Source organism: Paraburkholderia sp. J69-1, from assembly GCF_905220255.1.
Classification (GTDB): domain Bacteria; phylum Pseudomonadota; class Gammaproteobacteria; order Burkholderiales; family Burkholderiaceae; genus Paraburkholderia.
The window spans coordinates 1-52,867 of the sequence record NZ_CAJMZG010000034.1; the positions used below are offsets into that span (position 1 = coordinate 1).

Genomic DNA, 52,867 nt, shown 5'->3' on the forward strand with positions numbered 1-52,867 from the left:
ACGTAGAAGCGGCCGGTGTGCCGCTTTGAAATTGCGGGCGTGGGTCTGGCGCCAGGGAAGAACGGCGCGCGTCGCGATGGGCGCGGCGCTCGCGCTTGCCGTGGCGCTCGGGCCTTCGCTCGACCGTCCGCTGCGGCTTGCGGGCGGGCAGGGGGCTTCCGCTCATCGCGCGTTCATGCCGCGTGCGTTTGGTGCTGGCGCGGCCGCCAATACGCCTGGCGTTCGTCCGCCCGTGCCCACTTCGCGTCTGCCGGGTTCCGGCCTGCCGTCAGGCGGCGGCCTGCCCGGTTTCCATTCGCCGCCTGTCATGCCGAGCTACGCCTCGGGCACGACCGCCGGCGGTCCGGTGCGCACGCGCCCCGCGCGCATGCCGTTCTACGTGGCCACGCGCGGCACGACCACGATCTATCTGCTCGGCACGCTGCACGTGGGCGACCCCGTCGATTACCCGCCGAATCAGCCATTCCGCGCGCCGATTCTCGCCGCACTCAACGCCTCGCCCACGCTCGCGCTCGAACTCTCGCCCGACGACCTGCTGGTCTCGCAGGACGATGTATCGAAATACGGCGTGTGCCGCCGGCCCTGTCTCGAACAGATGCTGCCCGAGCCGCTCTGGGCGAAGCTCGCGGCGCGTCTGCGCGGCAACCCCGAGGCGCTGGCCGAGATCCGCAAGATGAAGCCCTGGCTCGCGTCGCTGCTGGTGGAAACCTACGATTCGCTGAGCGCCGGCCTGCAAACCGAGTACGGCACCGAGGCGCAATTGCAGAACGTCTTCCTGCGCCTTAAAGGGCGACGCGTCGTCGGGCTGGAAAGGCTGGGCGAGCAGATGCGCGCCTTCACGAATCTGAACCTGGCCCAGCAGCGCGAAATGCTCGCGCAGGATCTCGCGCAGACACCCGCACAGAATCTCGCCGATGTGCAGACGCTCCTGCGCCTCTGGCGCGTAGGCGACGCCGATGCGATTGCCGCCTGGGAAAGCGCGCGCACCGAAAAGCTCTCGCACGATCAGCGCGTGGCGGCTTCGGTGGACAACCGCATCGTCTACGAACGCAACCGGCGCTTCGTCTCGCGCATGCAGCAGTACGCCGGGCCCAACAAACCGCTGTTCGTGGCGATTGGCGCGCTGCATCTGGGCGGGCGCAAGGGCGTGCTTCAGTTGCTGCGTCAGCGCGGGTTTACGGTTGATCCGGGTTGAGTTCGCTGTCGGCGGACGGCTTGCGTGAACGGGCGGGTTTCTCCGCTTTATCGGCCTTCGCAGCCGGCTTGCGTGCGCTGGCGCGTTTAGGTTTTTCCGCGAGCGCCTCGCGGATCGCTTCGATGGCCGTGGTCCAGTCGCCCACTTCCTGCTGACGAAAGAGCCGCGCCGTGGGATACCACGGCGAGTCCGTGCGCTTTTCGAGCCAGCGCCATTCGCCGTTCGCAGGCACCAGTATCCAGACCGGCTTGCCGAGCGCGCCCGCCAGATGCGCCACCGAGGTATCGACGGTAATCACGAGATCGAGATTCATGATGAGCGCGGCCGTGTCGCCGAAGTCGCGCAGATCGTGGCCGAAATCGTGGATCGCGGCGCCATTTTCCAGCGCCGCAATCTGGGCGCGCGCCGCCGGGTCTTTCTGCAGCGAGAACCAGCTTGTTTTCTCGAGCGCGAGAAGCGGCGCGAATGCGGCAAGCGCCACCGAGCGATTGCGGTTGTTGTAGAAGGTGGCACTGCCTGCCCAGACCAGGCCGATATTGCGATGACCGGCGGCCTTGCCCGACTGCCGTTCGACATCCGCCTGCATGGCCGCCTGCACGCGCGGCTTCCACGCCTCGATCTCCCCATCGCGCGCGAACAGATACGGCACGGTGGCCGGAATCGTATCGAGTTCGGTGCCGCACGCGGCTGGCGCGCTCATGACGTAAAGCCAGTAGTCGTAATCGCCCGCGGGCTTGCCGGTCCAGGCGCGATGCACGCCCGGCACCGACTGCGCGAGCACCTGCAGCGGCTGCGTGATGCAGACATCGACGCTCGCGCCGCGCGCGGCCAGTTCGCTCGCGTAACGCACGAACTGGATCTGGTCGCCGAAACCCTGTTCGTGGACCAGCAGCACGCGCTTGCCGTCGAGCGGTTCGCCCTGCCACTGCGCGATTCCTTCGATGTCGAACGGCGCGTAGTCGATCGCACGCCAGCGCCGCGCGTACTCGGCCCAGCCTTCGCGATACTCGCCGCGCTTGAGCTTGAGCCAGACGAGGTTCTGGCGCGCATCGGCATGATCGGGGTCGAGCGCGAGCGCCTGCTCGTAGTACGGCGCTTCTTCGTCGTTGCGGCCCTGCGCGCCGAGCGCCGCGCCAAGGCACACCAGATTCGCCGCGTTCGGCTCCAGCGCCACGGCCTGCCGATAGCAGCTTTCCGCTTCGCGATAGTCGCCCGTCTGGCCGAGCGCGGTGCCCAGATTCACCCACGCAGCCGCATAGTTCGGCGCCAGTTCGACGGCCTGACGGTAATGGGCGATGGCGGCGGGTTCTTCGCCGAGCGCGCGCAACGCGTTGGCGAGATTGAAGTGCAGCGCGGCGTCCTGGCCGGACAGTGCGAGCGCGTCGCGATAGCACGCGACGGCGTCCTCATGGCGCCCGAGCCGCGCGAGCAGACTGCCGAGATTGAGCCGCGTATTCGCCGCCGACGGCTCCAGCGCGAGCGCCGCCTTGCAATGACTTATCGCGCCCGGCAGATCGCCCATGTCGCGCAGCGTGAGCGCGAGATTGTTGTGCGCATCGGCGAAACCCGGCTGCAGGCGCAGCGCTTCGCGCAGATTGTGCGCGGCTTCGGCATGCAGCCCGAGTGCGCGCGCGGCCAGCCCGCGATTGCTCCAGCAGACGGTGTCGCCGGGCGCATGCTGGAGCGCGCGGTCCATCAGTTCGAGCGCGCCGCGATGGTCGCCCTGCTGATGCAGCGCAACGCCGAGATAGTGCAGCGCGCCGGCGTGCGCCGGGTCACGCCCGATCAAGGCGCGGTAGACGGTCTGGGCTTCGTCGAGACGCCCGGCGCTGTGTGCGGCGAGCGCTTCGGCAAGCAGGGTGTCAGGGGATGCAGCGTGGCTGGACAGCGCGGAATCGCTTGCGAAGCCGCGGCCGGAAACGGAGAAGGTCATGGGATCGGGCGGCCTACGGACGCCGCGCGTGGAGCAGCAGGCTGCGCGATTCCGCTGACCGCATTGTCAAGGGAATCTAACAAGGTAGGGATCGGGCTTCCCATCGAGGATAAGAAAAATCCGAAAGTGATGGCGAAGCTGACGCAACCACCGGCTTTATTCCCGCGTGGACGGTCTTTAGTTGGAATGCGATATCAGCGAAAAAGCGGCGTTCCTACGATGGGCTTTTCCCTTGCTCATTGCCGCATCATGCCGAATTCCCCGATCGTCAGGACCGACGCGCCTGTCTTTAGCGACCCTGTCGTCAGTATCCCAGTCGTCAGCGTCATTACGCCGACCTGGCAGCGCGAGGTCATGCTGCCGTTCGCCTATCGCTCGTTCGCACATCAGGACGTGGGCGCGTGCGAATGGATCGTGATCGACGACAGCACGGTGCCCAGCGCCTTCATGCAGAGTCTGGCCGATCCGCGCGTGGTTTATCGGCACTTGCCGCAGCGCACGACGATCGGCGAGAAGCGCAATCTCGCGGCCGATCTCGCCCGCGCCGACGTCATCGCCCATTTCGACGACGATGAGTTCTATGCGCCGAATTACCTGCGCGCGATGCTCGACCAGATGACGACGCACAAGGCCGAGATGGTCAAGCTCAGCGCGTTTTTCCTGTACAGCCGCGTGTACCGGAGGTTCGCGTGGTGGGACACGCTGCGCACGAGCGGGCTGCATTTTCGCTGGAGTTCGCAGCCGATGACGTCGCTGAGTTTTCCCACCGAGCACAAGGCTTTTGCCAACAACCATCTGGGCTACGGTTTCAGCTATGTGTACACGAAGCGGCTGTGGACGGCACGGCCCTTCGAGCCGTCATCGTTCAACGAGGACGGCCCGTTCGCGCTCGCGGCGGTGGCGCGCGGCGCGAATCTCGCGCTGGTCGCCGACGATCTCGGCCTGTGCGTGCACGTGCTGCATCCGTACAACACGTCGGCGAGCTTTCCGCAGTACATCCTGCCGGACGCGCTGATCGCCCGGCATTTTCCGCAGTTCGCCGAAGCGATGCGCACGATGCCGGAGATCGCGCAGCCCTGAAGTCGCCAAAGCGCCGAAGCGCCGCAGCGCGGCGAAGGCCTCAAACGCCGTCGATATCCACCGCGCCCGCCGCGCGCACGCCAATGCCCGCTTCGTCGAGCGCCGCGCGGATGCGCCGCGCGAACGCCAGCGCGTGCGGGCCGTCGCCGTGCAGGCAGATGGTCTGCGCGTTGAGCGGCACCCATGCGCCATCGACGGCCTGCACACGCTGCTCGCGGATCATCGCGAGCGTGCGCGCGAGCACGGCGTCTTCGTCGTGGAGCAGCGCGCCGGGTTCGCTGCGCGGCACGAGCGAGCCGTCGGCGCGATAGCCGCGATCGGCGAACACTTCTTCGATCGCCACCAGACCGGCCTCGCGCGCCGCCGCCACGAGCCCGCTGCCCGCGAGCGCGAACACCGTCACCGAGGGATCGAAGTCGTGCACGGCGGACACGATGGCATCGGCGATCTTCGCGTCGCGCGCGGCCTGGTTGTAGAGCGCGCCGTGCGGTTTCACATGCGCGATGCGGCCGCCTTCGGCTTGGGCGATCGCCGACAGCGCGCCCAGTTGATACAGCACGCCCGCGTAGATTTCCTCGGCGGGCAGGTTCATTTCCCTGCGGCCGAAGTTTTCGGGATCGTTGAAACTGGGATGCGCGCCAATCGACACGCCTTTGTTGACGGCCCAGCGCACGCATTCGCGCATCGCGTTGGCGCCGCCTGCGTGCCAGCCGCACGCGATATTCGCCGAGCTCACGAGGTCGAGCAGCGCCTCGTCGGAACCGCAGCCTTCGCCGAGATCGGCGTTCAGATCGATGGTGGTCATGGTGTTTCTCTCCGTATTGCCTGACGCCCGCCCGGCCGCACGGTCCTGGGCGGCGGGGGCGCTTGATGCGTGCTGTTCTGTGCGTGTTGTTATTAACGACCGCTTGCGCCGGTTTCGTTAGCGCTTCGCGCGCCGTTCGTCCTGCATGGCGATCGCCGTCTCGATCTGGCGCAGATAGGCGCGCTCTTCCAGCAGTGCATGGCGCGCAGCGGCCGGCGTCGTTTCGACAAAGCGCACGCCGCCGCCCAGCCGCACCTGCGCGAGCTTCCACAGGTCCGCGCGAATCACCGCGCCGATCTTCGGATAACCGCCGGTGGTCTGCGCATCGCTCATCAGCACGATGGGCTGGCCGCTGGGCGGCACCTGGATCGTGCCGGGCAGCACGGCATGCGAGAGCAGGTCCGCGCCGTTCGCGCGCGCGAGCGGCGTGCCTTCGAGCCGATAACCCATGCGGTTGCTATTGGGCGTGACCTGCCACTCGTCGGACCAGAACGTGCGTTGGGCGTCCGCGGTGAAACTGTCGTACTCGGGGCCGCGCAGCACGCGCACGGGCAGCGCCCACAGCACGCCGTCCGCATGGCGGCCGCGCCGGTAGTGCGGTTCATCGACATAGACGAAGCTGCATTGCGACGGCGCCTTCACGCCGAATGCCGGCGCGCCCGGCACGAGCGACGCGCGCTCGCCGCCCGGGGCGAACGAGGCGCCGATGGCGAGCCGGTCGCCGTCCTTGAGCGCGCGGCCCGCGAGGCCGCCGAAGCCGGCCGCCAGATCGGTGCTGCGCGAACCGAGCATCGGCAACACGTCGATCCCGCCCGCCACGCTCACGTAGACGCGCATGCCGCGTTTCGCGCCCGGCAGCACGAGTTCCTCGCCCGCCGCGACCGGCAGGCTCCACCACGACCACACCGGCTTGCCGCCGAGCGTCGCGCCGAAGTCGGTGCCGGTGATGGCCACGCGCGTGGCGCGCGCAAAGCGCAGCACGACCGGGCCGAAGGTGATTTCGAGCCCGGCCGCGTCGGGCCGGTTGCCGACCAGACGGTTGCCGACTTCGAGCGCGAGCGTGTCGAGCGCGCCGCAGGTGGCGACGCCCAGATGGTGATAGCCGGTTCGGCCAGGATCCTGAACCGTGGTGAGCAGGCCGGCGCGCAATACCTCGATCATGCGTGGCGCTCCTCGCTGACGGTGGCATCGACACGCTCGACGACAAAGCGCACGCGGTCGCCCGGCATCAGCAACGTGGGCGGATTGCGGGCGGGATCGAACAGCTTGAGCGCGGTGCGGCCGATCAGTTGCCAGCCGCCGGGCGACTGCGCCGGATAGATGCCGGTCTGCGCGCCGCCGATGCCGACCGAACCGGCCGGCACGACCACGCGCGGTTCGCGGCGGCGCGGTGTGTGCAGGGCGGCGTCGAGTCCGCCGAGATAGGCGAAACCGGGCTGGAAGCCGAGGAAGAACACCGTGTAGACGCCCGCGGCGTGGCGCGCGGCCACATCGGCGGGTGCAAGGCCCGTGTGCTGCGCGACGGCCGCGAGATCGGGGCCCACCGCGCCGCCGTAGTGCACCGGAATGTCCACTTCGCGGCCTGCGGCGGCGGTCGAGTCTGCGGTTGCATCGGCGTCCTGCCAGGCCGCTTCGAGCGCGTGCGTGAGCGCGACGGCGTCGGCCGAGAGCGCGTCGAAGGTGATCGTCAGGTTGTTCATGCCGGGCACGACTTCGCGCACGGCGTCCCAGCCGCGGGCGAGCGCGGCCACGGCCCAGATGCGGCGCTGCACGTCGAGCGTGGCCGGCGGCGGCGCTTCGCAGACGAGCGCTTCGTCGCCGAGCGGATAAATACGGGGAACAGGATTGCGCATGATGATCGGAAACGGCCACGAACGATGGCAGCCGGACAGGCGGATGGGGTCGAGTTACGTTCTCGGCCCATTATCGACAATTTCTACGTAAGCGTTTGCCCCAGGCGCAATGTCTGTGCGCGCAAACGACAGGCGCGGCAAATCATGCCGCGCCGTTACCGCAGGCGGGCAATAGGCCGAACGGCCTATGCCGGTCGCAGACGCCCCGCGAGATGCGCGCCGGCTTCGGTGACCACGGCGTCGAGCGGCAGATCGTGCGCTTCCGGTTCGAGCACGCCATCGTCGATACGGCAGGCTTCATACGCGATGCCCACCGTCAGCGGCGGCTGGCCGCCCGGCCAGGCGGCGAGCGTGCGGTCGTAGTAGCCACCGCCGTAACCGAGCCGATAGCCCGCGCGATCGAAGCCCACGCACGGCACCAGCAGCAGCTCGGGCACGGCGGCGCTGTGCGCGTCCTGCACAGCCGGTTCGGGAATGCCGTGATGGCCCTCGCGCAGCGCCGCGCCCGGTGCCCAGTCGTAGAAATGCAAGGGTGTGTGACGTTCGGGAATGGCGGGCAACGCGGCGCGCCGGGACGGATCGGCGGCGAGCCAGCCAGCGATCCATTCGCGCGCATCGAACTCGCCCGGCAAGGGCCAGTAAAAGCCAATCGAAAGCGGCTCGATATGCGCGATCAATGCATCGAGTCGAGCCGTCAGCGCGGCATTGACAACCTCGTCGGAAAAGGCCGCCAGACGGGCTTCGCGAAGCCGTAAACGCCACGTCTTTTTGGCTTCTGCCAAGGGGTTGCGTGCTATGCTTGGGTTCACCTCGCGCTCCAGAAATAACGATGTCCAAACGCCTTGTCCGAGTATATCGCGTGGTCGGTCTCGCACTGACCGCCGCGGCACTCGTGGCGTGCAGTACGGCCGACGCTGTGCGGCCCGTCGCACTGCCCGTGGGTGCCACTCTCACGTCCGACGACCAGACCTTTATCCAGCTTCGCGAAGCCGCGCGCAACAACGATCCGGCGCGCGCCGCGCAACTCGCTGCGATGATCCCGGATTACCCGGCGCCGTCGTATCTCGAATATTTCCAGCTCAAGCCGCAGTTGTTCGACTCGCAGGGCCATGCACGCGTGGACGCGCCCGACGCGCCGGTGCTGTCGTTCCTGCAGCGCTACGACGGCCAGGCGATCGGCGACCGTCTGCGCAACGACTATCTGCTCGTGCTGGGCGCGCGCCACGACTGGGCGAATTTCGACAAGCAGTACACGCGCTTCGTGCTCAACGACGACACGCAGGTCAAGTGCTATGCGCTGGAGTCGCGCGCGTCGCGTGGCGACAACGTCGCCGACGAAGCGCGCGCGCTGCTGGTCGAGCCGCGCTATTACGGCGACGGCTGCGTCGACCTGATCACCGCGCTGGCGATCAAGAACCAGTTCACGAGCAACGACGTCTGGCAGCAGATCCGTCTTGCTTACGAACAGAACCAGACCACCACGGGCGCAAAGCTGCTCGACGCGCTCGCGCAGCGGCCGGACCCCACGGCGTTCAGCCAGGCGGTCAGCACGCCGCCGCTCACGCTCGCGCGCGGTGTCGGCGCGGACGATCAATCGCATCAGCTGGCGCTGCTCGCCGTCACGGTGATGGCGCGCAACGATCCGGCCACGACCGCGTCCACCTTCGCGGCGGTCGCGCCTTCGCTTACCTCGCCGGAGCGCGGCATCGGCTGGGGCACGATCGGCTATCAGGCGGTGCAGAAGCGTCTGCCGGGCTCGCTCGACTGGTATCGTCTGTCGGCTAACGCGCCGCTGTCGAATCCCGCTTACGAATGGCGCACGCGCGCCGCGCTGCTCGGCGGCGACTGGACCATGGTGCGCTGGTCGATCGAGCAGATGCCGGCGGCGCTGCGCGCGCAGCCGTCGTGGGTCTACTGGCACGCCCGCGCGCTCAAGCAGGCGGGCGAAAACGCTCAGGCCAACCAGGAATTCGCGTCGATCTCGCAGGGTTATAACTTCTACGGCCAGCTGGCCACCGAAGAACTCGGCCAGAAGATTTCGATTCCGCCGAAAACCACCGTCAGCGACGCCGACATCACGCAGGCCGCGCAAACGCCGGGCTTTGCACTCGCGCAGCGTTTCTACGCGCTCAATCTGCGTCTGGAAGGCAACCGCGAATGGAACTGGCCACTGCGCGGCATGAGCGACCGTCAGTTGCTGGCCGCCGCCGAATACGCGAAGCGCATCCAGTTGCTCGACCGCACCGTCAATACGGCCGATAAAACCGTCAGCGAGCATGACTTCTCGCTGCGCTATCTCGCGCCGTTCCGCGACGTGGTGGAGCGCGACGCGCAGACCAACGGTCTGGATGTCGAATGGGCCTATGGTCTGATCCGTCAGGAATCGCGTTTTATTCTCAACGCGAAGTCGGGCGTGGGCGCGAGCGGCCTGATGCAGATCATGCCGGCCACGGCGCAGATGGTGGCGAAGAAGATTGGCCTCGGCCCGCTCTCGCGCGACCAGCTCAACGATCTGGACACCAACATCCTGCTGGGAACGAACTATTTGTCGATGATCTACAATCAGTTCGATGGTTCGGCCGTGCTCGCCACGGCAGGCTACAACGCCGGGCCGGGACGCCCGCGCGCGTGGCGCGCCACCCTGCAGCGCGGTGTCGAGGGCGCCATCTTCGCGGAAACCATTCCGTTCCAGGAAACCCGCGATTACGTGAAAAACGTGTTGTCGAACACGGTCTACTACGCGGCACTGTTCGAAGGCCGTCCGCAGTCGCTCAAGGCGCGTCTCGGCTATATCACGCCATAAGCCGATTTGCGCCGCGCGGCGCGCTCCGTGAAGTTCGCGGGGCGCTCCGCCGGAGCCGACGGACCTCCGGGCGCGACACCGCGCACGCTACGAGGAGGTCGGAGATGCGACATCAAGCCATCGCGGTCATCGGCGGTTCGGGATTCATCGGCAGCCACCTCGTCAATGCGCTCGTCGAGGCCGGCAAGGATGTCCGCGTCGCCGCCCGGCGGCGCGCCTCGGCCAGCCACCTCACGCTGCTTCCCATCGATGTGATCGAAACCGACGTGACCGATCCGGTCGCGCTCGCCAGCTTTCTCGAAGGCACCGACGCCGTCATCAACCTGATCGGCACGCTGCACGGCGGCCACGGCAATCCGTACGGCGCGGGCTCCGCCAGACTGCACGTCGAACTGCCCACGAAAATCGTTGCCGCCTGCGAGAGCAAGAACGTGCATCGGCTCATTCATCTGAGTGCGATTGGCGCCGATCCGCGCGGGCCGAGCATGTATCTGCGCTCGAAAGGCGATGGCGAAAAGGCCGTGCATGCGGCCACGGCAGTGGCCACCACGATCCTGCGGCCTTCGGTGGTGTTCGGCCCGGAAGACAATTTTCTGAACCGCTTCGCCGTGCTGCAAAAGCTCTTTCCGATGATCCCGCTGGGCATGCCGGATGCGAAGTTTCAGCCCGTGTACGTGGGCGACGTGTCAAAAGCGATCGTCAATGTGCTCGATCTCGACGCCGCGAGCGGGCACACTTACGAACTCGGCGGCCCGACGGTCTATACGCTGGAGCAGCTGGTGCAGTATTGCGGCGAAGTCGTCGGCAAGCACGCGCGCATCGTGCGCCTGCCCAATGCGTTTGCGCGGCTGCAGGCGCTCTCGTTCGAAATGGCGCCCGGCGAGCCGGTGCTCACGCGCGACAATCTCGATTCGATGAAAGTCGATAGCGTGCTGAGCGGGCCGCTCGCGCCCGAACTGGGGATCGATCCGGCGAGCATCGAGACGATCGCGCCGCTCTATCTCGCCGACGCCTCGCTGCGCTCGCGCCTGAATATCTTCCGGGCGAGCGCGGGCCGCTAGACTGATACCGGTTTTTATCGGTTCGCGCGACGGGCCACGCGGGCCGGCGCGCGCCCGCATTCGCTTACGCAGTCCCTGACGCTTTCCCTCAACCTCTCATCATCAAACGCTCAACATGAAGCTCGTCATTGGAGACAAGAACTATTCGTCGTGGTCGATGCGCCCCTGGCTGCTGTTGACGCACTTCGGCATTCCGTTCGAAGAAGTGCTGATCGAGCTCGATCAGCCCGGCACGAAGGCCGCGATCCTGTCGTTTTCGGCGTCGGGCAAGGTGCCGTGTCTTGTCAGCGAAGATGGCGCGGCCGTGTGGGATTCGCTCGCTATCGCCGAAACCCTCGCCGAGCGTTTTCCGCAGCACGCCATGTGGCCGCGCGACGCGAACGCCCGCGCACAGGCTCGCAGCGTGAGCGCCGAAATGCACTCGGGCTTTGGCGAGCTGCGCACCTCGATGCCGATGGCGATCCGCACCTCGAAGCCGGGCGCGGGCGCCACGCCCGGCGCGCTGGCCGATATCGCGCGCATCGACGCGCTCTGGAATGCGTGTCTCGATGCGAGCGGCGGTCCGTTCCTGTTCGGTGAATTCACGATCGCCGATGCGATGTTCGCGCCGGTGGTGATGCGCTTCAACAGCTATGCGCCGCCGCTGTCGGCCAAGGCCGCCGCGTACGCCGCGCGCGTGACGGCGCAGCCCGCCGTGGCGGCGTGGATCGAGGCTGCGCATCGCGAAACGCATCGCATCGGGCACGACGAACTCGACGCATCGGGCGACGGCGCAGCATGAAGATCTACGTCGTAGGCGGCGCGATCCGCGATGACATGCTCGGCCTGCCAGTGCGCGACCGCGACTATGTGGTCGTGGGCGCGACGCCCGAGCAGATGGCCGCGCAAGGTTATCGGCCGGTCGGCAAGGATTTTCCGGTGTTTCTGCATCCGCAGACCCAGGAGGAGTACGCGCTCGCGCGCACCGAGCGCAAAACCGCCGCCGGTTATCACGGCTTCCAGTTTTTCTACGCGCCCGATGTGACGCTGGAAGAAGATCTCGCGCGCCGCGACCTCACCATCAACGCGATGGCGCGCGAAGTGCAGCCCGGCGGCGTGCTGACCGGGCCGGTCGTCGATCCGTTCGGCGGCGCCAACGACCTTGGCGCACGCGTGTTCCGTCACGTGAGCGATGCGTTTCTCGAAGATCCGGTGCGGATTCTGCGTGTGGCGCGCTTCGCCGCGCGTTTCGCCGATTTCACCGTCGCGCCCGAAACCCTGGCGCTGATGCGCGCGATGGTGGAGTCGGGCGAAGTCGATGCGCTCGTGCCCGAACGCGTCTGGCAGGAAGTCTCGCGCGGGCTGATGGAAGCGAAGCCTTCGCGCATGTTCGAGGTGTTGCGCGAATGCGGCGCGCTCGCGCGCGTGATGCCCGAAGTCGACAGCCTGTTCGGCGTGCCGCAGCGCGCGGACTATCACCCGGAAGTCGATACCGGCATCCACGTGATGATGGTGATCGACCATGCGGCCGCGCAGGGTTACACCTTGCCGGTGCGCTTCGCCGCGCTCACGCACGATCTGGGCAAGGCCACCACGCCTGAGGACGTGCTGCCGCGTCACATCGGCCATGAAGGGCGTAGCGTCGATCTGCTGTTGCCGCTTTGCGATCGCCTGCGCGTGCCCAACGAATGCCGCGATCTGGCGGTGCTGGTCGCGCGCGAGCATGGCAACGTGCATCGCGTGATGGACATGGGCGCGGCCGCGCTCGTGCGCATGCTCGAACGCAGCGACGCGCTGCGCAAGCCCGCGCGTTTCGCCGAAGCCTTGCAGGCGTGCGAAGCCGATCTGCGCGGACGTCTGAATTGGGAGAACGCACCTTATCCGCAGGCCGAACGCCTGCGTGTGGCGCTGATTGCGGCGCGCGCGGTCGATGCGGGCGCCATCGCGCGTTCAGTGACCGAAGCCAGCGCCGATAAAAACGTCGCCGAAAAGATCAAGGAAGCCGTGCATCGCGCGCGGGTGGAATCGGTCGAGGCAGCGTTGGTCGACGCGAACTGAAACCACCGCTTCGGATAGAGAAACGGCGCATGCGTGCAGACGCATGCGCCGTTTTTTATGCGCGGTCCTCGCGAATCAGAGCACGCGCACCAGAAAAGACAGCGCCATCGACAACACCAGCGTCGACATGAAGGGCAGCGGATATTCGCGGCCAAAGAGGCGCAGCGTGACGTCGCCGGGCAGACGGCCGATGCCGAGCTTGCGCAACCACGGCTGCGCGCCCGAGAGGATCGCAACGGCGATGAAGGTGGTCAAAAACCAGCGGATCATGGTCGCGCGTCCCGTTTGTGGTTCCGTTTGTGCGGCTTAGAGCGTGTGGCTGCGGTCACCGCGCGCAAACGCGGCGATGGTCGAATCGATGCCGCGCGAGAACGCGATCACCTTGAACAGTTCGCCCATTTCGGCTTCGGAAACCAGTTTCTGCACGGCGGTCGCAGCGGGAATGAAGCGCGCGACGTCGCTCGGATCGATTTCGCTGAGGACTTCGGTGATGCCGGCGTTCATCAGAAAGCGCGCCTGCGAGGTGTAGCCAAGCAGATCCGCGCCGGTTTCCACGCCCGCCTGCGCGATGCCGCTGAATTCGACGTGCGCGGTGATGTCCTGCAAACCGGGATAGAGAAACGGGTCGCCGTGCGCGCGATGGCGATAGTGGCACATCAGGGTGCCCTGCACGCGCTGCGCGTGATAGTACTCGGCTTCAGGGAACCCGTAGTCGATGAAAAACGCCGCGCCGCGCGTGAGCATGGTGCAGACCGTACGCGTGAAAGCGAGGGCGGCTTCGTGCGTTTCGGTCAGGTAATCGTCGCTGCCTTCCACCGCCGAAAGCGCGCTGCCCGGCACGCTCTGCGCCCAGTCGGCGTCGCGGCCGCTCATGGCGGGGCGGTCGGAAAATACGAAGGCGCTGCCGTCATCGCTGTTGCCGCTGTTGTCGATCGCCACGCCGCGCTCGTGCCAGACGGCGTCCTTGCGCGCGAACAGGCGCACCGGCATGGCATCGAGCACCTCGTTGCCGATCACCACGCCTTCGAAACTCGCAGGCAGCGCGTCGAGCCATTGCACGCGATCGAGCAGATGCGGCGCGCGCTGCGCGATGGTGTCGCGCTGGCGTTCGCGCAATTCGCCCGAAAGATCGACGATGGCGTAGGAATCGAAGCGCACGCCCAACGCTTCGAGCGCGAGCATCACGCCCGCCGCGAGCCGTCCGGTGCCCGCGCCGAATTCCATCAGCGCGTGCGTGCCGCTGGCCGCGAGCGCTTCGCCCACCGCGCGCGCAAGCGTGGCGGCGAATAGCGGCGACATCTCCGGCGCGGTCACGAAGTCGCTGCCGTCGTCGGCGAGCAGGCCGAATTTGCGCGAGCCGCCGCTGTAATAGCCGAGGCCCGGCGCGTAGAGCGTGCGCTCCATGTAGCGGTCGAAGGGCAGCCAGCCGCCGGCCGCGGCGATCTCCGCGCGCAGGGTTGCGGCGAGCGCCTCGGACTGCGCGAGCGCGATCGGCTCGGGAACAGGTAAACTAGCGGGTTCGTGAGCTTTCGGATTCATCCCGGCATTGTAAATGAGCGCATCTTCCGGCATCGGCGCACCTGATCGAGACTTCGCGCTCGCGAGTTCGGGTGATGGCAAATCAGCATCCGACCCCGCACGCGTCGTGCTGGTCACGGGCGGCGCGCGCCGCATCGGCCGTGCGTTGTCGGTGGGTTTTGCGGCGCGAGGCTGGGACGTGGCCGTGCATTACGGCGAATCGGCCGATGAAGCCGAGGAAGTCGTCGCCGAAATCCGCGCGATGGGCCGCCGGGCGATCGCCCTGCATGCCGATCTGGCCAACGAAGCGCAGGTTGCGCGGCTCGTGCCGGATTGCACGGCGGCGCTGGGTTTGCCGCGCTGCGTGCTCAACAACGCGTCGCGCTTCGAGGAAGACACGGCGCGCGATGTGGGCTACGCGCGGCTTGCGCATCTGATGGCAATCAACGTCGGCGCGCCGCTCGTACTCGCGCGCACGCTCTGGGCCGCCACGCCCGCGGCCGCCGAGGAAGACGAAACGCTGCGCACCTGCGTCATCAACGTGCTGGACCAGAAGCTGTACAACATGAACCCGGATTACCTGTCCTACACGCTGACCAAGGCCGCGTTGCAGAACGCGACGGTCGCACTGGCCCAGGCGCTCGCGCCGAAGCTGCGCGTGGTGGGACTCGCGCCCGGTCTGACGCTGCAATCGGGCGACCAGACGCCGGACGGCTTTGCCGCCGCGCATAAGGTGACGCCGCTCAAGCGGGCGTCGCGGCCGAACGATCTGGTCGAAGCCGCGCTGTATCTCGCGCAGGCGGCGGGCGTGACGGGCACGACGCTGGTGGTCGATGGCGGCCAGCATCTGGTGCCGCTGCCGCGCGATGTGATGTTTTTGACCGGTGGTGCGGATCAGGCGCTCGACCACTGAGCGGCCGGACAGAACCGGAACCACTTTACGCCGATCGTGTGAGTTCGCCACGAAACGCAACTAAATGCAGTTACCGCTGCCCCTACCCAAGCGCACGCTCCGCGTGCGGCTGGGCCGGCAGGGGCGGGGCGGCCGGCCAGACCGGTCCAACGGATCACCGCGCAGGCCGGTTTCGATGACATTCAGCGAAACCGGCGGCGCCGGAACGATTGCGCCGGCCCGAACCCATGCACGGGTGCGCCACCTCGCCGCCCATGCGCTTTTGCAAGATCAACCGTATGACCCGCCGGGCGCCCGCGCCCGCGAGACGTGCTGAACCCCGCACGCTTTTATCGACTGGAACGAACATGTCCGCCGTACTCCTGCATCCCCGGCTCGCCGACTGCCGCCGGCTTTTCCTGCGCAACTACGAAGTGCACATCAACATCGGCGTGCATGACTTCGAAAAACGCGGCGAACAGCGCGTCGTCATCAACGTCGATCTGTATGTGCCGCTCGCCTCGACCACGCCGCGCGAAGACAAACTGCGCGAAGTCGTCGATTACGACTACATGCGCGCGACCGTCGCCGCACGTATCGGCCAGGGCCATATCCATCTGCAGGAAACGCTGGTCGACGAACTCGCCAACGCGCTGCTGCAGCACGAACAGGTGCGCGCGGTGCGCGTGTCGACGGAAAAGCCCGATGTCTATCCGGACTGCGACGCCGTGGGTGTCGAAGTCTTTCGCATCAAGGAGGACTGAGCCATGAACGCACCGGAAACGCTGGACGTCGGCCAGAACGAGGCGCAAGCGCCCGAAGAAGGCGGCCGCGTCGCGCTGACGAAGCGCGAGCAGAAGGAAGCCTACGAGAACAACAAGCTGTACAAGCGCATCGTGCGCCAGGTCGGCCAGGCGATCGGCGACTACAACATGATCGAGGACGGCGACAAGGTGATGGTCTGCCTGTCGGGCGGCAAGGACAGCTACGCGATGCTCGACGTGCTGATGCGCCTGCGCGAGCGCGCGCCGATCGACTTCTCGATCGTCGCCGTCAATCTCGACCAGAAGCAGCCGGGCTTCCCGGAGCACATTCTGCCCGCGTATCTCGACAAGATCGGCGTGCCGTATCACATCGAGAATCAGGACACCTACAGCATCGTCAAGCGCCTCGTGCCCGAGGGCAAGACCACGTGTTCGCTGTGCTCGCGTCTGCGCCGCGGCATTCTGTACCGCGTGGCGGGCGAGCTGGGCGCGACCAAGATCGCGCTCGGCCACCATCGCGACGACATCCTGCAGACGCTGCTGCTGAACATGTTCTACGGCGGCAAGCTCAAGGGCATGCCGCCCAAGCTGCAGTCGGACGACGGCAAGAACATCGTGATCCGCCCGCTCGCCTACGTGAAGGAAACCGATCTGGAAAAGTACGCCGAACTGCGCGAATTCCCGATCATTCCGTGCAATCTCTGCGGCAGCCAGCCCAACCTCAAGCGCGCGGAAATGAAGGCGCTGATCCGCGAATGGGACAAGCGTTTCCCGGGCCGCATCGAGAACATGTTCAATGCGCTCGGCAAGGTGGTGCCTTCGCATCTGATGGACGCGTCGCTGTTCGACTTCAAGGGTCTGCGCACGACCGGCGAAGCCGATCCGAACGGCGATATCGCCTTCGACGAAGATCCGTGCTCGACCGAAACGGCCCCGCCGGCCGAAGGCGCGACGATCCAGTTCCGTCCGTTCGACGAGCTGTGACCGGCTGAAGCGCCAAAAAGCGAATCGGACCCCAGGCGGTCAGGATGCGAGGGCATCCTGACCGCTTTTTTACGTCTGCTTTCAAGCCGCTGCGAGGCGTGCAAGGAAGTGTGTAAAAGAGTGTTCTATTCGGCCGACAGAGCCTGCTGGCGGGGCGTTTAAGGCATAGGCCCCATGCTAGAATCGATTGCTTCATTCCCTCTCAAGTCACCGATGCAATGAACATCGTGATCCTCGCGGCAGGCATGGGCAAACGCATGCACTCCGCGCTGCCGAAAGTGCTTCACCCCCTCGCGGGCCAGCCGCTTCTCTCGCACGTCATCCACACCGCACGTTCTCTCGCGCCTACGCGGCTCGTGGTCGTGATCGGCCATGGCGGCGACGCCGTGCGTGCGGCCGTCGGCGCGCCCGACGTCCAGTTCGCCATGCAGGAGCAGCAGCTCGGCACCGGCCATGCGCTGGCGCAGGCGCTGCCGCTGCTCGACCCGTCCGTACCCACGCTGGTGCTGTACGGCGATGTGCCGCTCACGCGCGCCTCCACGCTCAAACGTCTGACCGACGCGGCCGGCGCGAACGCCTACGGCATCCTCACGGTGACGCTCGACAACCCCACCGGTTACGGGCGCATCGTGCGCGGCGCAACCGGCTCGGTCGTGCGCATCGTCGAGCAGAAAGACGCAAGCGACGACGAACGCCTGATCGACGAGATCAACACCGGCATCATCGTTACGCCGACCGCGCCGCTGGAAGGCTGGCTCAACGCGCTCGGCAACGACAACGCGCAAGGCGAGTACTACCTCACCGATGTGGTCGAATCGGCCATCGCTTCGGGGCACGCCGTCGTCACGGCGCAGCCCGACGAAGAATGGGAAACGCTCGGCGTGAACAGCAAGCAGCAGCTCGCGGAACTGGAGCGCGTGTATCAGCGCAACGCCGCCGATTCGCTGCTCGTCGCGGGCGTGACGCTCGCCGATCCGGCGCGTTTCGATCTGCGCGGCTCGATCAGCTGCGGGCGCGACGTGTTCATCGACGTGAACTGCGTGTTCGAAGGCAGCGTGACGCTGGCCGACAACGTGCGCATCGGCCCGAACTGCGTGATCCGCGATGCGGTGATCGGCGCGGGCACGCGTGTGGACGCCTACACGCATATCGAAGGCGCGGAGGTGGGCGAGAACACCGTGCTCGGTCCGTACGCGCGTCTGCGCCCGGGCGCGCAGCTCGCGAACGACGTGCACATCGGCAATTTCGTCGAGGTGAAGAACGCCAACATCGGCGTGGGCTCGAAGGCGAATCATCTGAGTTACGTGGGCGATGCCGATGTAGGCGCGGGCGTGAATATCGGCGCGGGCACCATCACCTGCAACTACGACGGCGCGAACAAGCATCGCACCGTGATCGAGGATCAGGTGTTCGTCGGCTCGGACACGCAGCTCGTCGCGCCGGTGCGCGTAGGCCGCGGCGTGACGATCGCGGCGGGCACGACGGTGTGGAAGGACGTGCCGGAAGGCACGCTCGTCCTCAACGAAAAGACCCAGATCGAAAAAACCGGCTACGTTCGGCCGGTGAAAAAGAAAAGCTGAACGGCAGGACATTTCGGGCGGCATGTGCGCAGTCGTTGCGCGCCGCCCCGCCTCTCATTGCAAAGGATCGAACTCCATGTGCGGCATCGTCGGCGCAGTAGCGCAACGTAATATCGTCCCCGTTCTTATCGAAGGACTGCGGCGACTCGAATACCGCGGCTACGACTCGTGCGGCGTGGCCACCGTCACGGCGCAAGGTCCGCAGCGCGTGCGCAGCGTCTCGCGCGTGGCCGAACTCGACGAACAGGTGCGCGAAGCCCATTTCGAAGGCGTGACCGGTATCGCGCATACGCGCTGGGCCACCCACGGCGCGCCGACCGTCAACAACGCGCACCCGATCTTCTCGCGCGACGCGATGGCGATCGTGCACAACGGCATCATCGAAAACTACGAATCGCTGCGCGAAACGCTGCGCGCGCAGGGCTACGAGTTCGTCTCGCAGACCGACACCGAAGTCATCGCGCACCTGATCCATAGCTGCTACAAGGGCGATCTGTTCGCCGCCGTGCGCGAAGCCGTGCAGCAACTGGCGGGCGCGTATGCGATCGGCGTGGTGCACAAGGATCAGCCGCATGTGGTGGTAGGCGCGCGCGCGGGTTCGCCGCTCGTGGTCGGTTATGGCGAAGGCGAGAACTTCATCGCGTCGGATGCGCTGGCGATCGCGGGCAGCGCGAGCCGCATCAGCTATCTGGAAGAAGGCGACGTCTGCGAGATTTCGCTCGAAGGCGTGCGTATCGCCGACCGCGCGGGCAACATCGTGACGCGTGAAGCGCGCGACGTGCAGGCCTACGGCGGCGCGGTCGATCTCGGCCCGTATCGCCATTACATGCAGAAGGAAATCTTCGAGCAGCCGCGCGCAATCGCCGACACGATTCCCGCCGCCGACGAAGCCTTCGACCCCGTGCTGTTCGGTGACAACGCCGCCGGCGTGTTCAAGGACATCGACAGCATCCTGATCCTCGCGTGCGGCACGAGCTACTACGCCGGCCTCACGGCGAAGTACTGGCTCGAATCGGTCGCGAAGATCCGTACCGATGTCGAAATCGCCAGCGAATACCGTTACCGCGAATCGGTGCCGAACCCGCGTTCGCTGGTCGTGACGATCTCGCAATCGGGCGAAACGGCGGACACGCTCGCCGCGCTCAAGCACGCGCAATCGCTCGGCATGCAGCACACGCTGGCCGTGTGCAACGTGGCGACCAGCGCGATGGTGCGTCTGACCGAATTCAAGTTCCTCACGCACGCGGGCCGCGAAATCGGCGTGGCGTCGACCAAGGCGTTCACGACGCAGCTCGTCGGCCTGTTCATTCTGGCCGTGACGCTGGGCAAGCTGCGCGGTCATGTGAACGCGCAGCAGGAAGCCGCTTACCTGAAGCTGCTGCGCCACCTGCCGGCGGCGCTCAATGGCGTGCTGGCGCTGGAGCCGCAGATCATCGCGTGGTCGGAAGAGTTCGCGCGCAAGGAAAACGCGCTGTTCCTCGGCCGTGGGCTGCATTACCCGATCGCGCTCGAAGGCGCGCTCAAGCTCAAGGAAATCTCCTACATCCACGCGGAAGCCTATCCGGCGGGCGAACTGAAGCACGGCCCGCTCGCGCTGGTGACGGAAGCCATGCCGGTGGTGACGGTCGCGCCGAACGACGCGCTGCTCGAAAAGCTCAAGTCGAACGTGCAGGAAGTGCGCGCGCGCGGCGGCCAGCTGTACGTGTTCGCCGACGCCGATACGCACATCACTAGCGAAGAGGGCATTCACGTGATCCGCATGCCGGAGCACTACGGTCTGCTCTCGCCGATCCTGCACGTGGTACCGCTGCAGTTGCTCGCGTATCACACGGCCTGCGCGCGTGGCACGGACGTGGACAAGCCGCGTAACCTGGCGAAATCAGTGACGGTCGAATAAGGCTGCTTGAGCCTGATTGAGGCTGATTAAGACTGTTTGCCGGTTGTGCAGAAAGACGAAGCGTCGGATGAAAATCCGGCGCTTTTTCTTTTGCGCGCACGTTTATATCGCCGCGCAATGCATTGTGCATACAAGATTTTCAGATACGCGCAATTGATGCAGACTTGCGCCAGTTTGTTTTCGTCTGACAGTAACGGCGGCCAGCTAGCAACCAAGGCAGCGGCATCAGGCGAACGAATTCTGGAGCGACGTCTTATGTATCGATGGGGATGGCTTGCAGCGCTGCTGGTTTGCGCAGGCGTGCACGCGGCGGATGTGGCGGACGCGTCGAGCATCAACGAAAACGCAACTAACACCAGTAGCACCGAGGTCACCTCGCAGGACGCCATGGCAAGCGCCAACGTCTGCAACCACGCCGATCTGGGCGCCGATCCCAGACCCGCAGTAGACGCGAGCGCGCTCCAGCATCCGCAAGACCGCGTCACCGACCTGACCGGCGCGCTCTCCGACGTCTGCAAAGCCGATCTCATCGCGCGCCTCGCCAGGCTCGAACAGCGCACTGGCGTGCAGCTCGCCGTGCTGCTCGTGCCCAGCACCGACAACGACACGATCGAGCAATACGCCACCAAAATCTTCGAGCAATGGCGGCTCGGCCAGCAGATCATCGACAACGGCATGCTGCTGCTGGTCTCGCTGAACGACCGGCACGTGCGCATCGAAGTGGGTTACGGGCTGGAAGGCACGATCACCGATCTGACGGCCAGCCGCATCATCCGTCAGCGCATCGTGCCGGAGTTCAGGATGTGGAATTACGAAGCCGGCGTCAGCGCCGCGGTGGACGATCTGGCGCTGCGCCTGGGCGACACCAGCGCCAGACCGCCGGCGTTGCCGCTCGTCGAGCATCTCGGCGTCACGCTGTTCTGGACCGCGTTTATCCTCGCCAACATGGCGTTCGGCACCATCGCGGCCTGGCGCAAGATTCACCTCGGCGTGGCGCTGGGCAGCGCCTACGCGGCGGCGGCGATCGTCGGACTGGGCTGTCTTGCCACCGGCCAGTTCGAACTCGAGCATGGCATCAAGGCGCTGCAAGGCATGCTGATGTTCCCGGCGATCGCCAGTTGGCCACTCTTCGCGATCGGCTGCGGCCTGTACAACTCGAAGTCCATCCGCAAGTACATGGTGCTTGGGTGCGCGTTGCTGATCGTCTCCGTCGTGACGGGCTGCGTGATGGGCTACGCGTTCAGCGATGTGCTGATGCTGATGTCGCTCCTCTGGACCGCACTCGCGCTGGTCGCCGCCTGGATCGAGCAGGCTATCCGCAGCGCGCGCGGCACCGGCGGCACCCGGTCTTCGTCTGATTCCACTTACATTCCCACGTCCAGTTCCTCTTCGTCGGATTCGGGTTCGGGCTGGTTTTCCAGTTCGAGCTCCGATTCGGGCGGATCGTCCGATTCCGGCTGGTCCGGCGGCGATGGCGGCGACAGTGGCGGTGGCGGCGCGTCCGATAGCTGGTGACGCCGCGTATTTTTCAACTCAACGAACAGGAATGCACACCATGAAGTGGCTTCGCATCGTGCTGGCTTGTCTGATTTTTGCGCCGCTGACGGGCTGCGGCTACAACGCGATCCAGTCATCCGACGAGGACGTGAACGCCGCCTGGTCCGAGGTGCTGAACCAGTATCAGCGCCGCGCCGATCTCGTGCCGAATCTCGCGGCGGCCGTGAAGGGCTACGCCGCGCATGAAGCGAGTGTGCTCACGCAGGTGACCGAGGCGCGCGCACGCGTCGGCAGCGTGCAGATGACGCCGGAGATGGCGAAGGACCCGAACGCGCTGGCGGCATTCGATGCGCGTCAAGGCGAGCTCACGAGCGCGCTGAGCCGTTTGATGGTGGTATCCGAGAGCTATCCGCAACTGAAGGCCGACGGCGTCTTCAGGGACCTCCAGGTGCAGCTGGAGGGCACCGAGAACCGTATCGCGGTCGCGCGGGGCCGCTATATCCGCACGGTGCAGCAGTACAACGTGCAGATCCGGCAGTTTCCCGGCGTGCTGGTGGCGAAGGCGTTCGGCTATCAGCCGCGGCCGAATTTCAGCGTGACGGACGAAGCGGCGATCTCGAAGGCGCCGACGCTGGACTTCACGCCGCAGAAAGCGGGCACGGCTGCGCAGTAGGCAGAAGCGGCGAGCGCTTATTGCTCGTCATCGTCGTCGTGATGATGCTTGTACCAGCCGCGATGATGGCCGTGATCGTGCCAGCGACGGTCGTCATCGCCTTCGTCGCGGTAGCCGTAGGCATAACCGTAGGCGGGCGCCACGTAGGTCACCGGCGCTTCCTGATAGACCACCGGCGGCGGCGCGGCGTAGACAGGTGCGGGCACGCCCAGCATGACGCTGACGTCGGTATGCGCCGACGCTTCGCCGGCCGCGAGCGCACAGGCAAGCGCCGCCATCGACAGCGCCGACACCCGCAGGGCGCGCTTGAATGTGATTTCCGTGATTCCCATGATGATCCCCTCTGATTGCTTTGATGGCCGGCATCGTAGGCAATGGAATCGTTCAAGGGTGATACGGTCTGCATACGGCTGTAACCGGGTGTAAGCCGCCCAGCGTGCCTCGCGCCCCTGCCGCACGCCGAAGCGCAGCGTCATAATGGCGTCGGTCGAATCGACTCATGACAGCATCCCACCGCTATTCAGGCGCACATTATGCAACTAACCGAACAACAGCGAACCGTCTCCGCGAAGCTGCCACGCCTTTACGTGTTTTCCGGCGCCGGATTGTCTGCAGAAAGCGGCATTTCGACGTTTCGGACCGGCGACGGCATCTGGACGCACACGAGCATCGACGAAGTCTGCAACTACCACACGTGGCGTCGTAACCGGCCTGCGGTGTTCCGCTTCTATAACCAGCGCATCGCCGAATGCGCGGGCGCAACGCCGAACGACGCGCACCGCCTGCTGGCCCGGTGGCAGGACACCTGGGGCACGGAACGTGTGCACCTGATCACGCAAAACATCGACGGTCTGCTGGAAGAAGCGGGCGCGCGCCAGGTCACGCATCTGCACGGCGACATGATTTCGTTGCTCTGCACCGATTGCGACTACCGCTTTCCGACCAGCAACGCCGGCATGGACGCCAACGCCGCATGCCCGTCGTGCGGCGTGGTGGAAAGCGTCAAGCCTGGCGTGGTGTTCTTCAACGAAGCCGCGCCCGAATACGAAACGCTCTGGCGTATCCAGCAGGCCATGAGCGACGACGACATTTTCATCGCCATCGGCACGTCGTTCGAGGTGATTCCGCCCGAGCGTCTGCTGCCGCCGTCGCGTTATGGCCGCCACGCGCGCAACGTGCTTGTGGACCCGGCGCCGAGCCGCACGGAATGCTTCGGCGTCATCGAGCCGGAACCGGCGACGGTCGGCCTGCGCAAGCTCGAGCCCGAGATCGAGCGGATGATGGCAGGCGGCTGAGCAAGCCGCGCCGGAACCGCTGAACTAGCCTTGCAGGCGTGCTGGCGCACTAGCCGCACGCCTTTTTTACGTCTTACGTCTTGAGCAGATGAATATTTCCAGACAGATCGTCGGTTATCTGAAGTCGCGCGAGCTTGTGCTTGCGAGCATCGAAACCTGTACCGCCGGGACGCTGGGCGCGGCGCTCGCGGATTTGCCGGGCGCGTCCGCGTGTCTCGATATCGGCATCGTCGCGCATACGGAGCGCGCACTGGCACAGTGGCCGGGCTTCTCGACGGAGTTCGATACAGCCGATGAGGCGTGCGGCAGGAAGCTGGCCGAGGCTTTGCTTGCGCAGCGCGAAGCGCGCGCGAATGTGGCGCTGGTCAGTCTCGGGTGGTTCACGGCGGAAGAGGGGAGTTGCGAACCCATCGCGCACGTGTTCGCATGGGCGTGCCGGAATCGCGATGCCGTGGTGAGTGCGAGCGAGACCGTGCTTTTTTCGGGAAGGCGCGGGGAGGTCAGGCGTTCGATCGCACGACGCGCGTTGCTTGGCCTGCCACGTTTCGTCGATTCTGTTCTCGCGCGTTAGCGCGCTGGATCTGCGCGAAGCAGCACGGCGCGTGAGTTATCCATTTGGGTTTACAAGTATTTATATGTAAACGTAATAGTAGTTAACAAGCCCTGGGGCAATCTGTGGATAACAGGGTATTTCTCAATGACATCAATCCACTGCGCGCCGGACAGCCATGCGGACAATTGCTGTATCCAGATTGGGCTTCGAGGATAACTTTTGCCTCGGCCGTCGCAGGGCAGGAGTTATCAAGAACTGATCCACAGTTCGTCCGTGCGGTATTCCCCAGCTTATTCAGAGGTTGGCGTGGATAAGTCCCTCACTACGCTGCACGTATCCACGGTGCTCAAACGCCGGGCAAAAAAAATGGCGTCGCCCGCAGGCGACGCCATTTCATTTCGTGTGTGTGCGATCAGCGGCGGAAAATCGCCCCACTGCGTTTTGCTGGTCTCACGCCGATTCAACCGGTTGTTTCGCATCCACCGTGCGGTCTTCGTTACGGCCGAACGAAGCCGGCAGCAACTGACAAGCCAGTAGCCCCGCGAGCATCAGCGCGCGGCCCACGAGCGCGCGTGTCGATAGCGTTTCGCCCAGCGCGGCCCAGCCTGCGATGGCCGCGAACACGCCTTCCATGCTGAAGATCACCGCGGCGTGCGCAGGCGCCGCATCGCGCTGCGCGACCACCTGAATCGTGTAGCCGACGCCCACGGAAAGCGCGCCGCCGTAAAGAATCGCGGGCGCGGCGCGTTGGATATCGGCCAGCCGCAGCGGTTCGAAGCCAATCGCGATCGCGAGGCACGCCACGCCGCAGGCAACAAACTGCACAATCGACAGCGCGAGCGGATCGTGGCGCGGCGCGTAGTGACCCACAAGCATCACCTGGATCGAAATCACGATCGCGCAGCCGAGCTGATACCAGTCGCCGTACATGATCGAAAAGTGCTCGTTGATGCTCAGGAGATAGAGACCGGCGGCAGCCAGCGCGGCGCCGATCCACGTGCCGGGACCGGTGCGATGGCGCAGCAGCACGCCGAGCATCGGCACGATAACGACATAAAGCGAGCTGATGAAGCCCGCATTGGCGATTTTCGTGTAGCGCAGGCCGACTTGCTGCAGCGAAATCGCCACTGAAAGCACGAGGCCGAGCACCACGCCGTCGCGAATCAGCGCGGCGTCGAAGCCGTGCCCAGCCGCAGCGTTCGCTGTGTTTCGCGCGCCGCGCCGCGTGGCGAATACGAACGCCGACACGATGCCCGCGCCCAGCAAAAAGCGCAGGCCGGTGAAAAGGAACGGGCCGATGGCGTCGAGGCTCAGCCGCTGGGCAACGAAAGCCGAGCCCCAGATGATGGCGGCCAGCAGCATCAGCAGATTGGCGCGCAGGTGTTGGCGGGAAGACGATTTCAAGGAAGTCAGACCGGATAGAAACGGCAACGGCAAAAATCGGGGTAATGCAGGATTGCGCGGCAGGTTTGCGTGATCGTCGTGCGATTCGCGCGAAATCGGGTGAAATCGAGCGAATCCGGGGCAAAAATGCGGGATCTGCGGGGCGAACAACCGTGCGGATTCCCGATCGTATCCGAATTGAAAGCCGGTTGTCTCCCGGAAAATACACCAGTCCGATTGCGGATGACAAAGCGCCTACGCTGCGTGATACTGCTTCGCGCGAAACGGCTGCCCAGATCGGCCAGCGGACCTTTTCGCGACTTCTCGCTTATTCAATTCACAACGTGCCGGTCATATTTGTCAGGTTTGGGGAACAACAGATGAACAAGATTCTCGCCTCGCTTATCGCAGCATCCGTCGCACTGATTTCGGTTCAGGCCATGGCTCAGGACGCATCGGGCGCAGCCGCGACCGCTCCGGCAGCCAGCGCACCGGCCAAGGCCAAGAAGCAGCACAAGAAGCTCAAGCACCACGGCAAGCGCGCTCCGGTTTCGGATGCAGCTTCGGCCGCCGGCACGAACGACAAGGGCATGCAGAACTAAAGCGCGCCTGCGCCTCGTTCCGCGAGGCGCAAAGGAAAAAGCCAGAGCGAAGCAATTCGCTCTGGCTTTTTTTATCCCTTATCGAGGGCGCCGATCAGGCGTCTTTCGCGAGGCCCGCTTTCAGCAACTCGGTCAGCAGGCCGGTCAGGCCTTCCGGGTGGCTTTCCGCGCGCGTCTTGAGCTGCGCGACCAGATCGGCGTTCAGCTTGCAGGCGAACGGCACGAGGCCCGCAGCCTGGTCGAGCTTGCGCTGTTCGCGACGATCGAGTTCAGCGGGCGTCGAGCTTTTGCCGAAGCGGTCGGGGCCGGCTTTGTGGGTTGCTTGCATCAGCTTCAGCGCCTTGTTTTTCTCAAGGTCGAACTTCTTCATGGCCATGGATTCGGCTCCGGTATTTGGGCAGTGGCGCGCATTGTACGCAAACGCCCGCCCGCGTCCATCGAAGTGATTGGGGTCAGGGTGAAGCGTTGCCGTCTTCAGGTGCTTGCGTGGTGCCGGCGCCCGATACATCGTCGATCAGCGCGCGCATGCGGCGCCAGTGCGTGCCTTCCCAGAACACGCGTGCGCAGACATCGCAAGTCACGAAGCGCGTATGCCGTTCGAACACGCCTGCCGGCACGCGCGTTTGCACGTCTTCGCGCGCGATGCGGCGCAGCGGCGCGTTGCAGGTCAGGCATAGCCGGAAGGGGCGCACGCTGGCCGCCAGATCGAGCCGCTCGAACAGTTCGTCGAGTTGCGCGCGCGGCTTGATCGCGCGCACGTAGCAGCCGTGCGTGATGGTGCGCCGCTTGAGCAGTTCGCGGTCGCGCGTGAGCACGATGCGATGTTCGGCCGCGGCGATCGACTCGATGGCTTCGTCGGCGAAATGGTTGTCGTAGAGCGTGTCGAAACCGGCAAGCCGCAGCAGTTGCGCGACGCCGCCTAAGTGCGCATCGGCGATAAAGCGCAGTTCGCGCAGCGGATTCGTGCGCACGCGCAGCAGCGGCCGGATATCGAGCGCCTCGAACTTCGGATACACGGCGACGCGGTCGCCATCCGCGAGCGGATGCTCGAAACCCACCGATTCGTCGTTCACGAGGATCAGCTCGACCTCGGTGTGCGGCACGCCCAGCGACTCGATCATGTGCTTGGTCGTGGCGTTCGCCGCGCACGCGCAGCTGAACGCGCGGCGACGCTGCGCCCGCGCGAGAAAGTCGTTCAGCTCCTCGTAGAAGCGAAAAGTGGCGGTGACCATGCAAAGCAGTATGGCACTGCGCGACGGCCCGTGACACGCCACGGCTGCGGCAGCTCCGGCTCGACTGCAGAGGTCGCCGCACTATGCTTTACTTCGAGGTCTCACTTTCTGGAGCATGTGATGGATATCGGTTTTATCGGCCTGGGCGAAATGGGCGGCGCGATGGTCGCCAATCTGCTGAAGGCGGGCCATACGGTGCGCGTGTGGAACCGCTCGCCCGAGAAGGCGCAGGCACTGGCCGCGGCCGGTGCGCGCGTCGTTGCGACGCCCGCCGAAGCTTTTGCGGGCGATGCCGTGCTGTCCATGCTCGCCGACGATACGGCGCTGCGCGTCGTGATCGACGCCACGCTGCTCGAACACGCGCCGCGCGGCCTCGTGCACGTGAACATGGCGACGATTTCAGTGGCGCTGGCCGAAACGCTCGCGCGCGAGCACGCCGAACGCGGTCTGCATTACGTGGCCGCGCCGGTGCTCGGACGCCCCGACGTGGCGGCGGCGGGCAAGCTCACGATAGTCGCGGCGGGCGCTGCCGAAGCGATCGATCGCGTGCAGCCGCTCCTCGACGCCATCGGCCAGAAAACCTGGCGGATCGGCGCGCTGGCGCAGCAGGCCAACGTGATGAAGCTCGCGGCGAATTTCATGCTGGCTTCGGCGGTGGAGACGCTGGGCGAGGCGTCGGCGCTGCTCGGCGGCCACGGCGTAGCGATGCGCGACTTCCTCGACGTGATTACCGGCGGCATCTTTCCGGGTCCGGTTTATGCGGGTTATGGCGGCATGATCGCCGAGGATCGCTACGAACCGGCGCTTTTTAAGGCGCGTCTGGGCCTGAAGGATGTCCGGCTCGCACTGGCCGCCGCCGAGGCGGTATCGACGCCGTTGCCCGTCGCCAGCGTGGTGCGCGACAGCCTGATCGAAGCCATCGCCCACGGCGACGGCGAACGCGATTTTGCCGTGCTCGGCAAGGTCGCCGCACGCCGCGCGGGCCGCGGTTAAGCGGCTCCTGGTGAATTTGAGCGAATCAGGGCGCAAGCGCGGGACTTCTGCGCGCGCGTTCTGGTCAAATTCTTCAGACGACCGCGTGCTGACGTACGCTGTCCAGCCGGGCGGTCGTCGACAATCTGAACACCTTGCCGCGCAATGCGTGCGCGGCTACAGCAGGAAGGGAGACGGCGATGGACACGCGCATCCTGATCGCCGACGATGACGAAAAATCGCTGGCAGGTCTCAGCAACTTGCTGGCCGATCTGCAATACGCGACGGCCATCGCCACCACGTTCGCCGATGCCACCGAAGCCGCCACGCGCTTCGTGCCGGACGTGCTGCTGGTCGCGCTGTCCCTCGCGCCGAACGACGATTTCGCCGCGCTCGCGCGCGATCTGCGCGCAGCCTGCGGCGCGCGCAGCCCGATGCTGATCGCTTTGAGCGGATGGGGCGAATCGCAGCACCGCGACGAAGCGCTGGCCGCAGGCTTCGACGTTCATCTGGTGCGCCCAGTGGGGCTCGATCAACTGACCTTCATTCTTTCGATGGTGGCCTGACGCTCCATCCGGTCGTGGCGCTCATTCAGTCCGACATCCATCGGGGTAATCCTGATCGCCATTTCGTTGTTTTTACGAGACAACAAGGGTGCGTACTACTTTACATGTTGCGACGCACCAAGTAGTCCGATACAATGGTTCTTGTCTCCTCCATGTCTCCTCTGATATGGATTCAGCCCGCCTACCATTGGCGGGCTTTTTTTCGTCTGTACGATCCGCATGCCTGCTCGCGGCGCCACACCGGCGCGGCGCACAAAGAAAAAGCCCGACACTTTGCAGTGCCGGGCTTTTTGATATTCGCGACGCTTCTGGCGGCGTCAGGCCTTCAGACCCGTGTCTTCCGCCGCGCCAATCGCCAGATTCATACACTGGACCGCGGCGCCCGATGCGCCCTTGCCCAGGTTGTCCAGGCGCGCAACCGTCACGAACTGCTCTTCGTTGCCGAACACGAACAGGTCGACGCGGTTCGTGTCGTTGTTGGCCTGCACGTCGAACGCGTTGTTGTCGAGGTTGGCCTCGGCGTTGAACGGCATCACGCGCACGAACTGCTCGCCCGCGTAGTACTCGGCGAACAGCGCCACCACGTCTTCAGGCTTCGTCGCGCGCGTGAGCTGCGACGGCGTGAAATAGGTCGTGACCGCGAGGCCCTTGTAGAACGGGCCGACGATCGGCGTGAACACGGGCGGGCTCTTGAGGCCGCCGTGGAAGGCCATTTCCGGCAGATGCTTGTGCTTGAGGCCGAGCGCGTAGGGGCGCGGGCTCATCAGCTTCGGGTTACCGCCGGCTTCGTACTCGGCGATCATCGACTTGCCGCCGCCGCTATAGCCGGTCAGCGAGTAGCTGTGTGCGGCGAATTCGGGCGCGACAAGGCCGGCTTCGACGAGCGGGCGCATTGCCAGCACGAACGCCGAGGCGTGGCAGCCCGGCACCGCGATGCGCTTCGCGTTACGAACCTTCTCGCGCTGCGCCTTGGTGAGTTCGGGCAGGCCGTAGGCCCAGTCTGCGTGGGTGCGGAACGCCGTGCTGGCGTCGATCAGGACCGTGCGGTCGTTCTCGACGAGCGATGCCGATTCGCGCGAAGCGACGTCCGGCAGGCACAGGAACGTGACGTCCGACGCGTTGATGAGACGACGGCGTTCCTCGACGTCCTTGCGCTTCGCCTCGTCGATCCGCAGGATCTCGACGTCGGCGCGCTGCGACAGGTATTCGAAAATCTTCAGGCCGGTCGTGCCTTCCTGTCCGTCGACAAAAACTTTCGTGCTCATCTCGCTTCCTCTGAAACGCGGGGATTGCGGGCGCCGCCCGCCGCACAGGGAAAATGTGCGGCGATCACCGATACGGCGCGGGAACGGTATTTTAAGACCGTATGCCGCCACACGTGTGACGCGTGCGGGAAAAAAATCGGGCTTACCCTGGTGGCGGCCGCTACCGCTGGCCGTTCGGATAAGACCCGGCGCGCCGCGTGCGGTTCGGGGCGCAAACGCGCGAGAGGCGTTCGCGCCCGCGACTCAAGACCCATCAGGCCTCGGCTGCGCGCCCGGCCAGCCAGCGCGCCGTGACGGCCGCCACGCGCGCGCCGAAGGCCTTCGCGGTAGCGAGATCGCCGGGAGGCGGCGCTTCTTCGGGCGTGGCATCGGCGGGCGACTGGGCGAGCAGGCCGGTGAAGCCGCCCACGAAGTTCAGGTCGTTGCGCGTCGCTGCCTTGGTGTTCGACGGCATCATGCCGGTGCCCGTCCAGATCATGCTGTGCTGCATCGCCAGCGTGACGAAGTACTGGATCGTCGAGAACTTGTCGCCGTTCATGGTCGCCGAGTTGGTGAAGCCCGCGGCGATCTTGTCTTTCCACTTCTGCGTGAACCAGGCTTTCGAGCTGGCATCGGCGAACTTCTTGAAGTCGGCGGACGGGCCGCCCATGTAGGTCGGCGCGCCGAACACGATGGCGTCGGCGGCGTCGAGCGCGGCCCAGCCGGCATCGTCGATGTCGGCGACGGCGAGCAGGGTCGCCTGCGCGCCCGCATCCTGCAGACCGGTGAACACGGCTTCGGCGAGCTTCTTCGTGTGGCCGTAGCCACTGTGATACGCAACGACGATTCGGGACATGAGGCACTCCAGTTGCAGGTCGGATGAAAGGACGCAGCGGCAGGCTGGCTGCGCCTGACATGGTAGCCGCTGTCGTGCGCACTTTTCCTGACAGATGCGCAGGTGTGTCGAGATGACAGTATTTCGTTCGCCGATGTAATGCGACCGGTGTCTATGTCGATTGCAAACGTGTCGCCTGAACGTGTTGCCTGAACGTGTTGCGTGAGACGCGCCTCAGCGGCCGTAAGTCACCGTGAGTTTCGCACTGCCGAGCGTGGCGTCTTCGATTTCGTGGTCGAACATCGTCGCTGGGCGGCCCGGTGCGAGCGCGAGTTTGTCCACCTTGAGCGCGTAGACGGTCACGATATAGCGATGCGGTTTGCCAGCCGGTGGACACGGGCCGCCATAGCCGTCACCGGCGAAGTCGTTGCGCGCCTCGATCGCGCCCATCTTGCCGATCGCGCCCGACGCGCTCGCGTTCTCGGGCAGCGTCTTCACGTGTGCCGGAATATCCGCGACGGCCCAATGCCACCAGCCGCGGCTCGACGCATCGGGATCGAAGATTGTCACGGCGTAACTGCGCGTGCCGGCCGGCGCATTGCGCCAGGTCAATTGCGGCGATCGATTGCCGCCTTTGCAGCTATCCTGATTAAACACCTGCGCGACAGCGACCTTGCCGCCGTCGTGAAAGTTCGCGCTGCCGATCGCAAAGGCATCCTGCGCATGGGCGGCCAGCGGCATCGATGCGAAGATCAGCAGGGTAGCGGCCACGATGCTGCGCGTTCGTGTCCTGGCAGTAGAACCGTTGTGTGCTTGCGCTGTACAATAGAGCATCATGTTGGCAGCTCGCATTGCGCCGTTCTCCTGAGTGTTTGTTAAAGATGTCTAACATACTTCTGACGGCGAGCGCCGATTTGTGCGCCAGATCGGATATCGTTCAATATATCGGTAATAAAAGGATAAGTTCTGGGCATATAGCGGCGGTGCGGACGAGGAAATCGGCTATAGTCGCGAGCTTTCCTCAGTACGTGGAAATGCGGGGTTCCGGGGATGCACGGGGCGATCAAAAATCAACGACGAGCAGGACTGTCTCCACGGAGGGGTGATGCAGCAGCAGCCAATCAGGGTCGTAGTCGCGGACGATCATCCGGTGATCTTGTTCGGCGCGGAGCATGCGCTTCTGAAGTTTCCGGGCATTCAGGTGGTCGCTCGCGCTCGTCAGTCCACCGAACTGATCAAGGCGCTGCAGTCGACGCCCTGCGATGTGCTCGTGACGGATCTCGCGATGCCAGGCGGACAATACGGCGATGGCTTGCCGCTAATCGGTTATCTGCGCCGCAATTTTCCGGACGTTCCCATCGTAGTCCTGACGATGCTCGAGAACGCCGCGCTACTGAAGCGTCTCGGCGAACTGGGCGTGATTGCCGTCGTCCACAAATCCGACGATCTCAGTCATATCGGCCTGGCGGTGCAGCACGTGAGCCGCAATCTCGAATACATGAGTCCGCAGGTGAAGCTCGCGCTCGAATCGCTGCGGATCAATAGCGGCGGCAAGAACGACGAAGTGATTCTCTCGAAGCGCGAACTCGAAGTCGTGCGGCTGTTCGTGTCGGGTATGACGATCAAGGAAATTTCCGAGAAGCTCAACCGCAGCATCAAGACGATCAGCACGCAGAAGAACACGGCGATGCGCAAGCTCGGTCTCGATCGCGATTCGGAACTGTTCCAGTATGCGCAGAGCAACGGTCTGCTCAATCTCTCCTCGCATGCGCCCGACGAAGGGCTGGGCAGCGAAGTGACGCCATGAGTTTTAACGCCAGGGTCTAAGGCCAGGGTCTCGGCGCTCAGGCGCCGGGACATCGGCGCATAAAGAAAAAGGCCATCTGCCTGTGCGGCAGATGGCCTTTTTGCTGTATCGGCGAGCCACGCGATGCGTCGCCCGCCGTTCGCATACTTACTGCGGTGCGGAGGTCGCGCCGCCGTGCGCCGCGGACCATTCGGCCGGTGCGTGCAGGAACTTCTCGACTTCGTCGAGCGTCTTCGTTTCGAAGTAGCCCGACTGCTTGGCGACGCGCAGCACGTCCCACCACGTAGCCAGTGCGTGCAGGTCGACGTCGATGTCCTTCAGGACCGAAACGCTTTCCTTGAAGATGTTGTAGTGGAACAGCACGAAGCAATGGTTCACTTCAGCGCCTGCGGTACGCAGCGCGTTGATGAAGTTGATCTTGCTGCGGCTGTCCGTGGTCAGGTCTTCGACGAGCAGGACGCGCTGGCCTTCGGTGAGCAGACCTTCGATCTGCGCATTGCGGCCGAAACCCTTCGGCTTCTTGCGCACGTACTGCATCGGCACCATCAGGCGGTCCGAGAGCCATGCCGCGAACGGGATGCCCGCGGTTTCGCCGCCGGCGACGGCGTCGATCTGTTCGTAGCCGACGTCGCGCAGGATCGTCGCTTCGGCCATTTCCATCAGGCCGCGGCGCACGCGCGGGTACGAGATCAGCTTGCGGCAGTCGATATAGACCGGGCTCGCCCAGCCGGAAGTGAAGATGAAGGGCTTTTCGGCATTGAAGTGCACGGCCTTCACTTCGAGCAGCATTTTCGCGGTTGCGTCCGAGATCGTCTGGCGATCGTAGCCTGTCATGGGCGAATCCTTGGATATGAGTGCGGAGGAGGGTGGGCGCTGGGCCCGGTGGCGCTGGCACGGCGAGTCCGGATGTGGTGCATCGGAACCCACGGTGCGCGGTCTGGATGGCGTCGATTGTCTGAGGTTTGGCTTTGGCCTGGCTTCAAACGACCCGCTCGGTCCGGACGGCTTCTCTTGCGCGCGTAGGCCGGTATTTTACCCGACTTGACGGTTGCCGACGAGTCGCGCTGACAGCGCCGCGCCTGAAACGGGTTAGCGCTTTGTAGGGCGCGATCGGAGCGGGTGAATCGACGGCGATCCGGCGTCAATCCGGCGGTCATGCTGCGGCGATCCGGTTGTGGGCGATTTATCGCGCCAGTAAACTCTCGCCGGTTTTCGTCGGGCTCGCGCCCCAGCACAGGATTTTCGCCATGTCTCCAGGTTCCCACTCCGCTCCGCCGCCCGATGACGCGCCTGCCGATACCGCCTTCGCGCCCGCCGCGATCGCGCATCCGGGCAGCGCCACGTCCCCGCGCGCTCATGCCGTGCGCGCGCTCGTCGCCTCCGTGCTCGGCTACGCGATGGACGGCTTCGATCTGCTGATGCTCGGCTTCATGCTGCCCGCCATCGGCGCGGATCTGCATCTGAGCGGCGCGCAGGCCGGTTCGCTCGTCACCTGGACGCTGGTGGGCGCGGTGGTGGGCGGCATCGTGTTCGGCCTGCTGTCCGACCGTTTCGGGCGCGTGCGCGTGCTGACCTGGACGATCCTGCTGTTCGCCGTGTTCACGGGGCTGTGCGCCTTGTCGCGCGGATACACCGATCTGCTCGTCTACCGCACGATCGCCGGGATTGGTCTGGGCGGCGAGTTCGGCATCGGCATGGCGCTGGTGGCCGAAGCCTGGCCGGCGCGGCTGCGCGCGCGGGCCTCGTCCTATGTCGGGCTGGGCTGGCAGGCGGGCGTGCTCGCGGCGGCCCTGCTCACGCCGATGCTGCTGCCCTTGATCGGCTGGCGCGGCATGTTTGCGGTGGGTCTGCTGCCGGCCGTGGCGTCGTTTTTCGTGCGGCGGCAAGTGGAGGAGCCGGAACTGTTCGTCGCGCATCGCGAGCGCGCCGCGCAGGCCGCGCCGCAGGACAAGCCGCGCGCACTGCGCCTGCTGGTCGCCGATGGCCGCACCGCGCGTGCGAGTCTGGGCGTGGCGGTGCTGTGTTCGGTGCAGAACTTCGGCTATTACGGGCTGATGATCTGGCTGCCCGCGTATCTGTCGAAGTCCTTCGGCTATTCGCTGACGAAATCCGGCCTCTGGACGGCGGCGACCGTGGCGGGCATGGCGTGCGGCATCTGGCTGTTCGGCGTGGCTGCGGACCGCTTCGGCCGCCGCCCCGCGTTTCTGGTGTATCAGGTGGGCGCCGTGGTGATGGTGTTCGTCTACGCGCATCTGAGCACGCCGTTCGCGCTGCTCATCGGCGGCGCGGCGATGGGCGTGTTCGTCAACGGCATGATCGGCGGTTATGGCGCGCTGATTTCCGAGCTTTATCCGACCGCCGCGCGCGCGACCGCGCAGAACGTGCTGTTCAACATCGGCCGGGCGGTGGGCGGTTTCGGGCCGCTTGCCGTGGGTGCGCTGGCCGCGCGGTATTCCTTCACCGCAGCGCTCGGCATGCTGGCCGCGATCTACGTGCTCGACATCCTCGCCACGCTGTTTCTGATCCCCGAACGGCGCGGCGCCGCGCTCGAATAAGCGCATATCGGTGTTAATCGGCATCACGCGGCGTACGGAACGCGGTGTGTTCCACGCGCAAAGGTGCGGCGCAACGCCGCACTGCATGGCAAGTCAATCCGCATGGTGTGCCGCAAACGCGCAACAAGGCTGCCACGACGGCGCAACAATCCTGCGAAAAGTGTCCGGCGCATCGCGCACTGCGGCGCGCCGCCCGTGTCGCGAACCGCATGCATCCTGATCTGGCGATCCGATAAAAGCGTCGTACGGCGCCGAAATGTCCCCTACGCCCCGCCCGCAGGGCGTCTGCGCGCGCCAAGCCGCGCGCCGCGGCGACCTTCATCCCGGCGCAATGCCATCCAGCACAAATCTCCGGTATCAGTCTTTGACCCAAGTAGTCTCGAACATCGCCAGGTGTACACTAATTGCCCCGCTTTTTTGCCGGTGCCGTTTCGTCCATGAACCGGTCCGTCGCCGCTGCCGTACACGTTGAGCGCGAGTCGAGCAAATCGGCGGGACTGTGAACACAACGCGGTCACAACGCGAACATAAACATTCCTCTCTCGTCTCTCACGTCTGGCAGGCCCGAAAATGGATGAACAACTGAAGCAAAGCGCGCTCGCTTATCACCAGAATCCGAAGCCCGGCAAGATCTCGGTCACGCCGACCAAACCGCTCTCGAACCAGCTCGACCTCTCGCTCGCGTATTCGCCGGGCGTGGCGTATGCGTGCGAAGCGATCCACGCCGATCCGCTCGATGCGCAGAAGTACACCTCGCGCGGCAACCTCGTCGGCGTCGTGACCAACGGCACGGCTGTGCTCGGTCTCGGCAATATCGGCCCGCTCGCGGCCAAGCCGGTGATGGAAGGCAAGGGTTGCCTGTTCAAGAAGTTCGCCGGTATCGACGTGTTCGACATCGAACTCGCGGAAAGCGACCCGGACAAGCTCGTCGAAGCGATCGCCATGCTCGAGCCGACGCTCGGCGGCATCAACCTCGAAGACATCAAGGCGCCGGAGTGCTTCTACATCGAGCAGAAGCTGCGCGAGCGCATGAAGATTCCCGTCTTCCACGACGACCAGCACGGCACGGCGATCATCGCTTCGGCCGCCATCCTCAACGGCCTGAAGGTCGTGGGCAAGGATCTGGGCAGCATCAAGCTGGTGTGCTCGGGTGCGGGCGCGGCAGCGATCGCCTGTCTGGATCTGCTGGTCAAGCTCGGCGCGAAGAAGGAAAACATCCTCGTTACCGACTCGAAGGGCGTGATCTATGAAGGTCGCGGCAACCTCGATCCGTCGAAGCAGCGCTACGCGGCGCACACCGAAGCGCGCACGCTGGCCGACGCCATCAAGGGCGCGGACGTGTTCCTCGGCTGCTCGAGCGCAGGCGTCCTGAAGGCCGAAATGGTCGTCGAAATGGGCACCACGCCGCTGATCCTCGCGCTGGCCAACCCGGAGCCGGAAATCCGCCCGGAAGAAGCCAGGCGCGTGCGCCCGGACGCGATCATCGCCACCGGCCGTTCGGACTATCCGAACCAGGTCAACAACGTGCTGTGCTTCCCGTTCATCTTCCGCGGCGCGCTGGATGTGGGCGCGACCACCATCACGGAAGAGATGAAGCTCGCGTGCGTGCGGGCGATTGCGGAACTCGCCGAAGAAACCGATCAGGGCGACGAAGTCGCGAAGGCCTATGAAGGCCATACGCTCGAATTCGGCCCGGAATACCTGATTCCGAAGCCTTTCGATCCGCGCCTGATCATCAAGATCGCGCCGGCCGTGGCGCAAGCCGCGATGGATTCGGGCGTGGCCACGCGTCCGATCGCCGACATGGATGCGTACCGCGAAGAGCTGGGCGCAACCGTCTACCGCACGGGCATGGTGATGCGTCCGGTGTTCGCGGCGGCGAAGGCGAGCCAGGCGCGCATCGTGTTCGCGGAAGGCGAAGACGAGCGCGTGCTGCGCGCGGCGCAATTCGTGCTGACCGAGAAGATCGCCAAGCCGATCATCGTTGGCCGTCCGTCGGTCGTGGAAATGCGTCTGAAGAAGATGGGCTCGAAGCTGCGTGCGGGCACCGACTTCGAAATCGTCGATCCGGAAGACGATCCGCGCTTCCAGAAGAGCTGGCAGGCGTACCACGAACTGGGCGCGCGCCAGGGCATCACGCCGGAAGTGGCGAAGGCCTCGATGCGCAAGTTCAACACGCTGATCGGCGCGATTCTCGTCCATCTGGGCGACGCCGACGGCATGATCTGCGGTCTGCTCAACAGCTACGACTATCACCTGAAGTTTGTCGAGCAGGTGTTCGGCAAGGCGAAGGAAGCCGAGAACTACGCGGCGATGAACCTGCTGATGCTGCCGGGCCGCAACCTGTTCATCAGCGACACCTACGTGAACGAAGTGCCGAGCGCCGAACAGCTCGCCGACATGACGATTCTCGCCGCGCGCGAAATCGAGAAATTCGGCATTACGCCGAAGGTCGCGCTGCTGTCGTCGTCGAATTTCGGCAGCGTGCGTTCGTCGACCTCGCAGCGCATGCAGGCTGCGCGCCAGCTGCTCGCAGAACGCGCGCCGCAACTGGAAGTCGATGGCGAAATGCACGGTGACGCGGCGCTCTCGGAAATGATCCGCAAGCAGTCGTTCCCGGGCACCACGCTCGCGGGCGAAGCGAACCTGCTGATCATGCCGAACGTGGAAGCGGCGAACATCACGTACAACCTGCTGAAGATGATCGGCGGCGAAGGCGTGACGGTCGGTCCGTTCCTGCTGGGCGCATCGAAGCCGGTGCACATCCTCACGCCGGCGGCGACGGTGCGACGCATCATCAACATGACGGCGGTGGCTTCGGCTAACGCGGCTGTGAACAAGGCTGCAGAGAAGTAAATCGCGCCAGGCTTAAAGGCTTGATGTGAAAAAGGGCGCTCCGTTCAACACGGAGCGCCCTTTGTTTTTTTACCGCCTCAAAACGCTGGCTTCAACACGCCATCAAGCCGCGTGGCGCGCCGCGCCATTCTCCGGCGCGCGCCACTTCGCGAGCAGCGTCGTCCACTTCGCGCGCGTGGCCTTGAGGTTGTTTTCCTTCACGTGGCCGTAGCCGCGAATCGCGTCGGGCAGCATCGCCAGTTCCAGCGCGAGCGGCAGGTTCGCCTCGCTCAGCCCGCCGATCACTTCGCGCATCAGCGTTTCATATTCGCCGATCAGCGCGCGTTCGTGGCGGCGTTCCTCGGTGCGGCCGAACGGATCGAGCGCCGTGCCGCGCAGGAACTTGAGCTTCGCGAGCACGCGCATCGCGGTGAGCATGCGCGGGCCGTATTGCTTCTTCTGCAGATGGCCCTTGTCGTCGTGCTTCGCGAACGAAGGCGGCGCGAGATGGAAGTGGATCTTCCAGTCGCCTTCGAAACTCGCCTTGATCTTCTCGACGAAAGCCGGATCGGCGTAAAGGCGCGCGACTTCGTACTCGTCCTTGTAGGCCATCAGCTTGTGCAGGTTCTTCGCGACGGCTTCGGTGAGCGCTTGCTGGCCATCGACGTGATCGAGCTTCGCTTCCGCGCGGCGCACCTCGTCGACGAAGGCGCGATAGCGCTGCGCATAGGCATCGTTCTGGTAATCGGCGAGGTATTGCGCGCGCTTGTCGATCAGCGCGTCGAGCGCCTTGGGCGAATGCAGCGAGACGATCCTGGCGCCCGCGGCGTTCTGCTCGCCCGCCGGTTTCTTCGCGAGGGCATCGACGGCCGCGCGATCGTGCGCGACGCGGCGGCCCCATTCGAACGCCGCGAGATTCTTCTCCACCTGCACGGCGTTCAACTCGATCGCGCGCGTGAGCGATTCGTGCGTGAGCGGCAGCCAGCCCTTTTGCCACGCATAACCGAGCACGAACGGGTTCGTGTAGATCGCGTCGCCCAGCAGCGCGAGCGCGTAACGGTTGGCATCGACGGTCGCGACGTTGTCGACGCCCGCTGCCGCACGCACATCGGCTTCGGTATTCGAGCCCGGGAACTGCCACTGCGGGTTCTTGATGAACTCGGCGGTCGGCGTGGCGGCGCTGTTGAGCACCACATGCGTTTGCCCGGCCTGCATGCGCGAAACGCAGTCGTCGCCGGCGGTCACGATCGCATCGCAGCCGATCACGAGACTCGCTTCGCCCATGGCGATGCGCGTGGCGTGGATATCGTCGGGACGGTTGGCGATCTGCACGTGGCTCATCACCGCGCCGCCTTTCTGCGCGAGGCCGGTCACGTCGAGCACGGTGACGCCCTTGGCTTCCAGGTGCGCGGCCATGCCGAGCAGCGCGCCGATCGTCACCACGCCCGTGCCGCCCACGCCCGTCACCAGCACGCCGTAGGGGCGGCCGATTGCGGGCACGTCGGGCGTCGGCACCGGCGGCATCGCTTCATTGGCGACGCGGTCGGTCTTCGGCTTGCGTAGCTGGCCGCCTTCGACGGTCACGAAGCTCGGGCAGAAACCCTTCACGCACGAGTAATCCTTGTTGCAGGTCGACTGGTTGATCTGGCGCTTCGTGCCGTATTCGGTGTCGAGCGGTTCGACCGAGAGGCAATTCGACTGCACCGAGCAATCGCCGCAACCTTCGCAGACGGCCTCGTTGATGACCACGCGCTTTGCCGGATCGGGATAGGTGCCGCGTTTGCGGCGGCGGCGCTTTTCCGTGGCGCAGGTCTGGTCGTAGATCAGGATCGTCGTGCCGGCGATCTCGCGCAGTTCGCGCTGCATGGCGTCGAGCTGGTCGCGATGATGAATCGTCACGCCCGGTGCGAGCTTTGCGGCGGCTTCGCCGTCGTATTTTTCAGGATCGTCGGTGACGATCACGATCTTCTTCGCGCCTTCCGCCGCGAGCTGATGCGTGATCTGCGGCACGGTCAGCACGCCGTCGACGGGCTGGCCGCCCGTCATCGCGACCGCGTCGTTGTAGAGGATCTTGTAGGTGATGTTCGCCTTCGAGGCGATGGCCGCGCGAATCGCCAACAGGCCCGAGTGGAAGTAGGTGCCGTCGCCGAGATTCGCGAAGATGTGCGTGTCGTTGGTGAACGGCGCCTGGCCGACCCACGCCACGCCTTCGCCGCCCATCTGGCTGAAGGTGCTGGTGCTGCGGTCCATCCACACGGTCATGTAGTGGCAGCCGATGCCGGCCATCGCGCGCGAGCCTTCCGGCACGTTGGTCGACGTGTTGTGCGGGCAGCCCGAGCAGAACCACGGCTTGCGTTCGACCTGCACGCGCGGCTTCGCCAGCGCCTTTTCCTTCGCCTCGATCACGGCGATGCGCGCCGCAATGCGCGCGCGCACGTCGGAAGGCAGATCGAGCTTGTCCAGACGCGTGGCGATCGCCTTGGCGATGATCGCGGGCGAGAGTTCGTAGTGCGCGGGCAGCAGCCAGTTGCCCATCGGCACCGACCATTCGCCGCCTGCGCCGTCTTTTTCGTCGAATTTGCCGTACACGCGCGGACGCTGCGCATCCGGCCAGTTGTACAGCTCTTCCTTGATCGCGTATTCGAGGATCTGGCGCTTTTCCTCGACCACGAGAATCTCTTCCAGCCCGCGCGCGAAGGCCTGAGCGCCTTGCGCTTCGAGCGGCCACACGCAGCCCACCTTATAGAGACGAATGCCGATGCGCGAGCAGGTTTCGTCGTCGAGACCCAGGTCGGTGAGCGCCTGGCGCACGTCCAGATACGCCTTGCCGGCGGTCATGATGCCGAAGCGCGCATGCGGCGAATCGATCTCGATGCGGTCGAGCTTGTTGGCGCGCACGTAGGCGAGGCCCGCATACCACTTGTAGTCGAGCAGACGCGCTTCCTGCACGAGCGGCGGATCGGGCCAGCGGATATTCAGCCCGCCTTCGGGCACGAGGAAATCTTCCGGCAGCACGATGCGCGTGCGATACGGATCGATTTCGACCGATGCCGACGATTCCACCACGTCGGTCACGCACTTCATCGCCACCCAGAGGCCGGAATAGCGGCTCATCGCCCAGCCGTGCAGGCCGAAATCGAGATATTCCTGCACGTTCGAGGGGAACAGCACCGGCAGGCCGCAGGCCTTGAAGATATGTTCGGACTGGTGCGCGAGTGTGGAGGACTTGGCCGCGTGATCGTCGCCGGCCAGCACCAGCACGCCGCCGTGACGCGACGAACCGGCGGAATTGCCGTGCTTGAAGACGTCGCCGCAACGGTCGACGCCCGGCCCTTTGCCGTACCACATCGAAAACACGCCATCGTGTTTCGCCGACGGATACAGGTTCACCTGCTGCGAACCCCACACGGCGGTCGCGGCCAGGTCTTCATTGACGCCGGGCTGAAAAACGATTTGATGGGCGGCGAGGTGCTGCTTCGCTTTCCAGAGCGACTGATCGAGACCGCCCAGAGGCGAGCCGCGATAGCCTGAGATGAACCCCGCGGTATTGAGACCGGCGGCCTTGTCGCGTTCCTGCTGCAGCATCGGCAGACGAACCAGCGCCTGGATGCCACTCATGTACGCGCGGCCGCGTTCGAGGGTGTATTTATCGTCGAGCGTGACGGAAGCGAGTGCGGCTTCAAGCGAAGCGCGCTGACCTGCGTCGAGCGGGGCATTCATTATTTGTCTTCCTCCATCCAACCAATCCGTTTTGGGATCGCCAGAACTTTCGGTGGCCGCGGCATCTTGTGAATGCTTTGGCCGGGCTCGCCATATTGGCGTCTTTTTTTCGATAGTAGCACTCGGACAAACCCGCCGCTTTGCATCATAAACACGGCGAAATTTGCCGCTTTGCAGCATTTTTCCGATCTTTCCCGATTTTTTGCGCTCGCGACGCGACGGCGCTTCTGAAGCCCGCAAATCCCTTGTAACAAAGGATGTGTCGAGATTGAGTGCCACGTAACAACGTGTAAATGTTGCACTTACCAGGAACCGCTCTTGAATATCCTGTCTAACTCCCTCACTTGAGCGAACTGCGTAGCGCCATCCAGATATTGGGGCGCAAGCGCTGATTGCTCAGTGAGAGGCAAGTCTGAAAAAAGGAGTACACAAGATGAACAATCGACATATCCAGACCTTCTTGACGGTATCGGCAGCGTTCTTCGCCATGAGCGCGCCCCTGCATTCGAATGCCCGTACCCAGGGCGCGAACGCAGCAACGTCGTGCGCGCAGATTACGCTGTGCGCGAAGGCTGACTCGAACCCGCTGCCGGCCCCCAAGGTCGGGCGTTAAGCCGTTCAAACCAGGATTTCGACGATGTTGCGCTGATCCGCGCCGCATCCCATTCACCTGAATTCGCGGCCGTAGGTGTGCGGCGGCGGTTCAAAAACTAAAAAGGGCGAAGATCGCGTGATCTTCGCCCTTTTTGCATTTATCGCCGCTTGGCTTGCCCGAGGTTCAAGCCTTGTCCTGCACCACGCCGCGGCGAATCTGATCGAGTTCGATCGATTCGAACAGCGCCTTGAAGTTGCCCTCGCCAAAGCCCTGATTGCCCTTGCGCTGGATGATCTCGAAGAAGATCGGGCCGATCTGGTTTTCCGTGAAGATCTGCAGCAGCAGGTCTTCGGGCAGCCCGTCGATCAGGATCTTGCGCTTCTTCAACTCGTCCAGCGGTTCGGTGTGGCCCGGAATGCGGCGGTTCACCAGCTCGTAGTACGTGTCGATGGTGTCGAGCAGCGCGATCTGCGAAGCGCGCAGGCCATCGACCGTGCCATAGATGTCGTTGGTGCCGAGCGCGATGTGCTGGATGCCTTCGCCGTGATACGCGTCCAGATATTCCTGGATCTGGCCGGCCGTCTCGCCGCCTTCCTCGTTGATCGGAATGCGGATCTTGCCGCACGGCGAAGTCATCGCCTTCGACTTCACGCCCGTCACCTTGCCTTCGATATCGAAGTAGCGGATTTCGCGGAAATTGAAAAGGCGCTCGTAGAACTCCGCCCATTCGTTCATGCGGCCGCGGTGGACGTTGTGCGTCAGGTGGTCGATGTAGGTCAGGCCGTGGCCGGCCGGGCTCTGGTCCGCACCCTCGATCGGCACGAAATCGACGTCATAAATGCTGATGTCGCCGATGCTGCCCGGCTGCGCGCCGTTCTTGCCGCGCCAGCGGTCGACGAAATAGATCAGCGAATCGCCGATACCCTTGATCGCCGGGATGTTCAGCTCCATCGGGCCGGTCTTGTTGTCGAAGCCCCAGGCGCCCAGATCGAGCGCGTGCTTGTAGGCCTTGGCGGCGTCGTCGACGCGGAAGGCGATCGCGCAGATCGACGGGCCGTGCAGGCGCGCGAAGCGCTGGGCGAATGAATCCGGCTCGCCGTTGACGATGAAGTTGATGTCGCCCTGGCGGTAGAGCGTCACATCCTTATGGCGATGGCGCGCGACAGCCGTGAAGCCCATGCGCTCGAACAGCTTGCCGAGCGCCTTGGGGTCCGGCGCGGTGTATTCGATGAATTCGAAGCCGTCGGTGCCGACGGGGTTCTCCCAGGTGGGAACCTGCATGCTTGTCTCCTGATTCGCGCTTCAATGAGTGATTTCGTGCGACAAAGTGTAGCCGTGCGGTCTGGGCGAAAACTTGCGAACTTAATCGCGTGCGCGTTGATTTGAGCTATAAACTGCCTTCATTGGATACATCGAAGGCAGAAAATGGCGAGCATCGAACTGGACGCGATCGACCGGCGAATTCTGGCGATTCTTCAGGAAAATGGCCGGCTCTCGAATCAGGAGATCGCCGATCGGGTGAATCTTTCGCCCAGTCCGTGTCTGCGGCGCATCCGCCGGCTGGAGGAGAGCGGGGTGATCCGCACGTATGTGGCGTTGCTCGACGCGCAAAAGCTCGGCCTGGATCTGCTGGCCTATGTGAACGTGCGGCTGGAGAAGCGCGGGCCGACCGCTTCGGGGCGCGAGGGCGTGACGCACGCGGAGCTGTTTCGCGCGGCGGTGCAGACCTGGCCCGAAGTCGTGGCGTGTCACGCCATGACCGGCGATATGGATTTCCTGCTGCGCGTGCAGGTGGAGGATATGGCGCACTTTTCGCGCTTCGTGCAGGACCAGTTGCTGCACCATCCCTCCGTAATCGACGTGAAGTCGAGCTTTTCGCTGCAGACGTTCAAGGAGACGACGGCGCTGCCGATCTCGCAAACGTAAAGCGGTTTTGAAAGCCGCAGACGTAAAAAAAGCGGCCGAAGCCGCTTTTTTCATTCTTGCTCGTTCAACCCAGGCCGGGCAGAAGTCAAGCCGCGATAGCCTGCGGCAGGATCGTTTCGATCAGCTTCGATGCCTGGCGCGCCTGACGCTTGAGCGCGTAGTCGAACACCGCAGCCTGCTCCTGGAGCATTTCCGCGATGATGCTGCTCTGGTCGGCCGGTTCCAGCGAGAGATACGCGTCGGCTTCGCCATAGGCGTACTCGATCTTCATGCCCGACTTCTTGGCGATGTGCATCATCGTCGAGTTGCGCGACAGGCAGTGCATGTACAGCGTGGTGACGTGCGTGTTGCGGCTGCGGATGGCGGCGCGCTCGAACAGCTTCGAGCCGATGCCCTGGCCGCGCGCGCTTTCGAGTACCGACACGCCGAACTCAGCCGTGCGGCCGTTGCCGTCCGCCGGCAGATAGGCCAGATGGCCGACGCCCACGAGTTGCAGCTGATGGTCGAACACGCCGAACACGGTGTCGCGCGTGAAGTCCATCGAGCGCACGTAGTTTTCGAGCACGTGGTCGGGCGCGGCCTGGCCGAAACGCAGCAGGCGGTCGTCGCTATCGAGCGCGAGAAAGTGCGTGAGCAGGCGTTCGCGGTCTGCCGAGGTGAGGACGCGCACCATGGCCGGCGAATGTCCGGACGCGAGCGGGCGGCCGGATGCGAGGATCGGCTCCTTGGCTTGGGTCGAAATCGTGGTCATGTGGGGTCCTCCCTGAATACGAAACGCGGCGCATGGATGATGCGCCGCAAAACGAATTCTAGCGGAAACCCCGGGGTCGATCTAGGGAAAACCCGGATTACGGATTTGAGTGTTGCGCCTAATTAATAAATTTCAGCACGTAATTCGTTGATTTTTAATGGGTATGTGTGCTGAATAGCTTGACGCGTCAACTGTTGTGACTGCACATCATGTTGCGCTGCATCAATCTGGCCCGAATTGATCGAGCGTTCGCAAAATTCGGCGAGGCGTGCTCAGGGGCTTTGCAGACCGTGATCCATGACGTCGATCACCTGCTGGGCGAAGTCGCGGTAGCCCATGCGGCCGCCCGGCTTGAGCCAGGTGAAGGTCCAGTTGATCATGCCAAACAGCATCATGGTCAGCGAAGTCTGGTTGTCCGCCGTCACCTGGCCCGGGTAGGCGCGCGCGAGCTGGCGCGTGAACGCGGCGACCACATCGCGCTGGCGGTTCAGGATGATTTCGCGCTGGGCGTCGACAAGGTATTTCACGTCGTTGAGCAGGGCCACATGGCGGCTGTGCGAGGTCTCGTATTCGGCGAGAAACGCGCGGATCAGCTCGGCGAAACATTCGCGTTCGTCGAGGCCGCGTCGCTGGCTCGCGCCTTCCACCTCGGCGATGATCAACATCAGGCGCTTGGTGTAGCGGTCGAGCAGATCGAACAGGATCGCTTCCTTGCTCTCGTAGTAGTGATAGAGGCGCGCCTTCGAGGTGCCGCTCGCGGCCGCGAGATCGGACATCGATGTGCTCGGATAGCTCGTCTGGGCGAACTTGGCAGCGGCGAGTTCGAGGATCTGGTCGCGCTGGGTTTCGTGGTCGGGCGCTCGGGTGCGGGCCATGGTCTATCGGCAGGGATTCAGCGAAGGATCAGCGGGAAAGGGAAAGATGCGCGGCTGCGTGCACCGGAATGGGGCGCGAGGCGCGCTCCGCGCGGGTGTTCTGCGTGCAGCCGCTGGCGCTGTCGTTGCGCGAGGCGCACAGGTCGTCGCGCAGGCGCAGTTCGCCGGCGGCGGCCAGTTCGCGCAGGCGCCACAGCACGACCGGCTCGCCGACCCTAAAGCCCGCGCCGCCGCGCACGAGTGCCGCGCCCAGCGTGTCGCAGGCGAGCCACGGCGCGCTGGCCGCAGCGGGCGGCGCGGCTTCGCCGAGGATGTCGAGAATCTGCGTGTCGAGATCGGCCAGCGTGCCGCTCGTGAAGGTGTTGTCGCGCCAGCGCCGCGTTTCGCCGTTGGCGAACTTGGCTTCCTGCCATTCGAGCGCGAGGCGCGTGATGCGCAGCACCGAGATCGGCGCGGCATCCGGCACGCGAGCCTGCAGGCGCGCGGCGGCTTCGTCCTGCGAGCCGGCCAGATCGGCGGCCGTGAGGCGCACTTCGTTCAGGCGTTGCGGCGCATTGCGCAGGCGGTAGCAGGCGCGGCGCAGCGCGAGCTGGTCGGCGGCGTCGGGCGTGTGCCAGATCACCACGTTGGCGTTGCCGGCTTCCAGCGCAGCGAGCGCCGTGCAGTCCTGCTGCGCCAGCGTGTGCAGCACGCCCGCTTCGTTGCACTCGCCATCCACGCGCTGCCAGAACGCCGCGCGTTGCGCCGCACCCGGGTCGGCTGCCTCGTCGATATCGCGCAGCGGCCCGACCGTGAGGTCGTCGGCTAGCGCGATCACTTGGCTCGCCGATTGGGCGGCTGCCGGGCATGCGGCCTCGCGGGCCAGCAGAGCCTGACGCAGCGCGGCCGCTGCCGGCTCGCCGTGGATGAGGTGAATCGTGGTCATCGACAACTCGTTGCGTTCACCATGAACGCCTTGAACGACTGAATAAGTGCCAGAAGCGCGCCGATGCGCACAACGACAAAAGGGACCGACCGCACCGATGCAGCGCTGCGCTGCACCACTCGCGGGCGGCCCCTAGTGTAAGCGGATCGCTGGAGCGCCGAAAGCGTGCTGTTGCTCTAAGGTCTATTCGTCACACATATTGCTGGACGAAAAAACCGCACGCTCGCGGCGTCGCGCTGATGAGTGTTTGTGATGAGTGCTCGGTTAGCGTTCGTCGAAACTCACCACTACGCGCTCGCTCACCGGATGGCACTGGCAGGTCAGCACAAAGCCGTCCTTCACTTCCTGCTCCTCGAGCGTGTAGTTCTTGTCCATCTTCACTTCGCCTTCGAGCACCCTCGCGCGACAGGTGCAGCACACGCCGCCCTTGCACGCATACGGCAGCGCCAGACCCGCCTTCAGGCCGACGTCGAGCAGGCTCACGCCCTCATAAGGCAGACGCAGCTTGCGCTTCTTGCCGTCGATGACGATTTCCAGCTCGGCGGCCGGCGTGCTTTCGGTGATTTCGACGATGGGCACGCCCGCCTGCGGCAACGGCGAACCGAAGCGCTCGACATGCACTTTCTGCTGCGCCACGCCTGCGTCCTTGAGCGCGGCTTCGGCGGCATCCATCATCGGGCCGGGACCGCAGATAAAGGCTTCGTCGATTTCCTCGGCCGGCAGCAGCGACTCGATGAAGGCCGCGCACTTCTCCTGATCGAGCACGCCGTTGAACAGCTCGACGTCCTGCAGATCGTCGGACAGCACGTGATAGAGGCGGAAGCGGTCCATGAAGCGGTTCTTCAGGTCTTCCAGCTCCTCGGCGAACATGATCGCGTCGACGCTGCGGTTGCCGTAGACCAGCGTGAAGGCGCTGCGCGGCTCGCCTTCGAGCGTCGTCTTGATGATCGCCAGCACCGGCGTGATGCCCGAACCGCCCGAGAACGCCACGTAATGCTTGCCGTGCTCCGCGTTCAGGTGCGTGAAGAAGCGTCCGTCGGGCGTCATCACGTCGATTTCGTGGCCCGGCGCCAGCTGGTCGAAGGCGAAATTCGAGAAACGCCCGCCGCGCACGCGCTTGATGCCGATGCGCAATTCGCCGTCGCGGTCGTAATCGGTCACACCGACGCAGATCGAGTACGAGCGACGCGTTTCTTCACCGTCGATGTGGGTCTTGAGCGTGACGAACTGCCCTTGCGTGAAGCGATACGCGTCGCGCAGCTCGGGCGGAACTTCGAAAGCGACGGAGACCGCGTCCGCGGTTTCGGGCCGCACTTCGCGGATGCGCAGCGAATGGAATTGCGGAGTGGCCATATCAGTACGGTTTGAAGTAGTCGAAGGGTTCGCGGCAGTCGATGCAGCGGTAGAGCGCCTTGCACGCGGTCGAGCCGAACTGCGCGAGGCGTTCCGTGTGCTTCGAGCCGCAGCGCGGGCAGACGGGCGCGGGCAGTTTCGGCATGAAGGTGATCGGCTGCTCGCCTGGTTGCGCGGCCGGGCCGCAGTTGCCCGCGGGCGGCGCGATGCCGTAGGCGCGCAGCTTTTCGCGCGCGGCTGCGGTGATCCAGTCGGTGGTCCAGGCGGGCGTGAGCGTCGTCACGATGCGATGCGGGGCGATCTGCGCGGCGTCGAGCGCGTGCGCGACATCCTCGGCGATCTGCGACATCGCCGGGCAACCCGAGTAGGTGGGCGTGATGACCACTTCGAGCTGGCCGTCATCGGCGCGGCGCACGCCGCGCAGAATGCCGAGTTCGCGGATCGACACCACCGGAATCTCCGGATCGGGCACCGATTCGAGCACTTGCCAGGCGCGTTCGAGTGTTTGATCGGCAGTCGCTTGCATCGTCGTGACTTCCTCTTTGTTTCGCGTCGTTGCTACGTGCTTACCAGCGTGCGCCGGGATGCTGGCGCGCGAGGCTCTGCATTTCGGCGAGCACGAAGCCCATGTGTTCCGAATGCTCGCCGAGCTTGCCGGTCGTCACGTGCTTCACCGGCGCAGGCGCGGTGAGCGTGGCTTCTTCCAGCGCGGCTTCGACATCGGCGCGCCAGGCGGCTTCCAGTTGCGCGGCGAGCGGCGCAATGCCGGCTTCGGCGACGGCGGCTTCCACCGCATCCGTGCTGAAGAATTCGCGCGTGTAGGGCATCAGCCAGTCGAGCGCGGTTTGCGCGCGGCGGTGCGATTCCTCGGTGCCGTCGCCGAAGCGGATCAGCCATTCGCGCGCGTGATGCACGTGGTAGCGCGTTTCCTTGATCGAGCGTTCGGCAATCGCGGCCAGTTGCGGGTCGGCCGAGCGCAGCAGCGCGGTCCACAGATGCGCCATCAGCGACGCGTAGAGGAAGTTGCGCACGATCGTCACGGCGTAATCGTTGGCCGAATGCGTCGTACCGGCGAGCGGGCCGAAGTGCGGCAGCTCCGCGAGCGTGTAGTTGGCGAACTCACGCTCGGCGCGGAAGTAGGCGTAATCGTCCTCGGTGCGCTCGCGGCCGTTGAGCGACTTGTCGAGCGTCGCGGCGTGCGTGTAGAGCAGGCGCGCCTGGCCGATCAGGTCGAGGCTCATGTTGGCGAGCGCGATGTCTTCTTCGAGGATCGGGCCGTGGCCGCACCATTCCGAGTTGCGCTGACCGAGGATCAGTGCGGTATCGGCAAGGCGCAGCACGTAGGCGAGATGTTCGGGCGTGGGCGTCGTCATGGTCGCGCTCTTACATGTGGTTGACTTCGTCGGGCAGCGTGTAGAACGTCGGATGCCGATAGATCTTGTCGCCGGCCGGTTCGAACAGCTCGGCCTTTTCGCTCGGGTCCGACGCCGTGATCGCCGCGGACGGCACCACCCAGATGCTCACGCCTTCCTGGCGCCGCGTGTAGACGTCGCGCGCCATGCGCAGCGCCATCGACGCGTCGCTCGCGTGCAGGCTGCCGCAATGTTTGTGGTCGAGGCCCTGCTTGCTGCGCACGAACACTTCCCAGATCGGCCATTCCTTGTTCATCTTGCTGTCTCCTTCCAGTGTGGGTTGCGATCAGGCGGCGTGCTTGTCGGCGCGCTGACGCTGCTTTTCGGCGTGGGCGAGGGCGGCTTCGCGCACCCAGGCGCCTTCGTTATGCGCCTTCACGCGGGTGCCGAGGCGTTCGCGGTTACACGGGCCGTCGCCGTTGACGACGCGCCAGAATTCTTCCCAGTCGATCGTGCCGTAGTCGTAGTGGCCGCGCGCTTCGTTCCATTTGAGATCGGCGTCGGGCAGCGTGACGCCGAGCACCTTGGCCTGCTCGACCGTGGCATCGACGAACTTCTGGCGCAGATCGTCGTTCGAGATGCGCTTGATGCCCCATTTCGCCGATTGATTGCTGTGCACGGAATCGGCGTCGCTCGGGCCGAACATCATCAGCACCGGCCACCACCAGCGGTTCACGGCCTGCTGGACCAGTTCGCGCTGCGCGTCGGTGCCGCTCATCATCGCGAGCAGGGCGTCGAAACCCTGACGCTGGTGGAACGACTCTTCCTTGCAGATGCGGATCATGGCGCGCGCATACGGGCCGTAGGTGCATCGGCACAGCGGGATCTGGTTCATGATCGCCGCGCCGTCGACCAGCCAGCCGATTACGCCGACATCCGCCCAGGTCGGCGTCGGGTAATTGAAGATGCTCGAATATTTGGCTTTGCCAGCGTGCAGCGCGTCGACCAGCTTGTCGCGCGAGACGCCCAGCGTTTCCGCCGCGCTATAGAGATAGAGGCCGTGGCCCGCTTCGTCCTGCACCTTGGCGAGCAGGATCGCCTTGCGCTTGAGACTGGGCGCGCGGCTGATCCAGTTGCCCTCCGGCAGCATGCCCACGATTTCCGAATGCGCGTGCTGCGAAATCTGGCGCACCAGCGTCTTGCGGTAGGCGTCGGGCATCCAGTCCTGCGGCTCGATCTTGCCGTCGGCTGCCATGATCGCGTCGAACTGGACCTGCTCGGGCGACGCCGCCGCCGTATCCAGCGGTGCGACATTGCCGGGAATGTCGAGGGATTGCGTGTACATGGGGACGCTCTCGTCGATGTTGGGTGTGGGGTGCAGTATAAACCAACCGACCGGTCGGTAAATGAATATTTTGAGCTGGGTCAAAAGGGCGCGAAGCGGTGTTGGGGCGCGCCGTTCCACTGTTTGAGTTTTAGTGGATCGAACCGGTGATCTGGAGGAAATTTTTTGAGGTGCGCGAGGCGCGTTGGTGGAGCGCTTGCGCCAGGCGGGCTGTCAGGAGGATGGAAGGTCGTGATCCGGGCCATGGGGCACAATGGTCGCTTTGCCCGACTCCGCGCAATCACGCGCGCATCCGACCGCATGAAGATTTCCTTTGCTACTACCGCGGCCGGCGCCGCTTTGCTCGTTTCTATCGGCGCGGCCACGCCGGCTTTTGCCCAGCAGCCCGCCGGCGGCCATTGGGTGACGAGCTGGGCCACCGCGCTCCAGTCCATTCCGCAGCGCGAGGCATTGCCGCCGCTTTATCGTGCGCCCGAGGTGGCGGGGCGCACCGTGCGTCAGATCGTCTATCCGACGCTGGGCGGCGAAGTGGCGCGCGTGCACATCAGCAATCTCTATGGGCGCACGCCGCTGGTGATCGAATCGATGGCGATTGCGCCTTCGGCTGGCGGCTCGGCGGTGAAGCAGGCCGAAAGCGTGCGCGTGACGTTTGGCGGGCGCCAGTCAGTTTCGCTGGCTCCGGGTGCCGAGCTCGATAGTGATCCGGTGCATATCGGCCTGAAGCAGTGGGCGCCATACGCCATCAGCAGCTATATGGGCGCGGGGCAGACGATGGTGGCGTGGCACCGTGTGGCGAGCCAGGTGAATTACGTGTCGCGCCCGGGCGATCATGTTGCCGATCCCTCGGTTGGCGCGTTTCCGGTTCGCTTCACGCAGTACGCGTGGGTGACGGGGCTGGCGGTCGAGGCGCCGGGTGCGCAGACGATTGCCGCGATCGGCGATTCGATCACGGATGGCATGCGTTCGTCGCTCAATGAGAACCATCGCTGGCCGGATGCGCTGGCGCGGCGTCTGGCGCACGAGCGCACGGATCTGGCGGTGATCGATCTCGGCATTAGCGGCAACCGGCTGCTGAGCGATTCGCCGTGTTACGGCGAGGCGCTCGAACGCCGCTTCCAGCGCGACGGGCTGGGACATGCCGGCGTGCGCACCGCGGTGCTGCTGATTGGCATCAACGACATCAACTTCCAGGCGATGCCGCCGCGTTCGGGGCTCGACTGCGATTTCCCGCACACGCAGGTGAACGCCGACGATCTGATCGGCGGCTACAAGCGCGTGATTGCGGCGGCGCATGCGCGCGGCGTGCGTCTGCTCGGCGCGACCATCACGCCGGCGGCCTTGCCGCCTGAGCGCGAGGCGATCCGCACGAAGGTGAATCAATGGATTCGCACGAGCGGGCAGTTCGATGGGGTGGTGGACTTCGATGCGGCGCTGCGTGATCCGGCCGATCCGCTGCGTCTGCGTCGCGACTACGACAGTGGCGACCACATTCATCCGAGCGACGCGGGCTACGCTGCGATGGCGAACGCCGTTCCGCTGACGGCAATTGCTGGAAAGTGAAGAAATATGGGCGG

General features: G+C 64.9%; 49 protein-coding genes. 24 read left to right on the forward strand and 25 right to left on the reverse strand.

Annotation, left to right across the window (positions count from 1 at the left end; translation table 11 throughout):
* Nucleotides 1-76: 76 nt before the first annotated feature.
* Nucleotides 77-1,195, forward strand: a complete 1,119-nt coding sequence (locus U5A67_RS37860) for a TraB/GumN family protein (protein ID WP_321818465.1) — start codon at nucleotides 77-79, stop codon at nucleotides 1,193-1,195.
* On the opposite strand, the gene U5A67_RS37865 is transcribed toward U5A67_RS37860, so the two are convergent.
* On the reverse strand, nucleotides 1,176-3,128 hold the full coding sequence (locus U5A67_RS37865) for a tetratricopeptide repeat protein (protein ID WP_321818432.1): 1,953 nt from the start codon (nucleotides 3,126-3,128) through the stop codon (nucleotides 1,176-1,178). The two genes, U5A67_RS37860 and U5A67_RS37865, sit on opposite strands and share 20 nt — an antisense overlap.
* Before the next feature lie 249 nt (nucleotides 3,129-3,377).
* Between U5A67_RS37865 and U5A67_RS37870 the strand changes: the two genes are divergently transcribed.
* Nucleotides 3,378-4,208 (forward strand): glycosyltransferase family 2 protein, encoded by an 831-nt coding sequence (locus U5A67_RS37870; protein WP_321818433.1) that lies wholly within the window; start codon nucleotides 3,378-3,380, stop codon nucleotides 4,206-4,208.
* A 40-nt stretch (nucleotides 4,209-4,248) separates the two neighbouring features.
* On the opposite strand, the gene pxpA is transcribed toward U5A67_RS37870, so the two are convergent.
* The 4 genes from pxpA to U5A67_RS37890 all read right to left on the reverse strand — a co-directional run bounded on the left by pxpA (nucleotide 4,249) and on the right by U5A67_RS37890 (nucleotide 7,675).
* Entirely contained in the window at nucleotides 4,249-5,013 is a 765-nt protein-coding gene (gene pxpA / locus U5A67_RS37875) for a 5-oxoprolinase subunit PxpA (protein ID WP_321818434.1), read from the reverse strand.
* Between the two features lie 117 nt (nucleotides 5,014-5,130).
* Complete coding sequence (locus U5A67_RS37880; RefSeq protein WP_321818435.1) at nucleotides 5,131-6,174, reverse strand: biotin-dependent carboxyltransferase family protein; 1,044 nt, start codon at nucleotides 6,172-6,174, stop codon at nucleotides 5,131-5,133.
* Entirely contained in the window at nucleotides 6,171-6,866 is a 696-nt protein-coding gene (pxpB, locus tag U5A67_RS37885) for a 5-oxoprolinase subunit PxpB (RefSeq protein WP_321818436.1), read from the reverse strand. Before pxpB ends, U5A67_RS37880 begins: the two co-directional genes overlap by 4 nt.
* 185 nt (nucleotides 6,867-7,051) lie before the next feature.
* Nucleotides 7,052-7,675, reverse strand: a complete 624-nt coding sequence (locus U5A67_RS37890; RefSeq protein WP_415768238.1) for a 5-formyltetrahydrofolate cyclo-ligase — start codon at nucleotides 7,673-7,675, stop codon at nucleotides 7,052-7,054.
* Between the two features lie 20 nt (nucleotides 7,676-7,695).
* Here U5A67_RS37890 and U5A67_RS37895 point away from each other — a divergent pair, with 20 nt between their 5' ends.
* The 4 genes from U5A67_RS37895 (at nucleotide 7,696) to U5A67_RS37910 (ending at nucleotide 12,767) form a co-directional block, all read left to right on the forward strand.
* A complete protein-coding gene (locus tag U5A67_RS37895) occupies nucleotides 7,696-9,669 on the forward strand; it encodes a lytic transglycosylase domain-containing protein (RefSeq protein ID WP_321818437.1) in 1,974 nt (657 codons plus the stop codon).
* Between the two features lie 104 nt (nucleotides 9,670-9,773).
* A complete protein-coding gene (locus tag U5A67_RS37900; RefSeq protein ID WP_321818438.1) occupies nucleotides 9,774-10,730 on the forward strand; it encodes a complex I NDUFA9 subunit family protein in 957 nt (318 codons plus the stop codon).
* Nucleotides 10,731-10,845: 115 nt separating this feature from the next.
* The gene (locus tag U5A67_RS37905) at nucleotides 10,846-11,511 is read left to right on the forward strand and encodes a glutathione S-transferase family protein (RefSeq protein ID WP_321818439.1); all 666 of its coding nucleotides are present in this window, start codon (nucleotides 10,846-10,848) and stop codon (nucleotides 11,509-11,511) included.
* Nucleotides 11,508-12,767, forward strand: coding sequence for a multifunctional CCA addition/repair protein (locus U5A67_RS37910; RefSeq protein ID WP_205987188.1), 1,260 nt, complete (start codon nucleotides 11,508-11,510; stop codon nucleotides 12,765-12,767). The genes U5A67_RS37905 and U5A67_RS37910 overlap by 4 nt, the downstream gene beginning before the upstream one ends.
* A 75-nt stretch (nucleotides 12,768-12,842) precedes the next feature.
* Here the strand turns inward: U5A67_RS37910 and U5A67_RS37915 are convergent, their stop codons facing one another.
* Nucleotides 12,843-13,037 carry a DUF2905 domain-containing protein gene (locus U5A67_RS37915; protein ID WP_205987189.1) on the reverse strand — a complete coding sequence of 65 codons (195 nt, stop codon included), beginning with the start codon at nucleotides 13,035-13,037 and terminating at the stop codon, nucleotides 12,843-12,845.
* A 36-nt stretch (nucleotides 13,038-13,073) separates the two neighbouring features.
* Nucleotides 13,074-14,339, reverse strand: a complete 1,266-nt coding sequence (locus U5A67_RS37920; RefSeq protein ID WP_415768241.1) for a class I SAM-dependent methyltransferase — start codon at nucleotides 14,337-14,339, stop codon at nucleotides 13,074-13,076.
* Here U5A67_RS37920 and U5A67_RS37925 point away from each other — a divergent pair.
* The 7 genes from U5A67_RS37925 (at nucleotide 14,320) to U5A67_RS37955 (ending at nucleotide 22,572) form a co-directional block, all read left to right on the forward strand.
* Entirely contained in the window at nucleotides 14,320-15,198 is an 879-nt protein-coding gene (locus tag U5A67_RS37925) for an SDR family oxidoreductase (protein WP_321818441.1), read from the forward strand. The two genes, U5A67_RS37920 and U5A67_RS37925, sit on opposite strands and share 20 nt — an antisense overlap.
* Before the next feature lie 347 nt (nucleotides 15,199-15,545).
* On the forward strand, nucleotides 15,546-15,941 hold the full coding sequence (locus U5A67_RS37930) for a dihydroneopterin aldolase (protein ID WP_205987192.1): 396 nt from the start codon (nucleotides 15,546-15,548) through the stop codon (nucleotides 15,939-15,941).
* 3 nt (nucleotides 15,942-15,944) lie between these two features.
* On the forward strand, nucleotides 15,945-16,925 hold the full coding sequence (ttcA, locus tag U5A67_RS37935) for a tRNA 2-thiocytidine(32) synthetase TtcA (protein WP_321818442.1): 981 nt from the start codon (nucleotides 15,945-15,947) through the stop codon (nucleotides 16,923-16,925).
* A gap of 218 nt (nucleotides 16,926-17,143) precedes the next feature.
* On the forward strand, nucleotides 17,144-18,505 hold the full coding sequence (gene glmU, locus U5A67_RS37940; RefSeq protein WP_321818443.1) for a bifunctional UDP-N-acetylglucosamine diphosphorylase/glucosamine-1-phosphate N-acetyltransferase GlmU: 1,362 nt from the start codon (nucleotides 17,144-17,146) through the stop codon (nucleotides 18,503-18,505).
* A 76-nt stretch (nucleotides 18,506-18,581) separates the two neighbouring features.
* Nucleotides 18,582-20,402: a glutamine--fructose-6-phosphate transaminase (isomerizing) gene (gene glmS, locus U5A67_RS37945; RefSeq protein ID WP_321818444.1), complete on the forward strand. Its 1,821-nt coding sequence runs from the start codon at nucleotides 18,582-18,584 to the stop codon at nucleotides 20,400-20,402.
* Nucleotides 20,403-20,657: 255 nt separating this feature from the next.
* The gene (locus U5A67_RS37950; protein WP_321818445.1) at nucleotides 20,658-21,917 is read left to right on the forward strand and encodes a TPM domain-containing protein; all 1,260 of its coding nucleotides are present in this window, start codon (nucleotides 20,658-20,660) and stop codon (nucleotides 21,915-21,917) included.
* A 40-nt stretch (nucleotides 21,918-21,957) separates the two neighbouring features.
* A complete protein-coding gene (locus U5A67_RS37955) occupies nucleotides 21,958-22,572 on the forward strand; it encodes a LemA family protein (RefSeq protein ID WP_205987197.1) in 615 nt (204 codons plus the stop codon).
* Nucleotides 22,573-22,589: 17 nt separating this feature from the next.
* On the opposite strand, the gene U5A67_RS37960 is transcribed toward U5A67_RS37955, so the two are convergent.
* Nucleotides 22,590-22,904 (reverse strand): hypothetical protein, encoded by a 315-nt coding sequence (locus tag U5A67_RS37960; RefSeq protein WP_321818446.1) that lies wholly within the window; start codon nucleotides 22,902-22,904, stop codon nucleotides 22,590-22,592.
* Between the two features lie 201 nt (nucleotides 22,905-23,105).
* On the opposite strand from U5A67_RS37960, the gene U5A67_RS37965 reads away from it, so the two are divergent.
* Both U5A67_RS37965 and U5A67_RS37970 read left to right on the forward strand, forming a co-directional pair.
* Nucleotides 23,106-23,867: an SIR2 family NAD-dependent protein deacylase gene (locus U5A67_RS37965; protein WP_321818447.1), complete on the forward strand. Its 762-nt coding sequence runs from the start codon at nucleotides 23,106-23,108 to the stop codon at nucleotides 23,865-23,867.
* Between the two features lie 88 nt (nucleotides 23,868-23,955).
* Nucleotides 23,956-24,438, forward strand: coding sequence for a CinA family protein (locus U5A67_RS37970; protein WP_321818448.1), 483 nt, complete (start codon nucleotides 23,956-23,958; stop codon nucleotides 24,436-24,438).
* Between the two features lie 432 nt (nucleotides 24,439-24,870).
* Here U5A67_RS37970 and U5A67_RS37975 read toward each other — a convergent pair whose 3' ends face one another.
* Entirely contained in the window at nucleotides 24,871-25,824 is a 954-nt protein-coding gene (locus U5A67_RS37975) for a DMT family transporter (protein ID WP_321818449.1), read from the reverse strand.
* Between the two features lie 359 nt (nucleotides 25,825-26,183).
* On the opposite strand from U5A67_RS37975, the gene U5A67_RS37980 reads away from it, so the two are divergent.
* Entirely contained in the window at nucleotides 26,184-26,405 is a 222-nt protein-coding gene (locus tag U5A67_RS37980) for a hypothetical protein (RefSeq protein WP_205987201.1), read from the forward strand.
* A 94-nt stretch (nucleotides 26,406-26,499) separates the two neighbouring features.
* Here U5A67_RS37980 and U5A67_RS37985 read toward each other — a convergent pair whose 3' ends face one another.
* Nucleotides 26,500-26,781: a hypothetical protein gene (locus tag U5A67_RS37985; RefSeq protein WP_205987202.1), complete on the reverse strand. Its 282-nt coding sequence runs from the start codon at nucleotides 26,779-26,781 to the stop codon at nucleotides 26,500-26,502.
* Between the two features lie 76 nt (nucleotides 26,782-26,857).
* The gene (locus U5A67_RS37990; RefSeq protein ID WP_321818450.1) at nucleotides 26,858-27,637 is read right to left on the reverse strand and encodes a Mut7-C RNAse domain-containing protein; all 780 of its coding nucleotides are present in this window, start codon (nucleotides 27,635-27,637) and stop codon (nucleotides 26,858-26,860) included.
* 120 nt (nucleotides 27,638-27,757) lie between these two features.
* Between U5A67_RS37990 and U5A67_RS37995 the strand changes: the two genes are divergently transcribed.
* Nucleotides 27,758-28,630 (forward strand): NAD(P)-dependent oxidoreductase, encoded by an 873-nt coding sequence (locus U5A67_RS37995; RefSeq protein WP_321818451.1) that lies wholly within the window; start codon nucleotides 27,758-27,760, stop codon nucleotides 28,628-28,630.
* A gap of 179 nt (nucleotides 28,631-28,809) precedes the next feature.
* Nucleotides 28,810-29,175, forward strand: a complete 366-nt coding sequence (locus U5A67_RS38000) for a response regulator (RefSeq protein WP_321818452.1) — start codon at nucleotides 28,810-28,812, stop codon at nucleotides 29,173-29,175.
* A 317-nt stretch (nucleotides 29,176-29,492) separates the two neighbouring features.
* Here U5A67_RS38000 and argC read toward each other — a convergent pair whose 3' ends face one another.
* From argC to U5A67_RS38015, 3 genes are all read right to left on the reverse strand, one after another.
* A complete protein-coding gene (argC, locus tag U5A67_RS38005; RefSeq protein WP_205987206.1) occupies nucleotides 29,493-30,440 on the reverse strand; it encodes an N-acetyl-gamma-glutamyl-phosphate reductase in 948 nt (315 codons plus the stop codon).
* A gap of 253 nt (nucleotides 30,441-30,693) precedes the next feature.
* The gene (locus U5A67_RS38010) at nucleotides 30,694-31,275 is read right to left on the reverse strand and encodes a flavodoxin family protein (protein ID WP_321818453.1); all 582 of its coding nucleotides are present in this window, start codon (nucleotides 31,273-31,275) and stop codon (nucleotides 30,694-30,696) included.
* Between the two features lie 213 nt (nucleotides 31,276-31,488).
* Nucleotides 31,489-32,088: a YbhB/YbcL family Raf kinase inhibitor-like protein gene (locus tag U5A67_RS38015; RefSeq protein ID WP_415768253.1), complete on the reverse strand. Its 600-nt coding sequence runs from the start codon at nucleotides 32,086-32,088 to the stop codon at nucleotides 31,489-31,491.
* Between the two features lie 271 nt (nucleotides 32,089-32,359).
* Here U5A67_RS38015 and U5A67_RS38020 point away from each other — a divergent pair, with 271 nt between their 5' ends.
* The gene (locus U5A67_RS38020; RefSeq protein ID WP_205987208.1) at nucleotides 32,360-33,061 is read left to right on the forward strand and encodes a response regulator transcription factor; all 702 of its coding nucleotides are present in this window, start codon (nucleotides 32,360-32,362) and stop codon (nucleotides 33,059-33,061) included.
* A 147-nt stretch (nucleotides 33,062-33,208) separates the two neighbouring features.
* Here the strand turns inward: U5A67_RS38020 and U5A67_RS38025 are convergent, their stop codons facing one another.
* Entirely contained in the window at nucleotides 33,209-33,895 is a 687-nt protein-coding gene (locus U5A67_RS38025) for an orotate phosphoribosyltransferase (protein WP_205987209.1), read from the reverse strand.
* A gap of 413 nt (nucleotides 33,896-34,308) precedes the next feature.
* Here U5A67_RS38025 and U5A67_RS38030 point away from each other — a divergent pair, with 413 nt between their 5' ends.
* Entirely contained in the window at nucleotides 34,309-35,616 is a 1,308-nt protein-coding gene (locus tag U5A67_RS38030) for an MFS transporter (RefSeq protein WP_321818455.1), read from the forward strand.
* Between the two features lie 570 nt (nucleotides 35,617-36,186).
* Nucleotides 36,187-38,472, forward strand: a complete 2,286-nt coding sequence (locus U5A67_RS38035; protein WP_321818456.1) for an NADP-dependent malic enzyme — start codon at nucleotides 36,187-36,189, stop codon at nucleotides 38,470-38,472.
* A 102-nt stretch (nucleotides 38,473-38,574) separates the two neighbouring features.
* Here the strand turns inward: U5A67_RS38035 and U5A67_RS38040 are convergent, their stop codons facing one another.
* Entirely contained in the window at nucleotides 38,575-42,171 is a 3,597-nt protein-coding gene (locus U5A67_RS38040; RefSeq protein ID WP_321818457.1) for an indolepyruvate ferredoxin oxidoreductase family protein, read from the reverse strand.
* Between the two features lie 433 nt (nucleotides 42,172-42,604).
* Between U5A67_RS38040 and U5A67_RS38045 the strand changes: the two genes are divergently transcribed.
* Nucleotides 42,605-42,784, forward strand: a complete 180-nt coding sequence (locus U5A67_RS38045) for a hypothetical protein (protein WP_205987227.1) — start codon at nucleotides 42,605-42,607, stop codon at nucleotides 42,782-42,784.
* A 165-nt stretch (nucleotides 42,785-42,949) separates the two neighbouring features.
* Here the strand turns inward: U5A67_RS38045 and hppD are convergent, their stop codons facing one another.
* Complete coding sequence (hppD, locus tag U5A67_RS38050; RefSeq protein WP_321818458.1) at nucleotides 42,950-44,047, reverse strand: 4-hydroxyphenylpyruvate dioxygenase; 1,098 nt, start codon at nucleotides 44,045-44,047, stop codon at nucleotides 42,950-42,952.
* A gap of 144 nt (nucleotides 44,048-44,191) precedes the next feature.
* Between hppD and U5A67_RS38055 the strand changes: the two genes are divergently transcribed.
* Nucleotides 44,192-44,692 carry an Lrp/AsnC family transcriptional regulator gene (locus U5A67_RS38055; protein WP_205987214.1) on the forward strand — a complete coding sequence of 167 codons (501 nt, stop codon included), beginning with the start codon at nucleotides 44,192-44,194 and terminating at the stop codon, nucleotides 44,690-44,692.
* An 85-nt stretch (nucleotides 44,693-44,777) separates the two neighbouring features.
* Here U5A67_RS38055 and U5A67_RS38060 read toward each other — a convergent pair whose 3' ends face one another.
* The 8 genes from U5A67_RS38060 to paaA all read right to left on the reverse strand — a co-directional run bounded on the left by U5A67_RS38060 (nucleotide 44,778) and on the right by paaA (nucleotide 51,293).
* Nucleotides 44,778-45,443 carry a GNAT family N-acetyltransferase gene (locus U5A67_RS38060; RefSeq protein WP_321818459.1) on the reverse strand — a complete coding sequence of 222 codons (666 nt, stop codon included), beginning with the start codon at nucleotides 45,441-45,443 and terminating at the stop codon, nucleotides 44,778-44,780.
* A 272-nt stretch (nucleotides 45,444-45,715) separates the two neighbouring features.
* Complete coding sequence (locus U5A67_RS38065) at nucleotides 45,716-46,318, reverse strand: TetR/AcrR family transcriptional regulator (protein ID WP_205987216.1); 603 nt, start codon at nucleotides 46,316-46,318, stop codon at nucleotides 45,716-45,718.
* A 28-nt stretch (nucleotides 46,319-46,346) separates the two neighbouring features.
* Complete coding sequence (locus tag U5A67_RS38070) at nucleotides 46,347-47,243, reverse strand: DUF1835 domain-containing protein (RefSeq protein WP_321818460.1); 897 nt, start codon at nucleotides 47,241-47,243, stop codon at nucleotides 46,347-46,349.
* Between the two features lie 264 nt (nucleotides 47,244-47,507).
* Nucleotides 47,508-48,596: a 1,2-phenylacetyl-CoA epoxidase subunit PaaE gene (gene paaE, locus U5A67_RS38075; RefSeq protein WP_205987218.1), complete on the reverse strand. Its 1,089-nt coding sequence runs from the start codon at nucleotides 48,594-48,596 to the stop codon at nucleotides 47,508-47,510.
* Between the two features lies 1 nt (nucleotide 48,597).
* A complete protein-coding gene (gene paaD / locus U5A67_RS38080) occupies nucleotides 48,598-49,122 on the reverse strand; it encodes a 1,2-phenylacetyl-CoA epoxidase subunit PaaD (RefSeq protein ID WP_321818461.1) in 525 nt (174 codons plus the stop codon).
* Nucleotides 49,123-49,162: 40 nt separating this feature from the next.
* Nucleotides 49,163-49,969 carry a 1,2-phenylacetyl-CoA epoxidase subunit PaaC gene (paaC, locus tag U5A67_RS38085; RefSeq protein ID WP_321818462.1) on the reverse strand — a complete coding sequence of 269 codons (807 nt, stop codon included), beginning with the start codon at nucleotides 49,967-49,969 and terminating at the stop codon, nucleotides 49,163-49,165.
* 10 nt (nucleotides 49,970-49,979) lie between these two features.
* Entirely contained in the window at nucleotides 49,980-50,264 is a 285-nt protein-coding gene (gene paaB, locus U5A67_RS38090) for a 1,2-phenylacetyl-CoA epoxidase subunit PaaB (RefSeq protein WP_205987221.1), read from the reverse strand.
* Between the two features lie 30 nt (nucleotides 50,265-50,294).
* On the reverse strand, nucleotides 50,295-51,293 hold the full coding sequence (paaA, locus tag U5A67_RS38095; RefSeq protein ID WP_321818463.1) for a 1,2-phenylacetyl-CoA epoxidase subunit PaaA: 999 nt from the start codon (nucleotides 51,291-51,293) through the stop codon (nucleotides 50,295-50,297).
* Between the two features lie 300 nt (nucleotides 51,294-51,593).
* Between paaA and U5A67_RS38100 the strand changes: the two genes are divergently transcribed.
* Nucleotides 51,594-52,853: an SGNH/GDSL hydrolase family protein gene (locus U5A67_RS38100; RefSeq protein ID WP_321818464.1), complete on the forward strand. Its 1,260-nt coding sequence runs from the start codon at nucleotides 51,594-51,596 to the stop codon at nucleotides 52,851-52,853.
* The last annotated feature ends 14 nt before the right edge of the window (nucleotides 52,854-52,867 follow it).

Excerpts from the sequence above, each read along its gene's own strand:
- U5A67_RS37865 (WP_321818432.1), bottom strand. The coding sequence starts at position 3,128 with ATGACCTTCTCCGTTTCCGGCCGCGGCTTCGCAAGCGATTCCGCGCTG.
- U5A67_RS38055 (WP_205987214.1), top strand. The coding sequence starts at position 44,192 with ATGGCGAGCATCGAACTGGACGCGATCGACCGGCGAATTCTGGCGATT.
- U5A67_RS37900 (WP_321818438.1), top strand. The coding sequence starts at position 9,774 with ATGCGACATCAAGCCATCGCGGTCATCGGCGGTTCGGGATTCATCGGC.
- paaB (WP_205987221.1), bottom strand. The coding sequence starts at position 50,264 with ATGAACAAGGAATGGCCGATCTGGGAAGTGTTCGTGCGCAGCAAGCAG.
- U5A67_RS37905 (WP_321818439.1), top strand. The coding sequence starts at position 10,846 with ATGAAGCTCGTCATTGGAGACAAGAACTATTCGTCGTGGTCGATGCGC.
- U5A67_RS37990 (WP_321818450.1), bottom strand. The coding sequence starts at position 27,637 with ATGGTCACCGCCACTTTTCGCTTCTACGAGGAGCTGAACGACTTTCTC.
- U5A67_RS38045 (WP_205987227.1), top strand. The coding sequence starts at position 42,605 with ATGAACAATCGACATATCCAGACCTTCTTGACGGTATCGGCAGCGTTC.
- U5A67_RS38020 (WP_205987208.1), top strand. The coding sequence starts at position 32,360 with ATGCAGCAGCAGCCAATCAGGGTCGTAGTCGCGGACGATCATCCGGTG.
- paaE (WP_205987218.1), bottom strand. The coding sequence starts at position 48,596 with ATGGCCACTCCGCAATTCCATTCGCTGCGCATCCGCGAAGTGCGGCCC.
- U5A67_RS38030 (WP_321818455.1), top strand. The coding sequence starts at position 34,309 with ATGTCTCCAGGTTCCCACTCCGCTCCGCCGCCCGATGACGCGCCTGCC.
- U5A67_RS37960 (WP_321818446.1), bottom strand. The coding sequence starts at position 22,904 with ATGGGAATCACGGAAATCACATTCAAGCGCGCCCTGCGGGTGTCGGCG.
- U5A67_RS37985 (WP_205987202.1), bottom strand. The coding sequence starts at position 26,781 with ATGGCCATGAAGAAGTTCGACCTTGAGAAAAACAAGGCGCTGAAGCTG.
- glmS (WP_321818444.1), top strand. The coding sequence starts at position 18,582 with ATGTGCGGCATCGTCGGCGCAGTAGCGCAACGTAATATCGTCCCCGTT.
- U5A67_RS37920 (WP_415768241.1), bottom strand. The coding sequence starts at position 14,339 with ATGCCGGAAGATGCGCTCATTTACAATGCCGGGATGAATCCGAAAGCT.
- pxpB (WP_321818436.1), bottom strand. The coding sequence starts at position 6,866 with ATGCGCAATCCTGTTCCCCGTATTTATCCGCTCGGCGACGAAGCGCTC.
- pxpA (WP_321818434.1), bottom strand. The coding sequence starts at position 5,013 with ATGACCACCATCGATCTGAACGCCGATCTCGGCGAAGGCTGCGGTTCC.
- U5A67_RS38000 (WP_321818452.1), top strand. The coding sequence starts at position 28,810 with ATGGACACGCGCATCCTGATCGCCGACGATGACGAAAAATCGCTGGCA.
- U5A67_RS37895 (WP_321818437.1), top strand. The coding sequence starts at position 7,696 with ATGTCCAAACGCCTTGTCCGAGTATATCGCGTGGTCGGTCTCGCACTG.
- U5A67_RS38010 (WP_321818453.1), bottom strand. The coding sequence starts at position 31,275 with ATGTCCCGAATCGTCGTTGCGTATCACAGTGGCTACGGCCACACGAAG.
- U5A67_RS38070 (WP_321818460.1), bottom strand. The coding sequence starts at position 47,243 with ATGACCACGATTCACCTCATCCACGGCGAGCCGGCAGCGGCCGCGCTG.
- U5A67_RS37970 (WP_321818448.1), top strand. The coding sequence starts at position 23,956 with ATGAATATTTCCAGACAGATCGTCGGTTATCTGAAGTCGCGCGAGCTT.
- U5A67_RS37965 (WP_321818447.1), top strand. The coding sequence starts at position 23,106 with ATGCAACTAACCGAACAACAGCGAACCGTCTCCGCGAAGCTGCCACGC.
- ttcA (WP_321818442.1), top strand. The coding sequence starts at position 15,945 with ATGAACGCACCGGAAACGCTGGACGTCGGCCAGAACGAGGCGCAAGCG.
- U5A67_RS37925 (WP_321818441.1), top strand. The coding sequence starts at position 14,320 with ATGAGCGCATCTTCCGGCATCGGCGCACCTGATCGAGACTTCGCGCTC.
- U5A67_RS38040 (WP_321818457.1), bottom strand. The coding sequence starts at position 42,171 with ATGAATGCCCCGCTCGACGCAGGTCAGCGCGCTTCGCTTGAAGCCGCA.
- U5A67_RS38100 (WP_321818464.1), top strand. The coding sequence starts at position 51,594 with ATGAAGATTTCCTTTGCTACTACCGCGGCCGGCGCCGCTTTGCTCGTT.
- glmU (WP_321818443.1), top strand. The coding sequence starts at position 17,144 with ATGAACATCGTGATCCTCGCGGCAGGCATGGGCAAACGCATGCACTCC.
- U5A67_RS37915 (WP_205987189.1), bottom strand. The coding sequence starts at position 13,037 with ATGATCCGCTGGTTTTTGACCACCTTCATCGCCGTTGCGATCCTCTCG.
- hppD (WP_321818458.1), bottom strand. The coding sequence starts at position 44,047 with ATGCAGGTTCCCACCTGGGAGAACCCCGTCGGCACCGACGGCTTCGAA.
- U5A67_RS37880 (WP_321818435.1), bottom strand. The coding sequence starts at position 6,174 with ATGATCGAGGTATTGCGCGCCGGCCTGCTCACCACGGTTCAGGATCCT.
- U5A67_RS38065 (WP_205987216.1), bottom strand. The coding sequence starts at position 46,318 with ATGGCCCGCACCCGAGCGCCCGACCACGAAACCCAGCGCGACCAGATC.
- paaA (WP_321818463.1), bottom strand. The coding sequence starts at position 51,293 with ATGTACACGCAATCCCTCGACATTCCCGGCAATGTCGCACCGCTGGAT.
- U5A67_RS38025 (WP_205987209.1), bottom strand. The coding sequence starts at position 33,895 with ATGACAGGCTACGATCGCCAGACGATCTCGGACGCAACCGCGAAAATG.
- paaD (WP_321818461.1), bottom strand. The coding sequence starts at position 49,122 with ATGCAAGCGACTGCCGATCAAACACTCGAACGCGCCTGGCAAGTGCTC.
- U5A67_RS37870 (WP_321818433.1), top strand. The coding sequence starts at position 3,378 with ATGCCGAATTCCCCGATCGTCAGGACCGACGCGCCTGTCTTTAGCGAC.
- U5A67_RS38015 (WP_415768253.1), bottom strand. The coding sequence starts at position 32,088 with ATGCTCTATTGTACAGCGCAAGCACACAACGGTTCTACTGCCAGGACA.
- U5A67_RS37950 (WP_321818445.1), top strand. The coding sequence starts at position 20,658 with ATGTATCGATGGGGATGGCTTGCAGCGCTGCTGGTTTGCGCAGGCGTG.
- U5A67_RS38060 (WP_321818459.1), bottom strand. The coding sequence starts at position 45,443 with ATGACCACGATTTCGACCCAAGCCAAGGAGCCGATCCTCGCATCCGGC.
- U5A67_RS38035 (WP_321818456.1), top strand. The coding sequence starts at position 36,187 with ATGGATGAACAACTGAAGCAAAGCGCGCTCGCTTATCACCAGAATCCG.
- U5A67_RS37980 (WP_205987201.1), top strand. The coding sequence starts at position 26,184 with ATGAACAAGATTCTCGCCTCGCTTATCGCAGCATCCGTCGCACTGATT.
- paaC (WP_321818462.1), bottom strand. The coding sequence starts at position 49,969 with ATGACGACGCCCACGCCCGAACATCTCGCCTACGTGCTGCGCCTTGCC.
- U5A67_RS37930 (WP_205987192.1), top strand. The coding sequence starts at position 15,546 with ATGTCCGCCGTACTCCTGCATCCCCGGCTCGCCGACTGCCGCCGGCTT.
- U5A67_RS37860 (WP_321818465.1), top strand. The coding sequence starts at position 77 with ATGGGCGCGGCGCTCGCGCTTGCCGTGGCGCTCGGGCCTTCGCTCGAC.
- U5A67_RS37995 (WP_321818451.1), top strand. The coding sequence starts at position 27,758 with ATGGATATCGGTTTTATCGGCCTGGGCGAAATGGGCGGCGCGATGGTC.
- argC (WP_205987206.1), bottom strand. The coding sequence starts at position 30,440 with ATGAGCACGAAAGTTTTTGTCGACGGACAGGAAGGCACGACCGGCCTG.
- U5A67_RS37910 (WP_205987188.1), top strand. The coding sequence starts at position 11,508 with ATGAAGATCTACGTCGTAGGCGGCGCGATCCGCGATGACATGCTCGGC.
- U5A67_RS37955 (WP_205987197.1), top strand. The coding sequence starts at position 21,958 with ATGAAGTGGCTTCGCATCGTGCTGGCTTGTCTGATTTTTGCGCCGCTG.